Origin of the sequence: Luteitalea sp. (assembly GCA_009377605.1) — a bacterium.
In the GTDB taxonomy this organism is placed as follows: Bacteria; Acidobacteriota; Vicinamibacteria; order Vicinamibacterales; family Vicinamibacteraceae; genus WHTT01.
The window spans coordinates 57,672-101,121 of record WHTT01000013.1; the positions used below are offsets into that span (position 1 = coordinate 57,672).

Genomic DNA, 43,450 nt, shown 5'->3' on the forward strand with positions numbered 1-43,450 from the left:
GGGAATGCATTGAAGAAGAGCGAGGACAGATAGTAGTTGAGGCTGTTGGTGAACCGTGCACGGAAGCTGTGCTGCTCTGGGAAGAAGTGTGCCTTGAAGAACTCCTTGGCCATGGCGACGGCCGTCTTGTAGCGATAGCGCCGGGGCAGCGCCATGAAGATCACCGGCGTGTCCAAGTGGCTCTGGTGATTGGCTGCGAAGACCACCGGCTCACCGCCGAGCGCCTCCAAGTGCTCGTGCCCCGTGACGTGCAGGCGTGCGAACAGGCGTCCGGGGGGCAGAATCCATGTTGGTAGGCTCAGCCGACGCAGCAACTGCGCCCATGCGCTACGGTTCCAGGCGGGGAACTCGATTGGCTCGCGCCATGTCGCGGCCCGTCCCGCCGGGTCGCTGGTTGTGGCAGCGATCTCAGGGCCGCTGACTCCGCCCGGGCCCGCCGGGGCGGCGACGAGCGATCGGAGATCGGCGACGGTACGCACGCCAGCGTAGGCGGCTTCGTCGATCGTCGTTTGAAACCGTTCCTCGAGTGCCATCATGAGCTCCACGCGCTCGAGCGAGCTCAACCCGAGCTCGTCGAGCGTGGTCTCATCCGAGATCGCTGAACGGCCGGACGCGAACCGGCCGACGATCGCCTCGAGTGGCGCACCCTCGGCGGGCCGAGCGGGCGCGCCGGCTCGTTCACCCGCATCTACCCACTGCTTGATCTCGCGTCGCCGAAGCTTGCGCGTGCCCTCGGTGCGCGGCAGCTCGGTGTCCGGCCAGACAGAGACGCTCCTGATCTTCTGGTGATCGTCCAGCATCGCATTTGCCCGCCGAACGATCTCGTCGCTGTCCCGATCTCCACCCTCGAGCAGGAGCACGGCATGTACACGCTCCTCGCTCCCGAGGCGCCTACCAACCACGGCGGCGTCGCGCACGCCTGGCAGCTGGATCAGCGCGCGCTCGACATCTTCGGGGAAGACATTGAGCCCTTCGGGCGTGACGATCATCTCTTTCTTGCGCCCGCGGATGAACAATCGTCCCCGATCGTCGATGCCGCCGATGTCGCCCGTGTGCAGCCAGCCGTCCTCGAACGCGCTGGCGGCGGTGGCGTCCCCGCCCACGTACCCGCGCGTCACGTTCTCGCCGCGCACGAGGATCTCGCCGTCGTCGGCAATCTTGACGTCGACGCCTGCAATGGGCTTACCCACCGATCCTTTCTGCGTCGAGAAGGGATGATTGAGCGTCACGATCGGTGCCGTCTCGGTGAGGCCGTAGCCCTGGACGACGAGAAACCCCAGGCGAGACCAGAGCTCTTCGAGCTCGGTGTCGAGCGGCGCAGCCCCAACGACGAAGCACCAGAACTTCCAGCCGAACGCCCGATGGATCGCGCGATAGCGCCACCAGCGAAACAACCAGTGTCGTTCTGGCGCAAGGCTATTGGCAATCTCTGGCGCTCGCCGCAGCACGTGCTCGCGCAACACGTCCAGCATCTTTGGCACCGACACCAGCACCGACACACGCCCAACGTTGATCTGCCGCTCGATCTCGTGCGGGCTGTAGCCCCGCATGAAGATCACCGTGCCGGTCAGCATGGGCGGCACGAACGTGGCCATCGCCTGACCGAACATGTGGCTGAGCGGCAGTAGGTTCAGGAAGCGAATCGGCGAGAACGGGCGCGCGTACTTCAGGTACTTCGCCATCTCGCGCTCGATCGGGACGATGTTTGCGAGGATATTGCGGTGAGTGATGATCACGCCCTTCGGCTCTGCGGTCGCGCCTGACGTGAAGATGATCTCCGCAACATCATCGCGGGCGACGTCGACTGGCGGCGGCTCGGCCGTCTCGCGCGTGACAGGGTCGAGGAGCTCGGCAAATCGCCACATCGTCAGCTCGTGCCCGAGCGCCGAGCGATCGACCTCCTCCCCAACCAAGACGATGCGCGCGCCGACGACCCGGCGCACGCGTTGGAGGAACTCCGGTGACGCGCGATAGTCGATGGGCACCACGACAACGCCACGTAAGAGGCATCCCCAAAAGGCGGCGATCCACTCCGGGCGGTTCTCGCCCCAGAAGATCACCTTGTCTTCCTTCTGAAGGCCGGCATCGGCAAGTCGCGCGGCGAACCGTCGTGCACCCTGTCCGACCTCGCCATACCCATACGCTCGGCGCCGGTATCCGTTGTCGTAGACCAGGAAGTCCCCGTCGAGAGCCGTCAGATCAGCGAAGAAGTCGAGCAGTGTGGTCCGCACCATCTCTCGCTATGATAGCGAGTAGGTCGCTCTATCGAATACAATCGGACATGTGTTCTGGTTGACCGTTCTCCTCATCAGCACCTTCAATGCAGGTGGTCAAGCGGCGGACGCTCCCCCGATGCCAGGCGCTTCCGCGCGGTCCGGCAAGGCGCCGTTGCCGTACGACGTGATTCGCGAAGACGACCTGTTGGCGCACGCGGCGTTCCTGGCAGACGACCTGCTCGACGGACGAGCGCCGGCGACGCGCGGCGGCAACCTCGCCGCACGCTACATCGCCGCACAGTTCGCCCAGCTCGGCTTGCAGCCGGGTGGTGACGATGGCTCCTGGTTCCAGCAGGTGCCCATCGTCGAATCGGTCGTGCAGCCTGGGTTCTCGCTGCGCGCCCGCCCGACCGCGGCTGGGGCAGGACGCGAAGCGCGCTTCACGTACGGCACTGAGGTAGTCGCGTTCTCCGGTCAGACCGCGCCGACGGTCGACGTCGATGGAGAAGTGGTGTTCGTGGGATTCGGCATCGTTGCACCGGAGTACAAGTGGGACGATTACGCCGGCATGGACGTGAAAGGGAAAGTCGTCCTCGTCATGGTGAACGATCCGCCCGCGACGCCGGAGGAGCCAGAGCTCTTTGGCGGCAAAGCGCTGACCTACTACGGGCGCTGGACGTACAAATACGAGGAGGCGGCTCGCCGTGGTGCGGCGGGGGCGGTGTTGATTCACACCGACGAGTCCGCAACCTATCCGTGGCAAGTGGTGGAGTCCTCGTGGACAGGCAGTCAGTACGCCATCGAGCCCTCCTCCGGGACCCCGACGCTCGCGCTCAAGGCGTGGATAACCGACAGCGCCGCCCGCACGCTCGCCGAGCTCGGAGGCCAGGACCTCGACGCGCTGCGTGCCGCCGCCTCCACGCGGGGGGCCCGGCCGACCCCTCTCGGCGTGCGCGTTGACGGCTCGATCGAGCAGCGCGTCACTCGAAAGGCGTCGCCGAACGTGATTGGCGTGCTGCCGGGAGAGCGTACGAGCGAAGCTATCATCTACACGTCGCACTACGATCACCTAGGCCGTCGAGATGACGCGCCGAAAGAGGACACGATCTACAACGGTGCGGTCGACAATGCGTCAGGCGTGGCAGGCCTGCTGGAGGTGGCAGACGCGTTCGGGCGTGCAGAAGCGACGCCCGGTCGATCCGTCTACTTCGTGGCGACGACGGCGGAGGAATCGGGCTTGCTGGGCTCGGAATACTTCGCCGCGCATCCGCCCATTCCGCTGGAGCGCTTTGCGGCCAACATCAACATGGACGCCATGAACGTCTACGGCCCGACGCGCGATCTCGTCTTGTTGGGTGCAGAACGATCGACGCTCGGCGAGGTCGCGGCCGAGGTCGCTCGCGATTGGGGCCGTGTGCTGGGGGAGGACCAGCACGCCGAGCGCGGGTATTTCTTCAGGTCGGATCACTTCCCGCTCGCGAAGGCGGGGGTCCCCGCACTTTCATTCGAAGATGGCTCGGATTTCGAATCATCTGCTGCACAACAGCGAGCGGAGGCTTACAACGAGACCGACTATCACCAGCCGTCAGATGAGGTCAAATCGGACTGGGACCTCAGCGGCATGGTGCTCGATGTCAGCCTGCTCGCCGATCTCGGCTGGCGGACCGCTGCGTCATCCGAGATGCCGGCCTACGCCGCCGAGGATCTTTTTGCTCGTCCCCGCGCACGCTAAGGGGACTTCCGGGTTGCACCACGCTGCTGCATGCATTGTCGAAACCTAGTGTCCCGGCCCAGTGATTCGCGACATAATTCCCGGGCGGGGCATCCCGCCTGGTTTCGTTGCTCGTCGGTCAAATACGGCCTGTATGCTCCCTCCTCGCGTCTCGCCAGCCGGGCGCCGCGCTCCGGGACTTATGCCACGAATCACTGGGCCGGGACACTAGTTACACTTGGCTATGAAGCGTAAGAAGCTTCGCTTACAGGACATCGCGCGGGCCGCCGGCGTCAGCCCCTCAACGGTCTCGCGCATTGTCAACGGGACAGCCCGCGTGAGCGCGGAGATCGAGGAGCGCGTTCACCAGACTGCGGAGCGCCTCCAGTTCGATCTTCGGCGCCGCCGAAAGCCGCGGCTCATTGCCTTTCTCCTCGGCAATCGCCACCGCCTCCATCCGTTCCACTCGCGCATTCTCGCCGGCGCCGAGGCGTACTGCACCGAGCGCGAGTACCATCTCGTGTTCCTCTCGCTCCAGTACTCGCCGCGTGTCGCCTGGCAGGATCTGCAGGTGCCGCGCATCGTGCAGCGGCGCGACATCGTGGACGGCTTCATTCTCGCCGGTGCGCACTCGCAGAACCTCCTCGACCTGATCGGACGCACCAAGCTGCCCTTCGCGGTCCAGGCCAACAGCATCCTCGAGCCCTTGAGCGACAACCGCTGCGACGCCGTCTATTACGACGACATGGATGGCTGCTATCAGATGACACGCTATCTCCAGTCGTTGGGACATGTGCACATCTGGTTTGTCGGGAACCGACGATTTCCCTGGTTCGATCGCCCCTACGAGGGATATGCGCGGGCCATGGGCGAGTCGAACATTCCCGCGCGTGCGGTGAGTCCCGATTCGGACCAGCCGCGCGAGACCGGCTATCTCGGCACGAAGTCGATTCTCGCGCAAGCTGCGCCAGTGACCGCCATCTTTGCCGGCTCGGACGCAACGGCGCAGGGCGTGTACGAGGCGTTGCGCGATTCCCGCTTGCGCGTGCCCGAGGACGTCAGCGTCGTGGCGCTGGATGACATCGAAGCGCAGACGATGCACCCGCGGCTGTCCACGGTCCATGTGTATCTGGAACAACTGGGTAAGCAGTTGGCTGAGCTCGTCGTTGCGCGGATTGCTGAACCGAGGCTGCTGCCGCGCCAGTTGGTCGTCCCGACGAGTCTCGTGAAAGGCGAGTCATGCCGGGCCCTGACTCGGCACGAGCTGGCAGACAAGACCGAGAAATCGCCATCCGAGCTCGTCGTGCCGTGATACTTCACAAAGAACGCCGGGAGCCACCCGCATCGGCGGGCAGCTCGACATTCCACTGCAGCACGGCCTTCTTCAGCCGCGCGACGACGTCGGGCTGCTGCTCCGCCAAGTTCTTTGACTCGCTAATATCGGTGCTCAGGTCGTAGAGCTGCGGCGCCGTGCCGTCATAGCTCGAGTAGAACTTCCACTTTCCATCCCGGACGGCGAGGTCGGGATTGGGTGCTTCGTTCGTGCCCGGGCGATCGGGAGGGCGCCGCCAGAAAATCGGCGCCTTGCGGCTCTCGTTCGAGCGTCCAAGCAGCGTGTCGAGCACGTTTTCGCCATCCAGTCTGGCACCCTCCGGTAGCGGCGTATCGGTCAGGGTATAGAGAGAGCGATTCAGATCGAGCGCGCTCAGAATCGACGTGTCGTTGGTGCCTGCGGCGTCTGACGCAAGCAGGCCCGGTCCCCACACCACCAGCGGAGATCGCACCCCGCCTTCGTAGAGCCAGCTCTTGGTGCCGCGCAGCGGAACGGAGATCCCCGCACCCGGTTCGGGGCCGTTGTCGGAGGCGATGACGATCAGGGTGTTGTCTCTGAGCTGCTCATCGTTGCGCACGCGATCGAACAGGGCGCCGAGCTGTTGGTCCATGGCGTCGAGCACAGCGTAGTACAAAGCGCGCTTGCTTCCATCGGTGGCATCGCGCAGAGCTCTTGGCGGGAAGAACGGCGAGTGGACGTCGTCCGGCCAGAGATTCAGATAGAACGGCTGACCCATCGCCTGCGCGCGATCGACAAACGTCAGCGCGTCCTTCACAAACGCGGCGGTCACCTCCGAGCGGTCCTCCCACCGGATGGGGCCGTGCCCGAGGGTACCGGAACCGAGATCATGCTTCGCAGGCGGCTGGCCGTCGTACGCATCCTTCAACGGCAGGACTCGCGGACCGAGCCCCTCGAAGTTGGTGAGACTGCGATCGAACCCATAGCGCGCGATGAGCGGCGCGTTGCCGACGTCGCGCTGCCCGCCCATGTGCCACTTGCCGAAATGACCGGTGGCGTAGCCGGCGAGGTTCAACGCGCGCGGCAGCACGGGCGCCCGCGGGTCGAGCCACTGGGCCATGCGCCGCTCGTCGTTGGCCTGGCGATTGGAGAGAAAGGACGTGATCCGCCAGCGCTGGGGATACTGGCCGGTCGTCAGCGCAACCCGCGAAGGTGAGCAGATCGGTGCATTGACGTAGAAGTTGGTGAAGCGGATGCCCTCGGCGGCGAGCCGGTCGATGTTCTCCGTTCTCACCTCGTCACCACCAAACGAAGACAGGTCGGACCAGCCCATGTCGTCGATGAACACGGTGATGACATTCGGCTTGCGCGGACGCTCGGCGCCTGTCGGACTACCTCCGGCCCGCCGGGCCGCAGGACTCGCCGCCGCACGAGGCATCGGTGCGCGGTACGCTGCGAGCTTCTTCTTCAACTCGGCGAGGACCTTCGGCTTCCTTGCGGCGAGGTTCTCGGTCTCGAGCGGGTCCGTCTCGTAGTCGTAGAGCTCGTATTCCGCGGCGGCCGGAGATTCACCAAATCGCTTCCACTCGACGAGGCGATACCGTTCGGTGCGAATGGCGCGGCCAAGCTTCTCTTTCGGATACGCATGGTAGGCGTGGTCCCGCACGCGGGCATCGGGATTCTTCAGCACCGGCACGAGGCTGACGCCGTCGATGGGCTGTGGGCCGGTCGGCGCGGGCAGGTTGGCCAGCTCGGCGAGCGTCGGGAAAAGGTCCACATTCTCGGAGAGCTGCTTCGTGTATGAGCCGGGCTTCGTCACGCCTGGCGCAACCATCACGAGCGGAATGCGGTTGGCCTGTTCGTAGTTCGTGTGCTTGGTCCAAATCCCGTGATCGCCCAGGTGGAAGCCGTGATCGCCCCACAGCACCACGAGGGTGTTGTCATCGAGGTCCAGCCGGTCGAGCTGCGCCATCACCTTGCCGACTTGGGCGTCGGCGAAGCTCGTGCTCGCGTAGTATCCGTGGATCAGCTGACGCGTCAGGTCGTCATCGATGGGTCCCTTCTCCGGCACCGGCCGATACGCGGCGATTTCACCGCCACGCTTGCCGGCGACGGTCGGCGCGCCGGCGGGAGGCCGCTCGAATTCCGGCATGGGGAGCGTCGCCGGATCGTAAAGGTCCCAATACTTCTTTGGCGCAGAGAACGGGAGGTGCGGCCGCACGAATCCGACGGTGATGAAGAACGGTGTGCCGTCCTGTATCCGGCGCTCCCTCGCAGCCCGCAAGCGCCTAATGGCCTCTTCGGCAACGCGACCATCAGCGTAGTCGTTGTCGTTGGCCACAGGCGACTCGAAGGCGGCCCCTCTCGGCAACGACTGGATGTCGCCGAGACGTTGATTCGTGAAGAGCGCTTCCTCGCGGGTCAGCTTGCCGCCGTGGGTGCTTTCGGGCTCGAGGTATTCCACCACCTGGTCATGAAAATGCGGCACGCTGAACGACTGCGGGTCGCCATGGTTGCCATGCCCGATATGAAATACCTTGCCGAGCGACTCGGTCCGGTAGCCGTGCCGCGCGAAGTGCTGTGGCATGGTGACCGCATTCGGGACGAGGTCGCGCAATTGGCTGCCGAGCCCATAAAGCCCTGTCGACGTCGAGTGCGCGCCTAACATCAGCGTGAACCGCGACGGTGCGCAGACCGCCTGGTTGGCGTAGGCCAGGTCGAATCGCATCCCGCGTCCGGCGAGCTCGTCGATGTGTGGCGTCTTGGCGACCGGATCGCCGTAAGAACCGAGTGCAGGCTTGAGATCGTCGACGAGGATCAACAGCACGTTTGGTCGGTCTGCGGCATTGTGCGCGTCGCCGCTAGATCCGAGCGCAAAGCCCGCGAGCAAGAGAGTCGCGTAGGCCGCCTTCAAAAATCGTCCTCTCGCATCGATCTTCACGGATGTGTCTCCTTCCGCGGGACGGTCCCGGATTTTGCGCCACATGGTATCCGAGACGCACAACGGCGACAGGTATTCACGAAAACCCTCCAACGAGGCATCCCTACCTCCATTGATGCGTGAGAGGACTTCGAGCCACAGACTGCATCTGCGCCGCACCAGTATCATGGAGCTACGTTGGCTCGGCAAGCTCGCAATGGTAGGTGGCGTATTCACGGAATCGGGCGGCAGGCGAAGAGCCTCCGCGAAGCTGACCAGAATCAGCAGCGCTGGCTCCGAGAAGCGGCCGAACTCATGGAGCGCGGCTGGGTCGTCCCCGCGGCCGGGGTCGTCGCCGCGACGTGGCGGCGATGGGCGGTCGGGTCGAAACGATCGGACCTCCTCGATCCCACGGTTCCTGGCGCGCTGTTCGACCAGGTCACAGGCGCGCGCTCAGCAGCGTCTGCGGCGTCGACGGGATGGCGCTTCATCGCGCGCCGCACGGATCTCGTGGTGCGCGATCGCCAGGGGCTCGCGATCGCGCAGCACGCGGAGCCCCTCCTCGCGGAGCTCGGTCACGAGGTCATCCCGCGTGCCCGACGTACGTTCGATGCGCCGCGGCTCGCCGGGACCGAAGGTCGCGCGGAACTCGACCCAGAGCTGCCGTTCATCGACGAGGTCACCCCACGCGCGTGCCCGATCGCAGCGGATGAGCACAGGCGTGCACTCGCCGCAGGACGTGTAGAACACGATCTCGCGCGGCGGAAGGATCGGCTCGACCCCGTGCCGGCGCTGGAACACCGCTTCCTTGCCGTCCAGCTGCCAGTGCGTCGCCGCGGTTTCGCCGGGGTCGGCGAACCGGCCGCGCACCACGCGAGACACGCGCGGTCCCTCGAAGAGGTAGGTGTTCATCGACGGATCGTCGAAGCTCTTGGTCTGAAAACCTTCAACGCGATGACCGTGCGGGCAGCGCAGGGTCTCGTCGAGCACCACGACGTTGTCGAACATGCCCATCTTCGCCCTCCTCTCCAGGTCCGGCCGGTTGCGTCTCGGCAGCCGAGGGCCGTGGCTCCGAGCGACGACGATGGCATCGTCATCGCGAGGGGGTCAAGAGGCAATATTTTGTCGAAATGCAAGAGGCCGAGGTCAATATCCGCCTGAAGTATCCGCGTTATGGATCTAGGACTCGGGCGAGCGAAGGAACTAGGCGTGAAGCGCGAAATAGAATGGAGCGGTGGTGAGCCGCGAAGGACTCGGGCGAGCGGAGGAACTCGGGGGGAGCCCGCTCGAATGCAATGAGAGCTGGTGAGCCGCGAAGGACTCGAACCTTCAACCCGCAGATTAAGAGTGGTTCCCGAGACTCGACATAGCGCCGTCTTCTGGGCGCTTCGCTCACGTAACGTGTGCGAATCGTGGCATGCCGCGGCAGCGCGTTGCAACCCCGACGCAGCCAAAACCGTGGCTCAGTTGCTGCCGATTTCCTCAAGACGCTGCAACAAAGAGGCGCCGTTCGGGAAGGCGAAGTCGATCCCTGGAACGGCCTGTCGCGTGGCTTGAAGCATGTCGAGCGACGGCGTACAATTGCGGGGTTAGGAGTGTTCCATGCACGTGACCGTTAGTCCCGAAGCGAAGAAATTCATCGACGCGGAAGTTCAGCGCGGACATTACAGCTCGCCGTCTGAGCTGGTAGAACACGCGATTGAGGCCTTGCGGGGACAGGACGCATCGGATGAGCGGCGTCTCGCGGACCTGCGCGAGCTAATTGCTGTCGCGCGAGCCGAAGCGGACGGAGGCGAGGTGGTCGAGTACGGAGATGCCACCGAGCTAGCCGCTGACGTGCGGTTCGGACGGCCTTCCCGAGTGCGGTGAAACGCCGATTCTCCCTCACGCGTAGCGCACGTCAAGATCTCCAGTCCATCGACGGGTATCACGTCCGAGAGTATGGTGTTCCTGCCGCAGACCGTCTGCTGAACCGCATTGTAGAAGCGATCGAGCGTTATGCCGAATGGCCGATGAGCGCACCCGCACGGCCCGAGCTGGCGTCGGACCTGCGAGGTTTCAACGTCGCCAGCTACATGGTCTATTACGCGCCTCAAGCCCGTAGTGGCATCCGTGTGGAGCGCATCATACACGGCGCGCGGGACCAAGCCGCCCTTTTTACCCGTCACCGGCAGCGTAAGGCGCGCGAGCGAGCGTAGCAACCACCCGCAGATGCGTCGGGCATTCCCCGGTCACTCCTCGGCTTCCCGTGCGCTGCGCCGGGCTCGCAGTCGCAGCAAGGACAGCAGCCTGACGGCCTCAGCATGGCCGATCTTGTGCGCCAGCGTGATGGTCTCGGCGATAACGTGGTTGGTCGTGAGCAGGTGGTCGGAGAGACGAAGGCCCTTGAACGTGCCAAAGACCTGGACGACGCGCTGATGGTGGGTCTCGCTTCGACGTGAGCGCGAACAAGAATCCTGTGTCGAGAAAGGTCACACGTCGGATGGGCCGTACAGATACCGATTGTGGTGTTCAGCCATGTCGGGCGGCGCATCATCGATGAAGCCGATCAGCGTTTCCGCAGCCTTCCATCCCGTGGGATCATCAGCGTCCGTCGTGGCGGCAGCAGGAATGACCACGTCAACCTCGGTGTGTTCGTCGAGATTGACTGGTTCTTGGGGCTTGAACACGCCGTTCTCGTATATCGCTTTCACGGTCGTTCTCCACCTCCGCCATATTTTAGCATGCGACCGAGACGCCAGGGCTCGCTGCAGCGCAGCGATCGTTGCGCGCCACCGCTTGTTGACAGCGATGATTCTCAGCTTTGGAGCGCTCGTGTGGGCTCCCATACTCGCCGCCACCCCGACCAAGCACATGGTCTGGGCGGGCAACGCGATCAATCTCGCCGTCGCCGGGGCGGCTTGGACTGTGGCCGACCTGATTGTCAAATCAGGCACGTCGCCGTGAAGCCTGTGCAGAGAAGCAGCTGCGCAAAAGGTGCAGCGCTTCCTCGATATCGTCCGTTGCGATGGCGCCATATCCGAGGACGACGCCTGCCAACGGTGTATCGCCGACCGCAAACATCGACAACGGTTGAAACACGACACCCCTGTCGGCCGCGCGGGCGTGCACGGCGAGAATCTGTTCGGACGTGAAACGGGGGACGAGTGCAGTCAAGTGCAATCCGGTGCTCGAGGGGAGCAGCTCCAGATGATTCGCGAAGTCCCGGGTCAACGTGGCGGCTATCATCTCGTGGCGTGCCCGATACGCGGTGCTGGCTCGCCGGATGTGGCGAGCATAGCCGCCCTCATCGATGAACCGGGCGAGCGCCGCCTGCACCAAGGTCGGCGTGTGCCAATCGCTGACGTATTTGGCCTTTTGCACCGCTGAACTGAGCGATGGCGGCGTCACGATGAAGCCAAGCCGCAGCGTCGGCAGCATCGTCTTGGAGAACGACCCCACATAGATGACGCGACCACTGGTATCGAGGCTCTGGAGCGCTTCCAGCGGGCGCCCGCCGAACCGAAACTCGCTGTCGTAATCGTCCTCGATGATCGCCGCGTTGTTCCGTTCCGCCCAGGTGAGAAGCGCTTGACGTCGCGCCAGTGTCATGCAGACGCCGAGCGGGTACTGATGCGACGGTGTCACGTACACCGCCCGGACTCGACGCGGGATCGCATTCACCACGATGCCGTCGCGGTCGACGGGCACGCCCATCACCTGCAGACCGAGCGATTGAAACAAGCGCCTCGGCGCTCCGTAGCCGGGGTCCTCGACCGCGATTCGATCCCCGGGCCCCAGGAGGACACGGGCGAGGACATCCAGCGCCTGCTGAGTCCCGTTGGTGATCGTGACGTCGTCGGACGTGGCGGTCACACCTCGCGAGACACCCACATGCCGCGCAATGGCAGCTCGAAGGCCGGGGCAGCCAGCAGGATGCTGGTAGACGCCCACACGTCCAGTGTCCCGCAACGAACGCCCAACCAGCCGTCTCCACGTCCTATGAGGGAACAGGCGGACGTCGGGGAGGCCTGTGCGGAAGTCGTAGCGTGGAGGTCTGATGAACACGGTGGCGGGGAAGCTGATTGATTCCCAGACCTGGCGCGCGCGGAGAACGCCGTCACCGGGGCGGTTCATCGCGGCGCCACGACGGGCGGCGTGTTCGCTGACGAACGTTCCGGCCCCGACACGCGACGTCACGAACCCTTCGGCCGCGAGCCTGTCGTACGCGACGGTGACGGTCATCCGCGACACCGAGAGCCGCCGCGCGAGGTGTCGCGTCGGCGGCAGCACGTCTCCGGGGCGAAGGCGCCCGTCGCCGATGGCACGCCGTAGTTGACGATAGATTTCACCGCTCAAATCCTTCCTGCCGACGAGATTGACGTGAACGTCCATGGAACCCTGCCAGGATTGGACTAGCAGACTAGACCAGAATTGGCTCTAGCGCCAGTCCTCTCCCTCTCCTATGCTTCGTTCCCAGAGCAGAGCTCTCATCAAGGAGTGTCACCATGCAGCTGAAGGCGTCGAGCGTGGCCTTGGCAGTTGGAGGTTGGAAGTTGGGCGTTCAGAAAGCGCTACGCGTCTTGGCCGTGTCGCTTGCGCTGTGGACGGCCCCTGCCGGCGCCGCCGACGGCGACGACATCCCGCCGACCGGCGTGGACGCCTCGGTCGATGAGGCCGTCGAGCGCGTTCGAGCGGCCACGGCGCCGTTCAAGTCGCTCGACCGGGCGGTGGCGGCCGGCTACCAGCGCGACGTGGAGCAGTGCGTCGAGAACCCGCCGCACGGCGGCATGGGGTTCCATCATGAGAACCCCGCGCTGATGGACGCCGAAGTCGAGGTCGAGCGGCCGGAGATCCTCACCTACCAGCGGATGCCGGACGGCGAGTACCGGCTCACGGGTGTCGAATACGTGGTTCCACTGGCGGCGTGGAAGGAGGAGGCGCCCCCACGTGTGATGGGACAGCCGATGAAGCGCGCCGAGTCGCTCGGGATCTGGTACTTGCACGTCTGGATCTGGCAGCCGAATCCGCAGGGACTCTTTGCCGACTGGAATCCGTCCGTGACGTGCTGACGCGCGCGGCGCTCGAGCCCAGCCCGCATCGGTCAGGGTGCAGGAGAGACGCAGCCCCGCATCGCGCGCCTGGCGCGTGTGGACATCGCCGCCTGCCCGCCGCCCGCATCCCCGAGGCGGGCTCTCGCCGGCGGCACTCCTGCGCGTGCAGCTGTTCATCGACGAGAACCTCGCCGAGCGCATTCATCTGCGTGATCTCGCACTCCGTGCGGGACTCAGCCGTTATCACTTCGCGCGGGCGAATGCTCGGCGACAAAGAGAGAGCTCGAGCCATGAGGGTTACCGGTGTGAAGTCACCCCCTGAGCTTCGTGTGCGGGCACGTGCGAGAATTGTCGTGACTGCTGCAAGAGCTCAAGCGGCTCCAGGCAGGCGAAGACCTCTTCGCCGATTTTGCTTGCGTAGAGAGGGACAGAGTGCAGACAAGTGCGGTCGCAGCGAACCTGTCGAATCCCCGGGATTCTGGTACCAGCAACGTCCTCGCGAGGCTCAGACGGCCGTGCGCGGCGTCCGACATGGGTGATGTGTCCCCGGACCTCTCCGACGCGTGATCGACATGCCGCCGAGAGGAGCAGCCGCAGACGAGCTTCTGGCGAGGATCCGAACCCTTCCGATCCGTATCCTCTCCTCAGAAGCAGTCGAGGAGCCTGAGTTTTCGTCCCACCGGCTACGCTGCAAGATCCTACGAGACGACGTGGAAGATGGCGCACTGGCCCTGATCTTCGCGCTCGCGGTCCTGTCCTTCCACGACGCTCGACCGCGCGGCAGCTCGGAGATTGACTACATCGAACGCGACGAGTGGACGCTCGACGATCTATGCCAACACGTGCGCTTCTGGAAAGGAGCGCTTGTTTTGGACGCCGACTACGTGCGTGGCCGGATGATGAAAACGCGCGTGATGGTCTGGCCGAACGGCGTCGTCGAGATCCAGACCAGGAATCGGCATCAGATGGCCGCACGGTGGGTCGAGACGCTCAAAGGAAAGAAGCATCTCCGTCTCGTGCCTGGCGACACCCAGTCGCCGCAGTGAACACCGCACGGTCATCTTCATGGGCGTACGGACGATCGCGCATTGATGTGGTTGCCCAAGTGGCCCGGCGGCCCGAGATGCAGAACGCGCTGAACGAATACCTGCGCTGGGGCGGCTTCCCGGAAGTCGTGCTGGCAGACGAGGAGGCGCGAAAGGAAGCGCTGCTGAAGCAGTATTTCGAGGATGTTCTGTTCAAGGACCTCGCTCTTCGCCACCAGATTCGGGACCTGTCCACATTGAGGAGCCTCGCCGTCCACTTGCTGACCCAAACGACGAGCCTCGTCTCGCTTCAACGGGTCGCGGGGATCTTCGGCGTGTCGCTGGACCTGGCGCGGGCGTACTGCGGGTACCTCGAGGAGGCATTCCTCGTGACGTTTCTGCCCCTTTTACAGCCTGAAGACTGCCGAGCGGCTGCGCCGGCCTCGCAAGATACACGCCGTCGATACCGGCCTGCGCAACGTCGTGAGCGTGACCGGCTCGCCTGACCGCGGACATCTCGCCGAGACCGCTGTCGCCAACGCCCTCATGCGCGAAGAGGGCGAGCTGTACTTCTGGCAGAACGGCGGAGAGATCGATCTGGTGATTCGCCGTGGAACGGCCGTGCGCACGCTCGTGCAGGTTGTGTACGAAGGCCTGGAGGACAGCTCCGTCGCCAAACGAGAGTTGACGTCCCTCTCCGAAGCGAAGCGCGGCTTCCCGAAGGCCGAACGAATCGTGGTCGTCGGACGGGCGCCTGCAACCGCGACACTGTCAGCCAATGGCGTCCGCATTATTCCGCTCTGGCGGTTCCTCCTCGGGGAGCGATGACCACTGCGCTCCGCGTCAGAGGCGCTGCCGCGTAAGGCACATTACTCATCCGGCACATCCTGGTCACAGGCGCGCTCAGTAGCGCCTCCGGCTTCGACGGGAGGCGCTTCATCGCGCGCCGCACGGATCTCGTGGTGCGCGATTGCCAGCGGCTCGTCATCGCGCAGCACACGGAGCCCCTCGTCGCGGAGCTCGGTCACCAGGTCGTCGCGCGTGCCCGATCGCAGCAGCTCGTCGTGACGAGCGCTCGCTAACCCACCCCGCGTCTTGCGCTGCCTGGTGATGAACAGTTTGCAAGAGTCGCAGGCACTCCGGCAGGCTGCATGAGCCCGCTGACCACGGATGGGCGTTCGATACCACATCTGGTATAGTAGGCGTTGATGCCCTGGACCGTCGAAACGCTGAATGAGACGGTCGACGCGGAGCTGGGGGCGCTGCCAGCCGACATGCGCGCTCGTCTGGCGCGGATAGCCGAACTGATCGAAGCGGTGGGACTGCCCGAGCCCTGTACATCGCCGCCAGAGAGCAGCGCGTTGTCATCCTGCGAGCCTTCGTGAAGAAGACCGAGAAGACCCCCGCAGGTGAAATCGGGTTGGCGCTTCAGAGGGCGCGGGAGTTGAAGAGATGACCAAGATCAAGGACCTGCATCGCCGCTGGAGCAAGGATGACGACTATAAAGCCGCGTTCAATGGGCTCGACGAAGAGTTCCGGCTGGCGCGGGCGTTAATCGAGGCCAGGACGCGCGCAGGCTTGTCGCAGTCGCAGCTTGCAAGGCGAATGAAGACCTCGCAGTCTTATATCGCGCGCATCGAGGGCGGCAAGGTCCGTCCGTCAACGGACGTCCTAGGGCGCTTCGCTGAGGCGACGGGCACGCGGCTTCGAATTGTCTTCGAACCCCACAGCACTCGATAGCGACGCATCGCGACCGCGAATCGGGTGAACGGCGCAAGCCGACGGGACGCCATCTCGTCGGCTGGCACGGTCACTGATCAGTTCCGCAGCAATACTTTCGGGTCTACGCGAGTTGCCTGTCTCGCTGGTTGCCACGTGGCGAACAGAGCGGTGATCACCACGGCAACCGTCACCAGCCCTATTGTCACCGGGTCCGTGGCCCTGACGCCGAACAGCTGTGATTGTGCCCACCGTGAGGCGACGAGGGCGCCGCCGATCCCCATTGCAGCCCCGAGGAATACGAGCCGCATTGAAGACTCGAGCACGAGACGACGAATGCGCCGACTGTCCGCGCCGAGCGCCATCCGTATGCCGATTTCACGCGACCGGTTCGCCACAAGGAACGTCATCACCCCGTAAATACCGGCTGCTGCGACAACGAATGCCAGTACTCCAAAACCTGTGATGATGCGCGTCGCGAGCAGCCGATCCGCGAACTGTCGCGCGTACTGGTCATCCACGAACTCGACCTTGAGGATGTTGCGTGTGTCGATGCTGCGCACGGTCTGATACAGATCGGAAGCACGTGAGCGCGAATCGACGCGCGCCGTAACGGTGAGAAACCCGTAGGCGGCTCCACCGCCGCTGCTGCGCAGCTTGGAGGCTGTCGACGCGGTCGCCGGCGGTGGCGGTTTGGAGGCGCCGCACGGTTGCCTCAACGAGTACTTTTGAAAGTACCGTTCCGGTCCGGATGTGCCGTCGTACGTCGTGCGGACGTGTTTGACGACCCCAATGACGTGGCTCCACTCAAAAAGCGGGTCTTCGCGAAAGCGGTGCCCGACGGCATCTCCACCTGGCCACAACCTTCTTGCCAGGGACTCCGTGATGATGACATTCGTGGGCGGATCCCCCCGTTCGAACATCCTGCCGGCGACCAATGGAATGCCGAGCACACGGAAGTAGTCCGGGTCGACCCATAGCCGTGGCACCAGGATGTTCGTCTCCATCGGCGGTCTCCCGTCTACCTCGATGTGATCGTTCAAAGTCGGACTGTCGCCGGTGGACGGCGGCGGCGATCCCTCGAACGCCCCGAGGACGCCGGGGCGTGCACGCAGGCGCTCCAGAATGGTCCGCGCCATCGCCGCGCGCTCGGCGCCGCCGCCGAGAAGGTGTGGTGGAATCGTGAGCGAAATCGCGACCACCCCGGAGCTGTCAAACCCCTTGTCGAGGCGAACTAACGCGAGATAGCTACGAACGTAGAGCACGCTGCCGACGAGTAGCATGACCGCAAGTACTACTTGCGCCACCGTCAGGACACGTCGCCAGAGGGCACCGGCCCGCGACGCGGAGATGTGCGTCCCTTCAATCTTCAATAGCTCCAACAAGTTCGCGCGCCAAGCGAATACCACCAGAGGCAACGAGGACAGGATCCACGCCAGGCCCGCAAAGCCTGTTGTCACCAGCAGCGCGCGGTAGTCGACGTCAATCGGATTGACACTCGCTGTGAGCGACGGAGGGAGGTACCGAACGAGTGCGTCGGTCCCGAGAGACGCGAGCACGGCGGCCGCCAGGGCGGCAGTCCCGACCAGGCACATCCCTTCCAGGAGACCAGTGCGAACCAGCTCTGTGCGCGACGCACCGACGGCGAGCTGAATCGCATAGGTTCTGGCCCGAGCGAGTGCACCGGCAAGTTCCAGGCTTGCCGCATTGGCGCACGCGGTCAACAGAAGGCTGATCGCCGCACCGAGCAGCACGAAGAGCAAGCGGCGCTGTTCGGCCACTACTCGGGCTGTTCTCATCGGCGCAGGCGATGCAACCAGGACAGTGCCTGCGCCGGCAGCCACGTAGAGCGCCTCACTGCGCGCTTCCATCAACTCGGACAGCTGCGTCAAGGAGACGCCGTCGGCTATCCGGGCGATCAGCGAGATGCCCATGTTCCGCGCGAGAGGTCCTCGAGGATCGAACGCGCGCCATATACGCTGTGTGCCATCCGGAAACCGGAAGGATGCAGGCATGACACCGACAACCTGCAGAGGCTCCGCTGCGGTTTCGATCCGTTGGCCCACCGCCCGTGCGGGATCCCCAAACCGCTCGCGCGCAATCGCTTCGGCAATCAGGACTACGTGAACGTCTGTTTGCTGTGTGTCGTCTTCAGACAAAGTGCGGCCCCAGCGCGGCCGCACGCCGAGCATGTCGATCAGTCCGGCTGTTACATCGGCGGCCGGCACCAGCTCGGGCTTTCCACTACCGATGAGGAAGATGGTCTTGTACAGATGCCCGTGAACGCCGGAAAACAGATCGGTCTGTTTTCGCCACTCATCGAGCACGGCCGCGGACGCAAAACCGCCCCCGGGTCTCCCAGTCTTTGCATCGCGCGTGTCGAATGTGATCAGCCGGTCGGCCGCCGGGTATGCGACGCGACGGAAGACGAGCGAATCGGCAGCAGAGAAGACGACTGTGGTTGCTGCGAGAGCAAGGGCGAGCAGACCAATCGTCAGAGCCGCCCGCCAACGCCGCGCAGTGATGTTGCGCCAAGCCCAGCGAATCTCCCTCATCACGACCTCTCAGTTGGATTCTGACGTGTCCTGCGGTCGGAGCGTTGGCTTTCTTCCAGCGTCTGGCAGACAGTTGAAGACGATCCGCACGACGCGCTCCGAACGGGGTCACGGGCAAGGTCAGAATCTACAACGCGGACCACCGCATTGTCGCATGCGAAGCTACAGTCAAATGCCGCCAAACGTAGTACAGACCATCGGAATTCCGGTACGGCATCGGTTCGATCAGGATCTTCTGGACGACCGTGTACACCACTGCCACCATGCCGAGCCCGACAGTCAGCGTTCCCGCCGTCGCAACGAGAAACGCTGGCGCGCGCATCAGTCGGCGGATCAACAGTTCGACAAGCATCGTCACCTCGGTACCGAAAGGCCAATTCAGCCGGGCTGCTGCACAACCTGCACCCGCTCCTGACAGCGTAGGTAGTAGGCGAGGCGGTGGCCAACGATTTGTAGTGGGCGACGGGATGCGGGAGTGAGGGGCCGCGAAGGCGATGTGGACGCCGGAAGGATTTCGTGAAGCCGGCGATCGGACTCGAACCGACCACCTGCTGCTTAGGAATGACTATCGGGCGCACTTGCCTGACCAGCGCCGGAACGGGTGACGGAGAACCGGTTGTCCGGAGTTGTTCTTCGACGCAGGTGGCAGCGAAGCGTTGTCCGCTGTCTAGAGGCGTTTTCAGATTTAAACGCCTGGGCTGTGTGACCCCAATGTGACCCTGACGCTCATTGCAGGCGATACTCCCTCTATTGATAGTCCGCGCCGTATCGATTGTTATTGGAAGTTTTGGTGAGCCGCGAAGGACTCGAACCTTCAACCCGCAGATTAAGAGTCGCTCCAGACGCTCGAAATAGCGCCGATTTCTAAGCACTTTCATCAGTCTGGTGTGCAGAGGCCGGCAGGCGGCGGCAGGCTGTTGCAACGTGGGCGCAACCAGTGATCGCCCAGCCGCATGCCTCTGTCCGCCATCCACATCGCGACGACGGCCTCCTCTTGCCAGTCTCCGACTGACCCATCAGCGTGGTGGATGGCGTCCGAGCGCCGCCTCTTCGTTTCGGATCGCGAGGATGAGGGGCCGATTCATCGCGAGCGCTACGACCGTAGCTCGCCCGCTTGCTGTGAGGCCCACAAGCTGCACGCCTTCCCAGCGGAAATGCTGGGTCCACGCATCTTGACGCGGATCAAAGAGTGGGACGTTTTCCCCGGTCTGCGGATCGGCCGCAGTCCGTCGGGCAGCCTTGCGTAACGAGCAGGAGACACACGCCAGGGCGAGATTCCCAGCGGAGCTCTGCCCTCCTCCCGCTCGAGGAATTACGTGGTCGATGTGAAACGTCGCCTCTTGTCCGTCCTGCGACAAGCCGCAGTATTCGCACCGGTCCTTGGCTCGTTTGATCACTGCCCGGCGCAGATGTGCCGGGATGTCGCGGGTCACCCCTCGGCTTCCTGCGCGATGCGCCGGGCACGAAGTCGGAGCAACGACAGCAGCTCCGCGAGGTCGACGAGCCCCTCTGCCTCAAGGCGCTCCTCGGCACTGAGGTTATCCCCCCGGTCTTGGCGGTCCAAGAGATTCTGGAGCCGCTGGTTGACGCCGGGGGGCAGGCGAAGTGCCTCCAGAGTTTCCGGCATGTCCACTTCGATGAGCATAGACCCCATCCTACACCTCACGCCGCGTCAACAATACCGACAGTCCGATTGTAACCTCTGAGAAGCAAAGGCGGGGGCAGAGCACGTCTGGGTTTCATGGGCCAGCCATTGAAACCGCGACTCAACTTCCTGGATTGGGTTGTTAAAAGGCCCGATCCAAAGGCCCGATCCAAAGGCATACCGCGTTCGACAGACGCCAGTTGTGTACGTGACAGCCTCCCGAGCCGTCTGTCAGCTTCGCGTGTGGGATGGTGACGACACCTGAGCGTGGAAGACGTCTGCGCGCAGGAGCGGCACGGACATCGCCACTTCGAATCGCGACGCGCGCGGGCTCGTCGTGTGCGGCACCATCGTCACCAGCGCGATCGGTATCGTCTGCGGGAACGCCGATGACGAGCGCTGGGCGGACCTTTGCCGTCATGCCCAGGTCTATCAGCCAGACCTCACCCCGCTGCGGCGACCGCATTTAGGACGGCTCGCGGCGATCAAGATCAAGGAAGAGATGATCGGCCGCCGCGACCAAGTCTTCGTCCTTCGGGAGGTCGTGAGGGGGCCAGGCTGTCCGGCACAGGATCTCCGCGACAACCTCCGCCCGATCCTGGTCCGGAAGTACCTCGAACTCGTCGAGCAGCTTCTTGGCCGCCTGAGTCATATGTTCAGAGTTGCACGTGGTGCGATTCGAATCAAGCGTTCGGCTGCCACTGTGGCGGAGCGCTCCCTTGCAGCCGTCATGCGCGCCTGGTCTTCGTGCACACCGGGTCTGTGGCGAGCCGCGACGTTCGGTCGGGTGCGTCATGTCCCCGTGGCGCTCAATCTGCTGGTGCAGGTGCTGCGGTTGGTCCTTGCCCACCGGGAACCGATGCACCTCGGCCCCCGAAAGATTGAAAAGCAGAGGACCGACGCTGAAGCTCTTGCGAATGCGGATTCCATCATCGTGAGCCTTCGCTGAAGTCCCTGATCACCAGCTCCAACGCAGCGACGGCGCTATAAGCGGTCGCGCGATCGCACTTTGTTTGCAATCTCTCGGCCCGACGCCCACGGTCAGGCGGGTCTGTTCACCACTGGCAACCAGTCGATGCCATTACGCAGAGCATCGGTTGGTGGGTGCTCGATCAGGTAGCGGTCGAGTGCCACGACGACGCGGCCGAGCGTCCTCGAGTGGCCCCGTGGGTAGCTCTGGTCGGATGTCAGGATGAGGCCGAAGAACTCCTCGGACCTGCCGAGGCAGTCGGTTGCGAGCGGCAGGTAATCGCGAACATTTTCGGTGAACACCGCACGCTCTTCCCGGCGTGAGGTGTCGAAGACCATGTCGTCTGCCGCGTGGGTGAGATCCTTACGCTCGATGACCGCGACGACGTCGTGGCCGCGCTTGCGTAACCGGTCCGCGAGGGTCGCAGGCCACATCTGGTCCACGAGCAGCTTCACGCGAGTGCGCTCTGGCGCCGCTCCCAGATCGTACGGGCGCGCGCGGCTTCTTCGTCGAGGCGTGCGATCCAGGCGTCGATCTCATCGGTGTACTCGGCGTAATACCGCAGAGCCACTTCAACCTGGTCTCGGCGCAGGCCGAGCCACCGAGCGGCCTCGTCTACCGCCTGGTCGCCGGTCGCTTCAACGTTCCGGACCACCCGAACCACCTCCCAGACGTCCGGGCCATCGACAAGCGCTGGTCGTCGGCCTGCCGGTCCAGATCGGAACACCATGCCGGGGTGATCGTCCATACGTACGCCCTCGTCGATGTAGCGATTCATCAGCTCGGGACGCCGGCGCCCCACCTGCCGCCCACGTCGCTCCAGACGTTCGAAGATCTCAGAATTGATGCGAAAGGAGACGTGCCTCGTTGACATTGTCTTTGCGCTCCGTTGACTACGAGTGTAGCACGCTGTACACAATGTGATCGCTCGTGCCTGTCCTCGGCTGAAAGTTTCACCGAACCTTCGTCCTGCGACGTCACTCAGGACCAGATCCTCACGCAGGTCTCCAAACTAGACAGCGTCACACACGTCAAAGTAGGTGCTACAGGTGAGCTTACGATGAAAGAAGCGCGTGGTATCGCTGCCAGGCCGGCGCGGCGCGAAAGGGAGGCGGCCGGCATCATAGGGTGCAGAGGCGCTCGGGGAGGGAAGCACGCGTCCGGCGCGCGGAAGTGCCTGTCGCGCGGGGGAGGACGCCGCGACCTCGGGGCTAGGCATGCTCGATATGATCGGTCTTGTGGCGCTGCAATATGTTGTCGCGGCTGCCGAACTGCTCGCGTCGATTCTCCAATTCCGCCAACGCATAGCGCTAGCGGCACGCCGGGCACTGGCACTCGATCACATCCCGCGCGTAACCTTGACGCCAAGCACGACACCAGCCACGATCCCGACGAGCCCGCCTGCAACGCCGACCATAGCCGCTGGCATCATCGCTGGACTTGCTCAAGCACGGCTGCGGCCGTGTGGCGTGGGATGGTGTTCCCACCGTCCGTTGTTGCCGCTCACGTAAAACCGCGTAAATCTGGACCGATACTAATCGGGCGGAGCGAGAGGTGATGTTTTGGGCTTCGGTGAAGGCTGCGGCTTCTGGGCCTGCTTGGCCTTCTGCGATTGCTCGGCCTCTCGCTTGCGATAGGACTCCCCTTCGATCGTGATGATCTCGGCGTGATGCGTCAGTCGATCGATCAAGGCGACGGCGCAGGCGGCATTCGGGAAGACGGTATCCCATTGTGTGAAGGGTAAGTTCGTGGTCACCACGAGTGATTTCTGTTCGTAGCGCCGGCTCACCACCTGAAAGAGCAGATCGGCGGCATGGGCGTCATAGGCGAGGTCGCCGATCTCGTCGATGGCGATCAAGCTGGGTCGCAAATAGGTGCGAAGCCGCCGCTGCAGGGCACGGGCGGTGTCTTGACTGGTCAGGTCCAGGATCAAATCGGCCGCGGTGACCAAGCGCGCCGAGTGGCCGGCGAGAATCGCCTGATGCACGAGATTCTTGGCGAGCATCGTCTTGCCCAGACCATTGGGGGCGACGATGATGACGTTTTCTCGTTGCGTGAGGAAATCGAGGGTGAAGACGCGCTCGACCGTCGGGCGATGGAGCTGGGTCGGCCAATTCCATTCGAAATCGGCCATGGCTTTGAAGCGGCCGAGGCGCGCGTCGCGGAGCCGGCGTTCGACACGGTGGCGCAGACGGGCGGCGAGTTCGGCCTGGACGAGGTGTTCGAGCAGGACGACCGGACTCCAGCGCTTCTGGGTGGCGCGCGCCACGAGGTCATTGAGATCAGCGGCGGTGTGGACGAGCCCGAGCTGACGCAGCTGGTCACTCAGCGTCGTCGGGATCGGATCGAGTGAGCTCATCGTAGGTCTCCAAGCGGTGCGGCGTGACATCGAGATCGCGGACGCCCGGGCGATCGGGCAACGCGAACGGGATCGGCGGTTTTTGCCCGCGCTGGCGGCGGCGCGTTTCCAGAATGTGGGCGATGGCGCCGGCGCCGAGTTCGTGAGGCCCATAGTCGTCGAGCAGGGCCAGCAAGCGGGCGGTGTGGACGCGCAGCGATTCGCCGCGCGCGGCCAAGCGATCCAAGAGGGTGGCGATCGCCGGGACCGCGAGCCGCAGCCGGTCGCGTGCACTCGACGGATTCGCCTGGCGCGTCGCGGCCACGAGGCCGGCGACATGCGCCGCCTGCTCAATCGTCTGCCCCGTGTCGTAGCTGCGGACATGACGAGCGATCTCGTCGGTCCCCGCGATCAGGCGGACCGTCGTGGCGCTCGCGAGCAGCGTCAGCGGTCGGCGCACGTGCGTGTGCGGAATCGAGTAGCTATTCCGGTCGAACCGTACGTACGGGGTCTTGCCGGACGCCACGGTGCGCATCACGTCAGTCGCGAAGGGATGCACGGGCAGCGGCAGGAGCCGCGGCTGCTCCTGCGCGAGGACCTGCGCGACGGTCTGATCGCGCGACTCGGGATGGGGGCGCTGATGTGCGATCTCGTCGCGCCAGCGGCGAAATTGGGCGTTCAGATCGTCGACGTCGGCAAAGGTCCGCGCCGCAAAGAACGCGTGCCGGAGGTACTGAATTTGGCGCTCGATCTTTCCCTTGGCGAAAGCCGTCAACTGCGGTCGATGCGCATGACTCGCATCGACTCTTCCGCGTCACCCATCCCTTCCACCCACTGATTGGGCGGGCGTTCGAAGTCGTGTCCGTCCACCAAACCTGGGGTGAGTACCGCGTCTTCTACGCCGATGACGATGGAGCCCTGGCCGCCATGCCCGTCACTTGGACGGATGTCGCCGAGCCCGATCCGTTCGTCACCCTCGCGAGCGGGCGAGCCTACTGTCGGCTGTCGGATCTGCTCCGGCTGTGTGCGGTGATCGCCGAGGCCCGGCGATGACGCCCGGCTTCTTGACGCAGGTCGCCCAGTCGTGGTGTCAGGCAAATTTCGCCGCAACTGTAAAGAGAAATACGCCGAGACGGCGCCGAGCACCCCAGACGTGCAGACCAGGGCGGATGATTGTATTGGTCGATTTGTTCTCTCATCGTTTGCGATCGGCCGGTGGATTCTCGCTTGACACCCAGGGATTGTATGTCGTAATTTACTTAACACATGCCACAACGTACTCGCCCGTCTCGCCACGATCCCAAGGTCGAGGCGTTGCGCGTAGACGGCGCCCTCAACCGCCACGCCGACCAGATCACGGATCCGGTGTTTGGGACCCACGACTTTTTCGACGCGCGCGACCTCGTGCAGGTCAAATACGAAATGCTGCGACGCGTCGAGATCGACGCGCAGCCCGTCACGCCGACCGCGGCGGCCTTCCGCCTCTCGCGACCCTCGTTCTATCAGGCGCAGCGGGCGTTTCAGCAACGCGGATTGGCAGGGCTGCTGCCCAAGAAGCGCGGGCCCCACGGCGGCCACAAGCTGACCGCCGAGATCGTCACCTTTCTCCAGCAGGCGCGAGCGCAGGATGGGTCACTCCGGCCGGTCGATCTGGCCCAGCACGTCGCCGACCGTTTCGGCATCATCGTCCATCCCCGCAGCATCGAGCGGGCGCTCACGCGACAGGAAAAAAAACGACCACGATAAGGCCTGACTCACCGCCCGACGACGCCATGCTCAATGACGCCACCGCCGGGTACGAGGGCCTGCGGCGCGCGGTGCTCGAGGGCGGCGGCGAGCGCGAGCGGGGATTCGCCCTCGTGATCCGTCAAGGGATGGCTAGATGGATTCGGACCTGGTCAGCCTGTGCGGTGCCCGCGCGGACGCCAGAAGGACCGGGGCTCGGGCCAGGCATCGCGGTGCCCGCGGGCGTGCGAGGAGAGGTGACCCACTTGCTGGTGACGATGGCGCTCGGCGCGACGCGAGAGGAGACACATCCATGACCCTCGAGACAAATAGCAAAGTGCAGGCGCGGCATCTCAAGCGACACGCCTATCTCTACATCCGCCAATCGTCGCTGCGTCAGGTCCTCGAGCACACGGAAAGTACGCAACGCCAGTACAACCTCCAGCAGCGAGCCATCGCGCTCGGATGGGCCCCCGATCAGATCGTCGTGGTCGATAACGATCAAGGCCTGTCGGGCGCGTCCGCCGTCGATCGGGCCGGGTTTCAAACCTTGGTGGCCGACGTCGGCCTGGGCCGGGCGGGGATGGTCATGGGCCTGGAGGTCTCGCGCCTCGCGCGCAACTCGACGGATTGGCATCGACTCCTCGAGATCTGTGCGCTGACCGACACGCTCATCTTGGACGAAGACGGGATTTATGATCCCGCGTATTTCAATGATCGGTTGTTACTGGGCTTGAAGGGCACGATGTCCGAAGCGGAGCTCCACGTCCTTCGCGCCCGGCTGATCGGGGGCATCTTGAATAAAGCGCGGCGCGGCGAATTGCAATGCCGCGTCCCCATCGGCTTGGTCTACGACGCCGCGGGGCGGGTCGCCCTCGACCCCGATCAGCAGGTGCAGCACACGATCCGCGTCTTCTTCGACACCTTCCGTCGGACGGGCTCCGCGACCGCGACCGTCAAGAGCTTCCGCGACCACGGCTTGTCGTTCCCGCGGCGGATGTGGCACGGCGCGCACAAAGGCGAGGTGATCTGGGGCCCCCTCGACCATCCGCGCACGCTCTGGGTGCTACACAACCCGCGCTACGCGGGCGCGTTCGTCTACGGGCGCACGCGGCAGCGCCATCAGGATCGGAAATACCACAAGCTCCCGCGTGAGGAATGGACGGCGCTCGTCCGGGATGCGCATCCGAGCTATATCACCTGGGACCAGTTTGAACAGCATGAGACGATGCTCCGCGACAACGCCGCGGGGTATGGCCACGATCGTCGGCGCAGTCCGCCCCGCGAAGGCCCGGCGCTCCTGCAGGGCCTCGTCCTCTGCGGCCGGTGCGGCCTACGGATGACGGTGCGGTATCACCAATCGCGTGGCACCCTGGCCCCGATCTACACCTGCCAACGCGAAGGCATCCAACATGGCCATGCCATTTGCCAACAGATCACGGGAGCGAGCATCGATAACGCGATCGGCGCGCTTGTCGTCGACGCGGTCAGTCCGATGGCCCTCGAGGTGACCTTGGGGATCCAGCAAGAACTCCAGAGCCGCCTGGATGAGGCCGACGCACTCCGTCGCAAGGCGGTCGAACGTGCGCAGTACGACGTCGATCTCGCGCGCCAACGATTCATGCGGGTCGATCCCAACAATCGGCTAGTCGCCGACTCGCTGGAAGCGGACTGGAATGGCAAGTTACGCCTCCTCAACGACACGCAGGAACGGTATCGACAGCAGCACGACGCCGATTGTGTGGTCCTCGGCGACGAACAGCGGGCCCGCATTCTGGCCCTGGCGCATGATGTCCCACGCCTCTGGCGCGATGCGGCGACGCCGGACCGTGAGCGGAAGCGGATGCTGCGACTGATCGTCGAGGACGTGACGCTGGTCAAAGGGAACGAGCTCGTCGTGCACGTACGCTTCCGCGGCGGGGCGACGCAGACGCTGACCTTGCCGCGGCCGGCGCCAGCCTGGGCCTTGCGCCAAACGAGCGCCGAAGTGGTCGCCGAGATCGACCGCCTCCTTGCCGACTATACCGACGTCCAGATCGCGCGCGTGCTCACCGACAGAGGCTTTCGCTCTGGGACGGGTAAGCCGGTGGATATCATGATGGTGGCGCGCGTCCGAGACCACTATCATTTACGATCCCGGTACGAGCGGCTCCGCGAACGCGGCTTGCTCACGCTGGCGGAACTCGCCAGCGCCCTACAGATCTCGACGGCGACCGCCAAGCACTGGCGGCGTGCCGGGCTGCTGCGCGCGCATGCCTACAACGACAAGCCCCAATATCTGTTTGAGCCACCAGGCGCCGATGCGCCCACGCGCTACGCCTCGAAGGGGATCGCGCGATGGGACCGTGAGCGACGATCCGCGACACATCCAGCCAATGAGGTGCAGTATGAAGCGTAGGCCTTCTCATTCCCGCGGCCAGGCGTACAGGGCCGTGGGGCGAAGTGATAATAGCCGGCGAGCTCCAGCAGCCGCGGATGAAAGCGAATCGCACTGCCCTGCCGTTCGAGCACCGTGCTGCGCAGGTTGTCGTAGACCAGGGTGCGTGCCACGCCGGGCCACGCCTGGAAGGCCTCGACATGGCCGCGGAGGAAACTCTCGAGCGTCTGGTCGAGCGTGAAGAGCGCAAACACTGCGCGCGAGTACGACAGCACCATCACAAAGCCGGACAGCGGGCGGGCACCGTGGCCAATCTGGATCGATCCGAACGCGCCCCAATCGACCTGCGCCTCTTCACCCATCAAGGTGGTCAAGCGGCGATAGACGGTCGGCGTCGCCGCCGGGCGCAGCGTGTGCACCACGCGCCGGAGCTGGACGACCGAGCCCGTGTACCCGCGGGCGCGCACCATCTCGAAGAGTCGTGTGGCGCGCAGGCGCGGATACTGCGCCAGCGTGTCGCGAATGAAGGGCAGGTAGGGATCGAGGATCGTCGCGCGGCACGTGCCACGCCGCACGGTCTGCGTGTCGTGCGCGAGGGCCGCACGGACCGTGTCATGGTGAACGCCGAGGGCGGCGGCGATGGTGCCGACCCTCCAGTGTTCGCCGAAATACAGACGGCGAATCTCGGCGTGCTGCTCGGGCGTGATCATGGGGCGTCTCCGAGGACACGCGACGGATTCGCCAGGGCGGTGGAAGGAGCCACGCGCTTTCGCGGCCGCAAACCATACAGCGCAACGCGCCCGCCAGGGGCGCGGTCGGCGATCGATCCGTCGCCGTGTCCGCAGGCAGTGTCACGGGCGGTGCCGCGCGGCGGGAAGTCTGATCCCTCACGCGGGCGCGATACGCGCGCTGGTGATCCCGATGATCGAGGCGGCCTTCCGGACTGACCCGGTGGCGCCGCCGCGCGGCGCGGACCGAGGCGTGGCGGGCGGCCGTGCGACACCCCGCCGAGCAATACGCGTGGCCACGATCACACGACGCGCAGATCGCGAAGAGTCTGTTGCAGCGCCGGCAGATTTTCTGGCGAAGCGGCGTGGCCACGACGTCGGAGCGGCGCGGCGTTCCGACTGGACACGCGAGTCAAACCGTGGCACAAGAGAGACGACCGGCTCGGTTCGCGTCGGAGCATCGAGGCGGTCACCCGAGGGTCTGGAGGTCCAAGCTCCAGGCCCTCACCTCAACCACCGCGACCGTCAGCTTACGCGAGCCGCCTCCGATCGCTCAACGAAGAGGCTGTGGACGCTGACGCTGCTATGGACGCACAGAACGCGCCCACAGCTGCTTGGAAATCTCGCACAGAACGCGAGATTCCCACAGCGCCCACAGCCATTCTCTTTTTCTTCAGAAGAACAAAGACGAAGACCGCCTACGACGACCACTGTGCAGATTTACGCGGTTTCAGGTGAGCGCTGACATCCGTGTGTAGACGCGCGTAATCTTCCGTGGGTTGCGGCCGTTCTTAGTCGTTGAGCGATCCTTCTGCATCGTCAACCAGCCTTCACGCCAGGCGCGCCTCACCGCCTGGGGAGTTTGTCGGTCAGCCATGCGCCGACGAATTCAGCAAGATCCTCACCGTTCGATCGCGTGTCTGAGAGTAGCTTGCCGACGGAGTCGCCTCCGTAGACGCCCATGACACCAATCCGACGGTGCCGAAACTCCGCTAATAAGCTGCCCGTAGGCGTGACGATTCGCCCGGCGATCTCGATCGATGATTTGCCGGCTCCAAAGCCCAACCAATGGCGTTTGGCACGACTGCCTGGATCAATCTTCACGAACTCACCTTCGATGACGATCGCCGTGTCCGGCAGCTCTGTGAGTGGGCGATCGTCGTGCCCGCGCGCGTTCAGCCCAAGTGCCCTGGCTTTGGAGAGGAACGCTTCACGGAGTAGTACGGGCCCTTGGGCCTGCAACATCTTGGCTTCGGCGACGCGCGACTCCTTGCCTCCTTCACCTCCGGTGCCCAGGTTTGTCTTGCTGATCGCGAACAAACGCATGTAGACGGGTGTCTGAACCGTTCGACCGCCCTCTTCGTTCAGCCGGACCCAATCTAAGAATTCATCTTCAATGGTGCGTCCGCTGGCTTGTCCCGCGCTCGGATCCTTGCCAGATGGCGAGGCAAGCGGACCGCCGAGAGATGGACGCACAGCGTTGGCGGACAGCATCGAATCTTGCGCCGCGAGCAAGCTGACAAACACTGCGATGATGATCATGATATTGATCGCCCGTGATTCGGCTGACATCTCCGGGATCAGAACTTCAGGCGCAAACCGCCGCCGGCCTGAAATCCGCCGACCTTCAGATCAGTAGGGCTGTTCGCTAGCACGCGAGAGTCGTCGATCGTGACCTCCCCGCGAGAGAATCGCGCGAAACCCCCAACGCCTACGACGCGGGTAAAGAACACGCTCACGTCTCCACCTCCGTGGAAGCCCCAACCTGTTTCTTCGATGGAGACACTGTCGTACTCGGAGATTTCCACGGCGTTGCCTGGCCCGAAGATTTGATAGACCTGGTCGTAGCGGATCTCGGTGACCACCTCGGTCTTGGCGCGGAAGAAGGTCGGTCCGCCGAACACGCGCACACGAACACGGTCGTTAGGCAGCGGAAGGGCTGCCATCGCTTGAAGGTGAACCCCGCCTTCGGTGTGTTCAAGGCGTTGGCCGGTCTCACCAGACGCATTCCCGAAGGCGTTCGCCCAAATCGGATGGGGAATGCGAATCGCAAGGTCCGCAGGATCTTGGTGGGCCGTCCCTGTGAAGCTCACACCGGCGCCGAATAGCGGCGTGAACATGAACCCACCGCCAAAGTCGAAGTCCGCACCGCGCGGTCTGCGGTAGGTCACATCGAAGGCGGCCTCTTCGAGGTTCACGATTCGTGTTCCGCGTATCCCGCGGCTGTCCTCAGCAGCCCCGGCAATGCCGATGTTGACGTCGATCCATCCACGCTCAAACGACGGCTGGGCGGATACTGTGGTGGCGGCAGGCAGGGCACAAAAGAGGCTCACACCAACGGCGAGCCCAACCAAAGCACACTTCGACATCGGGGTCCTCCTCCCGTCTAAGCCGATAAGCTCTACAGTGGGTTCAGTAGTTATAAACGGCCGAGCTGCGCAAACCGAACAGACTGTTGCGAGGATCCGACGGGTTCATCGCGGCGAGCGCCGCGCATCGGCTCGAGGCGTTCTTCACGGGAGCCCTCGCCATCGGCTTACGACTCGGCGAAAGCCTGGGCCTCCGTTGGCAAGACGTGGATCTCCACCGCGGCTTGCTGTACGTCGCCAGAGCCGCCAATGGATCCAGCCAAAGGCGTCAGACCGCACGGTCTGGCGCTCATCGATGACGTCAAGACGAAGAGCGGCCGGCGAACGCTCGCGCTGCCCAAGTTCGCCCAAGACGCCCTACGCACCCAGCAGGTGCGTCAAGCCCTGGAGCGCCGCGCGAACGCCGATCGATGGAAGCACTCCGCTTTAGTATTTTCGTCAACCATCGGCACGCCCCTCGACGATCGCAACGTCCAGGCCACGCTCGGCCACAGCCAGATCAGCGTGACGATGGATACTACGGCCACGTCAGCGACAGCCTTCAGGCGCAAGCCGCCAAGGAGATGAACGCGATGTTCCCCGGCGCTATCGCGCTCAGAGTCGCGCCTACGCGCGACCCGCATCGGACCCATTGGGTCAATTGGGGTCAGCGTTGGGGCCAACGAGGACGATCCGGGCGAACCGCCCGTGGAATTTGAACAATTGCTAAGAAATATGGTGAGCCGCGAAGGACTCGGGCAGAGCGGCGCGCCCGCAGGGCGCGGCGCGAGCGGAGGAACTCGGGGCGAGCCCAGCTCGAATGCAATGAGAGCTGGTGAGCCGCGAAGGACTCGAACCTTCAACCCGCAGATTAAGAGTCTGCTGCTCTACCAATTGAGCTAGCGGCCCACACGACTCGCGGTGGCCTTGTGAGCAGGGCGCTCACCTCCGCGAACGCCGATCGTAGCACGTGCTTCTCGTCTCGTTCAACCCTGACGGCAACCGGCGAGGGAGGGCATCGGTCACCCTCGGGCGCGCCGAGGACCGTGGTCTTTCGTGAGCCCGAAGCACCCGTGATCGCATATGCTCGACATGGCTTATGACACGGGCCCGTCTCCTCCTTGCTGCCCTTGCTTTTGTCTGGATCGGCCTACTCATCGGCATTGCCATCGAGGCCATCGTGAGGTTCGATGCTCCCGGCCTGACTCGCGCGGTCGGACTGTCGGTGGGGAAGGTGGTCTTCGCGGCTATTGCCGGCGTCGAGCGCATCATGTTCCCGATTGCCGCCATCCTGGCGTTCGTCACTCGACCGCCCAAGCTCGTACGGATCATGCTGGTCGGGATCGGGGCCGTGCTGCTCGTCGAGCAGGTGTTTCTCCTTCCTGTGCTCTCCGCGCGCGCAGACATGGTCATCCAGGGGCAGACTCCGCCGCCATCGAGCACGCACCTGCTGTACATGACAGGTGAGGTGATCAAATTGATCCTGCTCGCCGCGATGGGCTGGACGCTTCTCCGCGGTGCACAGCCCCCACGGAGCGGGTGATGGTATCTTGCGACCATGGAATCTTCGCACACCGACGTCGAGCGTCGGCCGGCGATTCTGTTCGATCTGGACGGCACGCTGGTCGATAGCGTCTACGAGCATGTGCTCGCCTGGCGGGAGGCGCTCGAGGCCGCGGGCATCCGCTTGTCCGTCTGGCGCATCCACCGCCGAATCGGTATGAGCGGCGGCCTGCTCATCAATGCGCTGCTTCGAGAAACGGAGGCAAAGCTGAGCGCAGACGAGGTGGTCCGCCTCCAGCGTGCGCACGCAGAGGCCTACGCTCGTCTCGTGTCTCACGTTCGACCGCTACCCGGCGCGCGCGAGCTGCTCGATTCGCTCACGAAGCTGGGTGTGCCGTGGGCCATTGCCACCAGCGGTCGGATGGAGAGCGCGCGACCGGCGCTCGAATCGTTGGGGCTGCGCCCAGACACACCGGTCATCACCCGAGACAAGGTGGCGCACGCCAAGCCAGATCCAGATCTGTTCTTGGCGGCAGCGGCGCGGCTCGGCGTCGACATCGCGCAGTCCATTGTCGTTGGCGACAGCGTGTGGGATTTGCTCGCCGCGCGCCGCGCGAACGCGCTGGGTATCGGCTTGCTCTCCGGCGGGTACGGTGAAGAGGAGCTGGTCCGAGCAGGCGCGTATCGTGTCTACGAGGACCCCGCGGGCCTCCTGCGCCATCTCGACGAAGTCGGCGTGAGGGGCGCATAGAGAAAAAGATACCCGGTTCCTTTTTCTGGATTGACGAGGCGACAGGGGCCATGGAAGCTTAAGGACATGATTCCTTCAGCGAGGCACCTTGTTGCAGCGCTTCTCATCGGTCTGCCTCTCGTGGGATGCAACGACGACTCACCAAGTGGTCCAGGCGTCCCCGTATTCCTATCCGGCGTATGGCGCGGAACGATCAGCCTGAACGTCGGCGCCGAGCCGCCCGTGGACGGTGAGGTCTCCTGCCTGTTTACGCCGCGGGCAGGCGGCGACGAGCCGCGCGCGGACGCGGCGTGCAACATCCAGAGCGAGTGGCTCAACACGAGCTTTGGCGGAGAGGTGGTGCTCGACGATGCCGATCCACCAACCCCACTGCGTCTCGACACGACCTACAGCTCGCCGCGCGGTTGCAGCGGCACCCTCCATCTCGAGGGAGAGGCAACCGAGAGCCGGGTGACCGCCACCGCACGCGGCGTCGACTGCGACGAGCTCCCCTGGACCGCTAACCTCTTGCTCACAGAGGCTCCCTAGACATGTCAGAGCTCCTGCTCGGGATGGGACTCTTCGCGGTCGTGCTGCTCGTGTCAGCACTCGCCTCCGGGATCGTCGAGCGGGCGCCGCTGTCGCTGCCCATCATCTTTCTCGGCTTCGGCTTGGTGCTCGGATGGACGAACGTGCTGCACCTCGAGCCACATCATCCCGTGCTCGAGATCGTGGCCGTCGTGAGCCTGACGCTGGCGCTCTTCCTGGACGCCGTCAAAGTGCAAGTCGAGGAGCTGAAACGAGAATGGCGAGTGCCAGTGCTCACGCTGGGCCCTGGCACGATTCTCATCATCCTCGGGATCAGCGAAGCCGCCATCCACCTGCTTTCCCTGTCACGGCTGGAAGGATTGCTCATTGGTGCCGTGCTGGCCTCGACCGATCCGGTCGTGCTGCGCGATGTCGTGCGCGACGCAAGGCTGCCGCGCCCCGTGCGCCGCGCCCTGAGCATCGAGGCGGGCATGAACGACCTCGTCGTCTTGCCCATCGTTCTCGTCTTGATTGCGCTGCTCACCGGGCGCGCGAGCGGTGCGGCAGACTGGGCCGGGTTGCTCGTGAAGCTGCTGGTCGTGAGCCCGCTCGTAGGCCTGATCGTGGGCGGCGCCGGCGCGCGGCTCGTCGGCGTGGTCGACCGACGCTTTCCCATTCGCCTGGAGTTCCAGGCGCTGTATGGGATCGGCCTCGTGCTCGCTGCGTACTTCGCCGGGCAGGCGGTGGGCGGCGATGGCTTCCTATCGGCGTTCTTTGCCGGTCTGGCCGTGACGGTGTTCAACATCTCGCTGTGCGAGTGCTTCCTCGACTACGGCGAGACCACCTCCGAGATGATGATGCTCATGGCCTTCATTCTCTTCGGCGTGGTGCTCTCGTCGCTCGTCACGCGCGTGGCAATCTGGCCGGCTCTGCTCCTGGCAGTGATCGCCCTCGTCGTCGTGCGTCCGCTGGTGATGCGGCTCGTCTTGCACCGCGCGCACATGAGCGGCGCCGCGCGCCGCTTCATCGGCTGGTTCGGTCCGCGCGGCTTGAACTCACTGCTCCTGGCGCTCTTGGCCGTTCAGGGCGGTGTGCCGCGAGGCGAAGAGCTGCTGGCGCTGACGGGAATCGTCGTTCTCGTCTCGGTCGTGCTGCACGGCATGTCGGCAACGCCGCTCACCAGTTGGTACAGCCGCCGAGCTGCGGAGAGCGTGCTGGCCGAGGAGCGGGAAGCCACGTTTGGTGGGTTGTTCGAGGACACGCCCGAGGACGTCCGGGTCGTCACGCCCGAGGAGCTCGCAACCATGCTCCGAGGACCGCAGCCGCCGGTCGTGATCGATGTTCGAGCGCGTGCACACTACGAGGCCGAGCCCGAGCTGCTCGCCGGTAGCATCCGCGTAGCGCCCGATCAGGTCGAGGAGTGGGCTGCCAACCGCGCTAAAGATCGGAGCGTCGTTGCCTACTGCTCTTGACCGGACGAGGCCACGAGCGCCCGTGTGGCGCGCGAGCTCGGAGCGTTGGGATTCGAGGCGATGGCGCTTGCTGGCGGGTATCGTGCGTGGCGGGCGTTCCAGGAGGCACAGCAGGGCGCGACCGCGTAAGACGATTACGCCACGGGCGTAGGACCAACCCCGACGTACTCGACGAACTTGTTCTTCTCATCGACGCGGATCATCTGTGGAGTCACCGGCTCATCGGTGAGGCAGAACGCGACGATGATCACGGCGTCTCCAGGCTGGAAGTGCCTTGCCGCCGCGCCGTTGACGACAACTTGCCCCGACTCCTCCGGTAGCTCGATCGCATAGGTCTCAATGCGCTGGCCGTTGTTCAGATTCCAGACAGCCACCTGCTCGCCGGGGACGATATCAGTAAGGCGCATCAACGCCCGATCGATGCCAAGGCTTCCAACGTAGCTCAGATCGGCGCCGGTTACGACCGCCCGGTGAATCTTCGACTTGCACACGATTCGCAGCTTCATCGTCGCTCCGGTTCCAGGCTCGGCCTCGCCTGTCTCATCAGGGTCTGGGCGATCAATACCCCGCAGCGAGCATCCGAAAACGAGTTGCAGTGGAAGCGATACGCCACGCCAGGCGTGACCGTGCTGACCACGATGTCCCGCTCTTCGTCGTTGATCGACAGCGCCGCGCTCCACGGCACCGCGAGCAGCGGTGATGCAAGGAATATCACCCGGCGATGGGTCAGGAACAACCGTCCAGGGCGGTGGCCGCTCTCGTCTACCGTGAACGCAGAGCAGCGGAAGTGGCAGCGGTCCGCGCCGAGGGCCTTGTGTTGATGCTCGAGGACGGGCAGTCCGTCCCGCACGAGACTCTCCTTGAGCGCGAGTAGATCGAGCGCCCCCTGTACCATCTCGAGCTCCAGCTCGACCTCCTCATCCGCGATCCCGAGCGCGCCCGGCATCTGCAACAGTCCTTCGAGCGTCGTGCGGTCGCCCGCAAGCCCCTCCTGCACCGCAGCCCTGAACTGCCGGTGCGGCCCGCTGTCACGGGCATCGGCGCCGGTCTGGCCGCGCCAGCGCCGGCTATAGGATTTGAGCCAGGAAAGTGACACAGAGCGTGTTCTCGCGACGAAGGCGTCCGCCGGGCATACGCATCGGGCGGCGTACTGCCCTGATCATGACACGGAACCGTCGTCGAAATGCAAGTGGCGGAAGCCATGTCACTCGCGCGGGCGCTTCGCGGCGAGTAGCAGTTGCGCGGTATCCGGATCGCCATCGTTGGGAGCGGGGCTGAGCCCGATCGTGGCGGTGAGCGCATTGTACAGATGGACACTCTCGAACGGCGCAAGCTGGACGCCGCGCGGGAACGCGGGGCCGGCCGCGACAAAGATCCCGTGCATGGAGACGACCGCGGGATCGTAGCCGTGGGTGCCGAACGTGACCGGCTGCGCCGGCCGTGTGCGAGGGAGGCTTGGCAGCAGCTGCCAACCTTCGTCGACGACCCCTACAATCGGTGGGATGCGAGGATTGTCGCGATAGTGCCAATGTGCCGGCGTTTCAGCCCGTCGAAAGACGTGCAGATGCGGATGCGCGTTAGCAAGAGGGCGATAGACGTCGTCCACGTTTGCGGTCCGCGGTGTCAGGCCAAGATTCGGACCCACGTCAACGACATCGACGGTGTCGAGATCCAGGAACGCGTCGAGCGCAATGCGGCGGTCCGAGCGCACGTCTGTCATACCGTGATCGGAGACTACGGCCACATTGACAACGTCGAGCAGCCGTCGCGCCTCGAGACCATCGAGCAGGCGCCCCAGGATGCGATCGAGCGCGACGATGGCTGCGCGCACTTCTGCGGAGCTTGGGCCAGCGTGATGTCCAGCCTGGTCAGTGTCGCTGAAGTAGCCGGCAATGAACGTCGGGCGCTCTGAGGCGGGCAGGTCCAACCAGGCGAGAATCTGGTCTACACGCGCTTGGTTGGGGAGCGCGGCATCGAACCGCTTCCAGTAGCGCGGCCGCACACCGCCGACTGGCGCTTCGGACCCTGGCCAAAACATGGTCGCCGCGCGTTGTCCCTGTCGCTGAGCGGTGACCCAGATTGGCTCGCCACGCCACCACCGTGCGTCTTCGACTGCTTGCCGATCCCTGAGGCTGAAGGAGAGGCCCGTGACCGGGTCGCGCATGCTATTTGCCACGATGCCGTGGTGCTCCGGGTAGAGCCCTGTGACAATGGTGTAGTGATTCGGGAAGGTCTTGGTTGGAAAGACGGGGATCAAACGCTCCACGGTCGTCCCGCGCGCCATGAGCCGTCGCAGGTTCGGCGTTGGCGCTTTCGTGTGATAGTCCCAGCGCCAGCCGTCGAACGACAGCAGGATCAGCGTCAGTTCGTAACCGCGGGGATTGGCCGGCCGTGAATCGACAGGTCGGAATGTTCGACAGCTAGAGATCGCGAGCGTGAGCAGAATCAGCAGCACCAACGACAGGGAGGTGCTTTGTCGCGCTCGATTTCTCATGCGTCCGCCAGGGCCAGCATACCTCGCATCACCGCGGAGCCCAGAGCCCCGCTGACACGCGCGCCAAGTAAAAACTTCGTGTCGACGGCCGAAGTGCCGTACCGCGCTGGCCGCTTTCGTCTTACACTGTCTCCGCCCCCACGAGACCAATGACGCTCAGCCGTTCCCGCACGAGATTGCCATGCTGGATCGCCGATGCTTTCTCCTCAAAGGCGCCGCCGCCGCGAGCGTCGTGGCGCCGTTGCAGGCGCTGCTCGCGCGTGCCGAGGGCGGTATTTCTCCGCGGCCCGTCACCGGGTACGGCCCGCTGAGGCCGGTCAGGGACCGTGCGACCAAGCTGCCGCTGTTGCTGTTGCCCGATGGCTTCAGCTATGTCAGCTTCGGATGGACCCGCGACTCCCTCGCGGACGAGACGCCCACGCCCCCGTTGCACGACGGGATGGCCTGTTTTGCGGCGGGAGACGACCGTGTGCGATTGGTGCGCAACCACGAGATCGCCAGTGGCGATGGGGCGTTCGCGCCGGCGCTGGCCTACGATCCCGCGGCTGGAGGAGGTACGACGACCGTCGAGTTCGACACGCGCCGCGGACGAGTGCTGCAAGCCTCGGCGAGCCTCGCGGGAACGGTTCGCAACTGCGCAGGCGGCGCGACGCCGTGGGGCTCCTGGCTGACGTGCGAGGAGGCGATTGCGGATCCGGCGCCGGACAATCCCATGAAGAAGACCCACGGCTGGGTGTTCGAGGTGCCGGCCGATGGCCGCGCGGTCGCCGAGCCTCTGCGAGCCATGGGACGCTTCGTGCACGAGGCGGTGGCGGTCGACCCTGCAACGGGCATCGTCTACGAGACCGAGGATCACGGAGAAGCCGGCTTCTACCGCTTCCTCCCCCGAGAGCGCGGGAAGCTCACAGCCGGCGGCACGTTGGAGATGCTGGCGGTGAAGGGACGGCCGCAGCTCGACACGCGCAAGGGTCAGCCGCGCGGCGCGACCTACGCCGTCGAGTGGGTGCGGATCGACGATCCCGAGCGCGCGCACCACGACGAGACGAAACAGGACCGACACGGTGTCTTTACACAAGGCCACGAGCAGGGCGCCGCCATCTTTGCCCGGCTGGAGGGTGCGTGGCACGGCCAGGGACGCATCTACTTCCTCGCGACCTCTGGCGGCGATGCCGAGCGCGGCCAGGTATGGGAGTACGACCCGGCCGCCGAGCGCCTGCGGCTCGTCTTCGAATCGCCGGGCGCCGATGTGCTCGACATGCCGGACAACGTGTGCGTGAGCCCGCGGGGCGGACTGTTGCTCTCCGAGGACGGTCAGGGTGAGCAGTTCGTTCGGGGTCTCACCACCGACGGTCAGATCTTCGATTTCGCTCGGAACAACGTCGTGCTCCGCGGTGAGCGCGGTTTCACAGGCGACTACCGCCGAAGTGAGATTGCAGGCGTGAACTTCAGCCCCGACGGAGAATGGCTCTTCTTCAACATTCAAACACCCGGCATTAGCATCGCTGTCACCGGACCGTGGACGCATGGAGCGCTGTAAGGCTGATAGCGACCATGCTACCGGTTGCCTACGTGGGGCAGCTGACGATGCGCGATCCGTGCCGGACGTCGGTGGGAACGTTCAGGGTAGCGGCTTGACCATGATGTTCTTGTAGAACACCTTGCTCTGCGGATCGTGGCCTTGCAGCGCGAACGTGCCTCGCGACAATCTGCTACCGGCCTCCTTGGATGGCGTATCGCTGGACTCTGGCTCGGTGTAATCGGTCACGTCCTTCCCATTCACCTTCACCAACACACGCGTGCCCTGAACGATGATGTGCTGCGTGAACCACTCGTCGTCTTTCGCCGGCGCCTCGTAGTTGTCCTGGATGTTGTACAGGCTGCCGGTGCGCTTCGGATCCGTGTGACTGTTGTTGACCTGAATCTCGAAGCCGGCTTTCGGCCAGCCCTCGTCTTGGTAGGCCGTATGGAAGTACATCCCAGAGTTCGAGCCGGGCGTGGTCATGACGTCGGCCTTGAATTCGAAGTTCTCGAAGTCGTGTTCCTGTACGGGTCCCACGTAGAAGAGGTGCGCGCGCGGGCCATCGACGACGATGGCGCCGTCCTCGACCGTGAAGGTCTCCGCGTTCTCGCCGGCCTTCCAGCCCTCGAGCGTCTTGCCGTCGAACAGCGGTATCCAGCCCTCATCATCCGCCTGCTGCGTCGACGCCGCCAAGCCTGCGAGAGCCACGAATGAAGCAAGACAGAGTGTGGTGACAATCTTCTTCATGCTGCACAGTCTACTCGTTCTTGCGGGCCGCGCAAGGGTTCCGGAGGGGAGCGTACATCCCGACGGGCGTTTCCGCATAGAATCGACGACGGCACGGAGGCGTCGATGGCGCCACGGCCGCGAGCGGTCCAGCGATGAGGTTCATACATGTCCCGATCCAGGCGTCAGTTTCTAGCGGCAGCCGGTTGCGTGAGCGCTGCCGCGGCGTTCACTACGCCTCCAGCAGCCCACGCTGCGCCCGCGCAAGCCTCCGGCCGGCGCGTGAAGCTTGCGCTGTCTACCTATTCGTATTGGCACTTCCGCACCGAGAAGGTGCCGATTGAGACGGTCATCGACAAGGCGGCTGACTTCGGCGTCGAAGGGGTGGACGTGCTGCATCGCCAGATGTCCGGGGAAGATTCCGCGTATCTCAACAAGTTGAAGCGACACGCGTTTGTCAATGGTGTCGCGCTGGTCAGCCTGTCGATTCACCAGGACTTCGTCGATCCAGATCCGGCGGCGCGGCAGAAGGACATCGATCACACGATCAAGTGCATCGAGATGTGCGGGCAGATGGGTATTCCATGTATGCGGTTGAACACGGGCCGCTGGAACACCATCGAGTCGTTCGACGATCTGATGAAGGCACGTGGCATCGAGCCGGTGCTGCCCGGCCACACGGAAGACGAAGGCTTCAAGTGGTGCATCGATAGCATCGAGAAGGTGCTGCCGAAGGCGGAGGAGTGTGGCGTGTTGCTGGCGCTCGAGAATCATTGGGGCCTCGCCCGCACACCGGAAGGGCAATTGCGTATCCTCGATGCCATCGAGTCGCCGTGGCTCGGCGCATTGATGGATACGGGCAACTTTCTAGAGGACCCGTACGAGAAGCTGAAGATGATCGCACCGAGGACTGTCTTTGTTCAGGCGAAGACCTACGACGGCGGCGGCGAATGGTACTCGCTCGATCTCGACTACGACCGGATCGCGCAGATCCTCGCCGAGGTCAACTACGCTGGGTACATCGCGCTCGAGTTCGAAGGCAAGGAGGACCCGGATGCCGCGGTTCCGCGGAGCCTCGAACGGCTGCGAAGCGCCTTCGGCCTCTCCTCGTCGTCAGCTCGCGCATGAATCGCCTGACTTGACTTGTCTCGCCGAAGCGGCGAAGCCGCGAAGGCGGAAGGTCGCGCCTACAGGCACGTTTGTACAGTGGTGACGCTGGTAGATCGGATCGTCGCGGCCGCGAAACGTATTCAGCCGCACACACGGGAAACCCGGCTGGAGCGCAGTGACGTTCTCGCACCGAGCGTCGCATCTGACGTGTGTTTGAAGTGCGAGAACTTGCAGCACACCGGCTCCTTCAAGCTACGCGGGGCGCTCAACAAGACTCTGCTTCTGTCACCGGAGACACTCGCCCGCGGCGTGGTGGCTGCTTCCACCGGCAATCATGGTCGCGGTGTGGCGCATGCGCTTGCAGCGGTCGGTGGACGCGGAACGATCTACCTGCCGACCACCGCGCCCGGCAGTAAAGTGGAGGCGCTGCGGCAGTATGCGAGCATCAACCTCGAGTTCCACGGCACCGACAGCTCCGTGACCGAAGCCCACGCACGCGAGGTTGCCGAGCGCAGCGGCCGCGTCTACATCTCGCCGTACAACGACCTCGACGTCATTGCTGGCCAAGGAACGGTCGGTGTCGAGATCTGGCGCCAGTGTTCCATGGTCGAGGCTCTGTTTGTCGCGGTGGGCGGCGGAGGGCTCGTCACGGGTGTTGCCTCTTATCTCAAAGCTCAGGACCCTTCAGTTCGGATCATCGGCTGTTGGCCGGAGCACGCACCGGCGCTACATGCGGCGCTCACGCTCGGGCGCATCGTCGAGATCCCGGAGCGACCGACCTTGTCGGACGCCACGGCCGGAGGTCTCGAGCCAGGAGCGGTGACGTTCGATCTCGCGCGCGAGCTCATCGACGACCATGTGCTGGTGAGCGAAGACGAGATCGCAGCGGCCATTCGCCTGGTGCACGCCGAGCACGACATGGTGATCGAAGGCGCCGCTGGCGTCGCGGTCGCCGGATACCGCAAGGCCGCTGCGCGGTACTCCGGGCAGCGAAGCGCGATCATCCTCTGTGGCGGCAACATCGCGCGAAGCACGCTCACATCATTGCTCTCTGCATAACTCACAAACGGGATTCATCTGCGGAAAATGCGCATCACACTCGATCATCTCACCTTTCCCATCGTGCAGATCTCACTCGACGTGACATCCATCGACGAGGCACTGGAAACGGCGGCGCTGGCGGTGGAAGCCGGCGTGGACTGGCTGGAAGCGGGCACGCCATTGCTGCTGGCCGAGGGACTCCGCGCGGTCGAGGCCATGCGTGGCCGCTTTCCGAATCATCCGATCGTCGCCGACTTGAAGACGATGGACGGAGGCTATTTGGAAGCGGAGATGATGGCCAAGGCTGGCGCGAATCTCGTCGTGGTGATGGGGCGTGCCCATGAGGCCACGATTCGGCGTGTCGTGGACGCCGGCCGCGACTACGGTGTGAAGGTCATGGGGGACAACCTTGCGGCAGAGGACCGCGTGGCCTGCGCGCGTTGGCTGGAATCGTTGGGCGTCGACTTCATCATCCACCACATCGGGTACGACGAGCGACGAATGATCTCGGGCCTGAGCCCGCTCGATGAGCTCGAAGCCGTGGTGGACGCGGTGTCGATCCCGGTCCAGGCGGTGGGCGGCCTGTCGATTCAACAGGCGATCTCCTGTCCGTCCTATGGTGCGCCGCTCGTCGTGCTCGGTGCGCCGCTCGTGATCGACGCCGATCAGTTTCGCGCCACGAGCGCCGATCTCGGCTCGGTGCTCCGCGAAATCTGCGATGCCATCCGGCGGACGCCACTCAGACAGCGCCGCCAATTCACTTAATCAGCTTCAGGCGCCGCAGATCGTGTTCGGTCCAGCCCGTATCTTCCAAGAGCCCTTGAAGCATCTTCGCGCCGTACGTCTTGTCGGGTGGTAATGAATTGAGACCAGCCGTGGCGGGCTGCTGTTCGTGCGGTAGACGCGAGCGGAGCCGCTTCCGCAGCCAAGCCGCCAGCCGTCGCGTTCTAACGCCCGCGTACCCAAGCGGTTCGTGTTTTACAAGCTGCAGGCAGTGGGTGCATCCCGCATGTTGCGTATTACGCAGTGCTATGTGCATAATACGTCACGATTTGTATCGGCCAGCGAGCGAGGAAGTCAAGGGCGTATCCAGGGCGCCGCGGCCATTCGACTCGAAACCGGACCTGCCGGAGGGGACTGTCGATTCCCATGGCACGCCGGTCACGCCCAAGAGTCTCTACTTGGCGCAATTGGGCGAGCGCCTCGATCCACAGGCGGTGAAGAACATCGGCTATTTGGAGTTGCCTGTTCGTGGGCGCGCCGCTCGGAAAGTGATCCACTCGCCGATCGGAAACTAATCCACCTGGAGGCCTGATGGTGGGCTTGCGGGGCTACCAGCTCCGCGGGTTCGCTGGAGAGGATGCTCAAGGTGGACCAGGTACATGTCATTCGCCATAAGGTGTTAGTCGACGGCCGCTCCCGCCGGCAGGTCGCGAAGGAGTTCGGGATCTCGCGGGTCACGGTCCGCAAGTACGTCGAGGGGGCGGAGCCCGTGCGACGGGAGGCCCAGCCACGAGCCCGGCCGGTGTGGGAGCAGGTCGGCCCACGCATCGACGCCTTGTTGGCGGCGTCGAAAAACTGGACGGGCGGCAAGCAGCAGCTCACGGCCACGCGGCTGCACGAGTTACTGATCGGCGAGGGCCATCGGGTCGGGGCCTCGCTCGTCAAGGCGGCCGTCGCGGAGTGGAAGCGGCAGCGCCGCGAGGTCTTTGTGTCGCTCACGTAT

At 64.4% G+C, this 43,450-nt stretch carries 48 protein-coding genes, 1 tRNA gene and 3 pseudogenes (1 of these 52 running past the window's edge); 28 read left to right on the forward strand and 24 right to left on the reverse strand.

The features are described 5' to 3' along the window. Positions 1-2,234: the 5' portion of an AMP-binding protein gene (locus GEV06_06380; protein ID MPZ17523.1), read on the reverse strand. The gene continues 349 nt to the left of window position 1, outside the view; the window shows 2,234 of its 2,583 coding nt (coding positions 1-2,234); it begins with the start codon at positions 2,232-2,234; the stop codon falls past the left edge of the window. 49 nt (positions 2,235-2,283) lie between these two features. Between GEV06_06380 and GEV06_06385 the strand changes: the two genes are divergently transcribed. Next, entirely contained in the window at positions 2,284-3,948 is a 1,665-nt protein-coding gene (locus GEV06_06385; GenBank protein ID MPZ17524.1) for a M20/M25/M40 family metallo-hydrolase, read from the forward strand. Positions 3,949-4,171: 223 nt separating this feature from the next. Continuing rightward, complete coding sequence (locus GEV06_06390) at positions 4,172-5,239, forward strand: LacI family DNA-binding transcriptional regulator (protein MPZ17525.1); 1,068 nt, start codon at positions 4,172-4,174, stop codon at positions 5,237-5,239. A 4-nt stretch (positions 5,240-5,243) separates the two neighbouring features. Here the strand turns inward: GEV06_06390 and GEV06_06395 are convergent, their stop codons facing one another. The 3 genes and pseudogenes from GEV06_06395 to GEV06_06405 form a co-directional block, all read right to left on the reverse strand. Next, positions 5,244-6,656, reverse strand: a complete 1,413-nt coding sequence (locus GEV06_06395) for a sulfatase-like hydrolase/transferase (GenBank protein MPZ17526.1) — start codon at positions 6,654-6,656, stop codon at positions 5,244-5,246. Further along, positions 6,657-8,204, reverse strand: a pseudogene (locus tag GEV06_06400) (sulfatase-like hydrolase/transferase). 387 nt (positions 8,205-8,591) lie between these two features. Then, positions 8,592-9,152 carry a hypothetical protein gene (locus tag GEV06_06405; protein ID MPZ17527.1) on the reverse strand — a complete coding sequence of 187 codons (561 nt, stop codon included), beginning with the start codon at positions 9,150-9,152 and terminating at the stop codon, positions 8,592-8,594. A gap of 588 nt (positions 9,153-9,740) precedes the next feature. Here GEV06_06405 and GEV06_06410 point away from each other — a divergent pair. Both GEV06_06410 and GEV06_06415 read left to right on the forward strand, forming a co-directional pair. Further along, entirely contained in the window at positions 9,741-10,007 is a 267-nt protein-coding gene (locus GEV06_06410; GenBank protein MPZ17528.1) for a hypothetical protein, read from the forward strand. After that, positions 10,004-10,336, forward strand: a complete 333-nt coding sequence (locus GEV06_06415; GenBank protein ID MPZ17529.1) for a hypothetical protein — start codon at positions 10,004-10,006, stop codon at positions 10,334-10,336. The genes GEV06_06410 and GEV06_06415 overlap by 4 nt, the downstream gene beginning before the upstream one ends. A gap of 273 nt (positions 10,337-10,609) precedes the next feature. Here GEV06_06415 and GEV06_06420 read toward each other — a convergent pair whose 3' ends face one another. Both GEV06_06420 and GEV06_06425 read right to left on the reverse strand, forming a co-directional pair. Next, positions 10,610-11,155, reverse strand: coding sequence for a DUF104 domain-containing protein (locus GEV06_06420; GenBank protein MPZ17530.1), 546 nt, complete (start codon positions 11,153-11,155; stop codon positions 10,610-10,612). After that, positions 11,067-12,512 (reverse strand): aminotransferase class I/II-fold pyridoxal phosphate-dependent enzyme, encoded by a 1,446-nt coding sequence (locus GEV06_06425; GenBank protein ID MPZ17531.1) that lies wholly within the window; start codon positions 12,510-12,512, stop codon positions 11,067-11,069. Before GEV06_06425 ends, GEV06_06420 begins: the two co-directional genes overlap by 89 nt. Before the next feature lie 113 nt (positions 12,513-12,625). Here GEV06_06425 and GEV06_06430 point away from each other — a divergent pair, with 113 nt between their 5' ends. From GEV06_06430 to GEV06_06450, 5 genes are all read left to right on the forward strand, one after another. Then, positions 12,626-13,189 (forward strand): hypothetical protein, encoded by a 564-nt coding sequence (locus tag GEV06_06430; protein ID MPZ17532.1) that lies wholly within the window; start codon positions 12,626-12,628, stop codon positions 13,187-13,189. A 37-nt stretch (positions 13,190-13,226) separates the two neighbouring features. Next, positions 13,227-13,493, forward strand: a complete 267-nt coding sequence (locus tag GEV06_06435; GenBank protein MPZ17533.1) for a hypothetical protein — start codon at positions 13,227-13,229, stop codon at positions 13,491-13,493. Between the two features lie 388 nt (positions 13,494-13,881). Then, positions 13,882-14,217, forward strand: a complete 336-nt coding sequence (locus tag GEV06_06440; protein ID MPZ17534.1) for a hypothetical protein — start codon at positions 13,882-13,884, stop codon at positions 14,215-14,217. Positions 14,218-14,264: 47 nt separating this feature from the next. Then, positions 14,265-14,702: a hypothetical protein gene (locus tag GEV06_06445; protein MPZ17535.1), complete on the forward strand. Its 438-nt coding sequence runs from the start codon at positions 14,265-14,267 to the stop codon at positions 14,700-14,702. Then, on the forward strand, positions 14,611-15,024 hold the full coding sequence (locus tag GEV06_06450) for a DUF4143 domain-containing protein (protein MPZ17536.1): 414 nt from the start codon (positions 14,611-14,613) through the stop codon (positions 15,022-15,024). The genes GEV06_06445 and GEV06_06450 overlap by 92 nt, the downstream gene beginning before the upstream one ends. A gap of 41 nt (positions 15,025-15,065) precedes the next feature. On the opposite strand, the gene GEV06_06455 is transcribed toward GEV06_06450, so the two are convergent. Then, positions 15,066-15,386 carry a hypothetical protein gene (locus tag GEV06_06455; GenBank protein ID MPZ17537.1) on the reverse strand — a complete coding sequence of 107 codons (321 nt, stop codon included), beginning with the start codon at positions 15,384-15,386 and terminating at the stop codon, positions 15,066-15,068. Positions 15,387-15,404: 18 nt separating this feature from the next. Between GEV06_06455 and GEV06_06460 the strand changes: the two are divergent. Then, positions 15,405-15,652: pseudogene (locus GEV06_06460) on the forward strand (type II toxin-antitoxin system RelE/ParE family toxin). After that, positions 15,649-15,936 carry a helix-turn-helix domain-containing protein gene (locus GEV06_06465; protein ID MPZ17538.1) on the forward strand — a complete coding sequence of 96 codons (288 nt, stop codon included), beginning with the start codon at positions 15,649-15,651 and terminating at the stop codon, positions 15,934-15,936. The pseudogene GEV06_06460 and the gene GEV06_06465 overlap by 4 nt, the downstream one beginning before the upstream one ends. A 77-nt stretch (positions 15,937-16,013) precedes the next feature. Here GEV06_06465 and GEV06_06470 read toward each other — a convergent pair whose 3' ends face one another. The 5 genes and pseudogenes from GEV06_06470 to GEV06_06490 all read right to left on the reverse strand — a co-directional run bounded on the left by GEV06_06470 (position 16,014) and on the right by GEV06_06490 (position 20,581). Further along, positions 16,014-18,470: an FtsX-like permease family protein gene (locus tag GEV06_06470; GenBank protein ID MPZ17539.1), complete on the reverse strand. Its 2,457-nt coding sequence runs from the start codon at positions 18,468-18,470 to the stop codon at positions 16,014-16,016. A 127-nt stretch (positions 18,471-18,597) separates the two neighbouring features. After that, complete coding sequence (locus tag GEV06_06475) at positions 18,598-18,822, reverse strand: hypothetical protein (protein ID MPZ17540.1); 225 nt, start codon at positions 18,820-18,822, stop codon at positions 18,598-18,600. Between the two features lie 664 nt (positions 18,823-19,486). Beyond that, complete coding sequence (locus GEV06_06480; protein ID MPZ17541.1) at positions 19,487-19,903, reverse strand: HNH endonuclease; 417 nt, start codon at positions 19,901-19,903, stop codon at positions 19,487-19,489. Beyond that, the gene (locus tag GEV06_06485; GenBank protein MPZ17542.1) at positions 19,900-20,115 is read right to left on the reverse strand and encodes a hypothetical protein; all 216 of its coding nucleotides are present in this window, start codon (positions 20,113-20,115) and stop codon (positions 19,900-19,902) included. The genes GEV06_06480 and GEV06_06485 overlap by 4 nt, the downstream gene beginning before the upstream one ends. Before the next feature lie 185 nt (positions 20,116-20,300). Beyond that, positions 20,301-20,581: pseudogene (locus GEV06_06490) on the reverse strand (type II toxin-antitoxin system PemK/MazF family toxin). 36 nt (positions 20,582-20,617) lie between these two features. Between GEV06_06490 and GEV06_06495 the strand changes: the two are divergent. After that, entirely contained in the window at positions 20,618-21,064 is a 447-nt protein-coding gene (locus GEV06_06495; protein ID MPZ17543.1) for a hypothetical protein, read from the forward strand. A gap of 92 nt (positions 21,065-21,156) precedes the next feature. Here the strand turns inward: GEV06_06495 and GEV06_06500 are convergent, their stop codons facing one another. From GEV06_06500 to GEV06_06515, 4 genes are all read right to left on the reverse strand, one after another. Continuing rightward, a complete protein-coding gene (locus GEV06_06500) occupies positions 21,157-21,540 on the reverse strand; it encodes a hypothetical protein (protein MPZ17544.1) in 384 nt (127 codons plus the stop codon). After that, the gene (locus tag GEV06_06505) at positions 21,537-21,959 is read right to left on the reverse strand and encodes a hypothetical protein (protein MPZ17545.1); all 423 of its coding nucleotides are present in this window, start codon (positions 21,957-21,959) and stop codon (positions 21,537-21,539) included. Before GEV06_06505 ends, GEV06_06500 begins: the two co-directional genes overlap by 4 nt. A 660-nt stretch (positions 21,960-22,619) precedes the next feature. Further along, positions 22,620-23,444 (reverse strand): AAA family ATPase, encoded by an 825-nt coding sequence (locus GEV06_06510; protein MPZ17546.1) that lies wholly within the window; start codon positions 23,442-23,444, stop codon positions 22,620-22,622. Beyond that, positions 23,407-24,198: an IS21 family transposase gene (locus GEV06_06515; GenBank protein MPZ17547.1), complete on the reverse strand. Its 792-nt coding sequence runs from the start codon at positions 24,196-24,198 to the stop codon at positions 23,407-23,409. The genes GEV06_06510 and GEV06_06515 overlap by 38 nt, the downstream gene beginning before the upstream one ends. An 83-nt stretch (positions 24,199-24,281) precedes the next feature. Here GEV06_06515 and GEV06_06520 point away from each other — a divergent pair, with 83 nt between their 5' ends. The 4 genes from GEV06_06520 to GEV06_06535 all read left to right on the forward strand — a co-directional run bounded on the left by GEV06_06520 (position 24,282) and on the right by GEV06_06535 (position 27,546). Beyond that, positions 24,282-24,476 carry a hypothetical protein gene (locus GEV06_06520; protein MPZ17548.1) on the forward strand — a complete coding sequence of 65 codons (195 nt, stop codon included), beginning with the start codon at positions 24,282-24,284 and terminating at the stop codon, positions 24,474-24,476. Positions 24,477-24,689: 213 nt separating this feature from the next. Then, positions 24,690-25,169, forward strand: a complete 480-nt coding sequence (locus tag GEV06_06525; GenBank protein MPZ17549.1) for a helix-turn-helix domain-containing protein — start codon at positions 24,690-24,692, stop codon at positions 25,167-25,169. A gap of 26 nt (positions 25,170-25,195) precedes the next feature. Next, positions 25,196-25,465 carry a hypothetical protein gene (locus GEV06_06530; GenBank protein MPZ17550.1) on the forward strand — a complete coding sequence of 90 codons (270 nt, stop codon included), beginning with the start codon at positions 25,196-25,198 and terminating at the stop codon, positions 25,463-25,465. After that, the gene (locus tag GEV06_06535; GenBank protein MPZ17551.1) at positions 25,462-27,546 is read left to right on the forward strand and encodes a recombinase family protein; all 2,085 of its coding nucleotides are present in this window, start codon (positions 25,462-25,464) and stop codon (positions 27,544-27,546) included. The genes GEV06_06530 and GEV06_06535 overlap by 4 nt, the downstream gene beginning before the upstream one ends. Here GEV06_06535 and GEV06_06540 read toward each other — a convergent pair. From GEV06_06540 to GEV06_06550, 3 genes are all read right to left on the reverse strand, one after another. Continuing rightward, complete coding sequence (locus tag GEV06_06540) at positions 27,462-28,235, reverse strand: IS21 family transposase (GenBank protein ID MPZ17552.1); 774 nt, start codon at positions 28,233-28,235, stop codon at positions 27,462-27,464. The genes GEV06_06535 and GEV06_06540 overlap by 85 nt on opposite strands. Before the next feature lie 864 nt (positions 28,236-29,099). After that, the gene (locus GEV06_06545) at positions 29,100-29,825 is read right to left on the reverse strand and encodes a DUF4410 domain-containing protein (protein ID MPZ17553.1); all 726 of its coding nucleotides are present in this window, start codon (positions 29,823-29,825) and stop codon (positions 29,100-29,102) included. An 8-nt stretch (positions 29,826-29,833) separates the two neighbouring features. Beyond that, positions 29,834-30,622 (reverse strand): hypothetical protein, encoded by a 789-nt coding sequence (locus GEV06_06550; GenBank protein MPZ17554.1) that lies wholly within the window; start codon positions 30,620-30,622, stop codon positions 29,834-29,836. A 65-nt stretch (positions 30,623-30,687) separates the two neighbouring features. Here GEV06_06550 and GEV06_06555 point away from each other — a divergent pair, with 65 nt between their 5' ends. Both GEV06_06555 and GEV06_06560 read left to right on the forward strand, forming a co-directional pair. Continuing rightward, on the forward strand, positions 30,688-30,921 hold the full coding sequence (locus tag GEV06_06555; protein ID MPZ17555.1) for a tyrosine-type recombinase/integrase: 234 nt from the start codon (positions 30,688-30,690) through the stop codon (positions 30,919-30,921). Continuing rightward, complete coding sequence (locus GEV06_06560) at positions 30,872-31,189, forward strand: hypothetical protein (protein MPZ17556.1); 318 nt, start codon at positions 30,872-30,874, stop codon at positions 31,187-31,189. Before GEV06_06555 ends, GEV06_06560 begins: the two co-directional genes overlap by 50 nt. Before the next feature lie 245 nt (positions 31,190-31,434). On the opposite strand, the gene GEV06_06565 is transcribed toward GEV06_06560, so the two are convergent. Further along, positions 31,435-31,510 (reverse strand) — tRNA-Lys (locus GEV06_06565). 190 nt (positions 31,511-31,700) lie between these two features. Between GEV06_06565 and GEV06_06570 the strand changes: the two genes are divergently transcribed. The 4 genes from GEV06_06570 to GEV06_06585 all read left to right on the forward strand — a co-directional run bounded on the left by GEV06_06570 (position 31,701) and on the right by GEV06_06585 (position 34,834). After that, complete coding sequence (locus tag GEV06_06570) at positions 31,701-32,144, forward strand: hypothetical protein (GenBank protein MPZ17557.1); 444 nt, start codon at positions 31,701-31,703, stop codon at positions 32,142-32,144. A 15-nt stretch (positions 32,145-32,159) separates the two neighbouring features. After that, entirely contained in the window at positions 32,160-32,855 is a 696-nt protein-coding gene (locus tag GEV06_06575) for an HAD-IA family hydrolase (protein MPZ17558.1), read from the forward strand. A 66-nt stretch (positions 32,856-32,921) separates the two neighbouring features. Next, positions 32,922-33,383, forward strand: a complete 462-nt coding sequence (locus tag GEV06_06580; GenBank protein ID MPZ17559.1) for a hypothetical protein — start codon at positions 32,922-32,924, stop codon at positions 33,381-33,383. 2 nt (positions 33,384-33,385) lie between these two features. Continuing rightward, on the forward strand, positions 33,386-34,834 hold the full coding sequence (locus GEV06_06585; GenBank protein ID MPZ17560.1) for a hypothetical protein: 1,449 nt from the start codon (positions 33,386-33,388) through the stop codon (positions 34,832-34,834). Between the two features lie 134 nt (positions 34,835-34,968). Here the strand turns inward: GEV06_06585 and GEV06_06590 are convergent, their stop codons facing one another. The 3 genes from GEV06_06590 to GEV06_06600 form a co-directional block, all read right to left on the reverse strand. Further along, on the reverse strand, positions 34,969-35,340 hold the full coding sequence (locus GEV06_06590; protein MPZ17561.1) for an aspartate 1-decarboxylase: 372 nt from the start codon (positions 35,338-35,340) through the stop codon (positions 34,969-34,971). After that, on the reverse strand, positions 35,337-35,930 hold the full coding sequence (locus tag GEV06_06595) for a hypothetical protein (protein MPZ17562.1): 594 nt from the start codon (positions 35,928-35,930) through the stop codon (positions 35,337-35,339). Before GEV06_06595 ends, GEV06_06590 begins: the two co-directional genes overlap by 4 nt. Positions 35,931-36,038: 108 nt before the next feature. Next, complete coding sequence (locus GEV06_06600; protein ID MPZ17563.1) at positions 36,039-37,328, reverse strand: alkaline phosphatase family protein; 1,290 nt, start codon at positions 37,326-37,328, stop codon at positions 36,039-36,041. A gap of 181 nt (positions 37,329-37,509) precedes the next feature. Here GEV06_06600 and GEV06_06605 point away from each other — a divergent pair, with 181 nt between their 5' ends. Next, positions 37,510-38,865 carry a DUF839 domain-containing protein gene (locus GEV06_06605; protein ID MPZ17564.1) on the forward strand — a complete coding sequence of 452 codons (1,356 nt, stop codon included), beginning with the start codon at positions 37,510-37,512 and terminating at the stop codon, positions 38,863-38,865. Positions 38,866-38,946: 81 nt separating this feature from the next. Here GEV06_06605 and GEV06_06610 read toward each other — a convergent pair whose 3' ends face one another. Continuing rightward, complete coding sequence (locus GEV06_06610; protein ID MPZ17565.1) at positions 38,947-39,594, reverse strand: DUF1080 domain-containing protein; 648 nt, start codon at positions 39,592-39,594, stop codon at positions 38,947-38,949. A gap of 147 nt (positions 39,595-39,741) precedes the next feature. On the opposite strand from GEV06_06610, the gene GEV06_06615 reads away from it, so the two are divergent. The 5 genes from GEV06_06615 to GEV06_06635 form a co-directional block, all read left to right on the forward strand. Continuing rightward, positions 39,742-40,701, forward strand: coding sequence for a TIM barrel protein (locus tag GEV06_06615; protein MPZ17566.1), 960 nt, complete (start codon positions 39,742-39,744; stop codon positions 40,699-40,701). 78 nt (positions 40,702-40,779) lie between these two features. After that, on the forward strand, positions 40,780-41,742 hold the full coding sequence (locus tag GEV06_06620; GenBank protein ID MPZ17567.1) for a threonine/serine dehydratase: 963 nt from the start codon (positions 40,780-40,782) through the stop codon (positions 41,740-41,742). A 27-nt stretch (positions 41,743-41,769) separates the two neighbouring features. Beyond that, entirely contained in the window at positions 41,770-42,489 is a 720-nt protein-coding gene (locus GEV06_06625) for a D-arabino 3-hexulose 6-phosphate aldehyde lyase (GenBank protein MPZ17568.1), read from the forward strand. A gap of 266 nt (positions 42,490-42,755) precedes the next feature. Beyond that, positions 42,756-43,022 carry a hypothetical protein gene (locus GEV06_06630; protein ID MPZ17569.1) on the forward strand — a complete coding sequence of 89 codons (267 nt, stop codon included), beginning with the start codon at positions 42,756-42,758 and terminating at the stop codon, positions 43,020-43,022. Positions 43,023-43,093: 71 nt separating this feature from the next. Beyond that, positions 43,094-43,450: hypothetical protein (locus GEV06_06635; protein MPZ17570.1), on the forward strand; the 357-nt coding region annotated here is incomplete at its 3' end.

Bases quoted from the DNA above. Each gene is read 5' to 3' on its own strand.
- GEV06_06540 (MPZ17552.1), bottom strand. From the start codon at position 28,235: ATGATCACGCCCGAGCAGCACGCCGAGATTCGCCGTCTGTATTTCGGC.
- GEV06_06485 (MPZ17542.1), bottom strand. From the start codon at position 20,115: ATGCTCATCGAAGTGGACATGCCGGAAACTCTGGAGGCACTTCGCCTG.
- GEV06_06580 (MPZ17559.1), top strand. From the start codon at position 32,922: ATGATTCCTTCAGCGAGGCACCTTGTTGCAGCGCTTCTCATCGGTCTG.
- GEV06_06470 (MPZ17539.1), bottom strand. From the start codon at position 18,470: ATGAGGGAGATTCGCTGGGCTTGGCGCAACATCACTGCGCGGCGTTGG.
- GEV06_06495 (MPZ17543.1), top strand. From the start codon at position 20,618: ATGATCGGCCGCCGCGACCAAGTCTTCGTCCTTCGGGAGGTCGTGAGG.
- GEV06_06505 (MPZ17545.1), bottom strand. From the start codon at position 21,959: ATGTCAACGAGGCACGTCTCCTTTCGCATCAATTCTGAGATCTTCGAA.
- GEV06_06560 (MPZ17556.1), top strand. From the start codon at position 30,872: ATGGATCCAGCCAAAGGCGTCAGACCGCACGGTCTGGCGCTCATCGAT.
- GEV06_06615 (MPZ17566.1), top strand. From the start codon at position 39,742: ATGTCCCGATCCAGGCGTCAGTTTCTAGCGGCAGCCGGTTGCGTGAGC.
- GEV06_06420 (MPZ17530.1), bottom strand. From the start codon at position 11,155: ATGGCGCCATCGCAACGGACGATATCGAGGAAGCGCTGCACCTTTTGC.
- GEV06_06530 (MPZ17550.1), top strand. From the start codon at position 25,196: ATGCTCAATGACGCCACCGCCGGGTACGAGGGCCTGCGGCGCGCGGTG.
- GEV06_06590 (MPZ17561.1), bottom strand. From the start codon at position 35,340: ATGAAGCTGCGAATCGTGTGCAAGTCGAAGATTCACCGGGCGGTCGTA.
- GEV06_06430 (MPZ17532.1), top strand. From the start codon at position 12,626: ATGCAGCTGAAGGCGTCGAGCGTGGCCTTGGCAGTTGGAGGTTGGAAG.
- GEV06_06465 (MPZ17538.1), top strand. From the start codon at position 15,649: ATGACCAAGATCAAGGACCTGCATCGCCGCTGGAGCAAGGATGACGAC.
- GEV06_06610 (MPZ17565.1), bottom strand. From the start codon at position 39,594: ATGAAGAAGATTGTCACCACACTCTGTCTTGCTTCATTCGTGGCTCTC.
- GEV06_06575 (MPZ17558.1), top strand. From the start codon at position 32,160: ATGGAATCTTCGCACACCGACGTCGAGCGTCGGCCGGCGATTCTGTTC.
- GEV06_06425 (MPZ17531.1), bottom strand. From the start codon at position 12,512: ATGGACGTTCACGTCAATCTCGTCGGCAGGAAGGATTTGAGCGGTGAA.
- GEV06_06605 (MPZ17564.1), top strand. From the start codon at position 37,510: ATGCTGGATCGCCGATGCTTTCTCCTCAAAGGCGCCGCCGCCGCGAGC.
- GEV06_06600 (MPZ17563.1), bottom strand. From the start codon at position 37,328: ATGAGAAATCGAGCGCGACAAAGCACCTCCCTGTCGTTGGTGCTGCTG.
- GEV06_06510 (MPZ17546.1), bottom strand. From the start codon at position 23,444: ATGAGCTCACTCGATCCGATCCCGACGACGCTGAGTGACCAGCTGCGT.
- GEV06_06410 (MPZ17528.1), top strand. From the start codon at position 9,741: ATGCACGTGACCGTTAGTCCCGAAGCGAAGAAATTCATCGACGCGGAA.
- GEV06_06475 (MPZ17540.1), bottom strand. From the start codon at position 18,822: ATGCTTGTCGAACTGTTGATCCGCCGACTGATGCGCGCGCCAGCGTTT.
- GEV06_06525 (MPZ17549.1), top strand. From the start codon at position 24,690: ATGCCACAACGTACTCGCCCGTCTCGCCACGATCCCAAGGTCGAGGCG.
- GEV06_06585 (MPZ17560.1), top strand. From the start codon at position 33,386: ATGTCAGAGCTCCTGCTCGGGATGGGACTCTTCGCGGTCGTGCTGCTC.
- GEV06_06395 (MPZ17526.1), bottom strand. From the start codon at position 6,656: ATGCCTCGTGCGGCGGCGAGTCCTGCGGCCCGGCGGGCCGGAGGTAGT.
- GEV06_06390 (MPZ17525.1), top strand. From the start codon at position 4,172: ATGAAGCGTAAGAAGCTTCGCTTACAGGACATCGCGCGGGCCGCCGGC.
- GEV06_06535 (MPZ17551.1), top strand. From the start codon at position 25,462: ATGACCCTCGAGACAAATAGCAAAGTGCAGGCGCGGCATCTCAAGCGA.
- GEV06_06630 (MPZ17569.1), top strand. From the start codon at position 42,756: ATGTGCATAATACGTCACGATTTGTATCGGCCAGCGAGCGAGGAAGTC.
- GEV06_06455 (MPZ17537.1), bottom strand. From the start codon at position 15,386: ATGTGGTATCGAACGCCCATCCGTGGTCAGCGGGCTCATGCAGCCTGC.
- GEV06_06545 (MPZ17553.1), bottom strand. From the start codon at position 29,825: ATGTCAGCCGAATCACGGGCGATCAATATCATGATCATCATCGCAGTG.
- GEV06_06570 (MPZ17557.1), top strand. From the start codon at position 31,701: ATGACACGGGCCCGTCTCCTCCTTGCTGCCCTTGCTTTTGTCTGGATC.
- GEV06_06405 (MPZ17527.1), bottom strand. From the start codon at position 9,152: ATGGGCATGTTCGACAACGTCGTGGTGCTCGACGAGACCCTGCGCTGC.
- GEV06_06550 (MPZ17554.1), bottom strand. From the start codon at position 30,622: ATGTCGAAGTGTGCTTTGGTTGGGCTCGCCGTTGGTGTGAGCCTCTTT.
- GEV06_06625 (MPZ17568.1), top strand. From the start codon at position 41,770: ATGCGCATCACACTCGATCATCTCACCTTTCCCATCGTGCAGATCTCA.